Origin of the sequence: Microbispora hainanensis (assembly GCF_036186745.1) — a bacterium.
GTDB lineage: Bacteria > Actinomycetota > Actinomycetes > Streptosporangiales > Streptosporangiaceae > Microbispora.
This window is the reverse complement of sequence record NZ_CP108086.1, coordinates 2,727,966-2,783,866: the sequence shown is the minus strand read 5'-3', so window position 1 is coordinate 2,783,866 and position 55,901 is coordinate 2,727,966. Positions and strand designations below refer to the sequence as shown.

The 55,901-nt window shown below is 68.0% G+C and carries 60 protein-coding genes and 1 tRNA gene (1 of these 61 only partly in view); 38 read left to right on the top strand and 23 right to left on the bottom strand.

Going from position 1 to position 55,901, the window contains the following annotated elements; genetic code table 11:
• Positions 1-993: 993 nt before the first annotated feature.
• Complete coding sequence (locus tag OHB01_RS12985; protein WP_142647886.1) at positions 994-1,767, bottom strand: Fic family protein; 774 nt, start codon at positions 1,765-1,767, stop codon at positions 994-996.
• Positions 1,768-2,028: 261 nt separating this feature from the next.
• Here OHB01_RS12985 and acs point away from each other — a divergent pair, with 261 nt between their 5' ends.
• From acs to OHB01_RS12965, 4 genes are all read left to right on the top strand, one after another.
• Positions 2,029-4,005, top strand: a complete 1,977-nt coding sequence (gene acs, locus OHB01_RS12980; RefSeq protein ID WP_142647885.1) for an acetate--CoA ligase — start codon at positions 2,029-2,031, stop codon at positions 4,003-4,005.
• A 413-nt stretch (positions 4,006-4,418) separates the two neighbouring features.
• Complete coding sequence (locus tag OHB01_RS12975) at positions 4,419-4,919, top strand: phage holin family protein (protein WP_142647884.1); 501 nt, start codon at positions 4,419-4,421, stop codon at positions 4,917-4,919.
• Positions 4,909-5,829: an alpha/beta fold hydrolase gene (locus OHB01_RS12970; RefSeq protein WP_142647883.1), complete on the top strand. Its 921-nt coding sequence runs from the start codon at positions 4,909-4,911 to the stop codon at positions 5,827-5,829. Before OHB01_RS12975 ends, OHB01_RS12970 begins: the two co-directional genes overlap by 11 nt.
• Before the next feature lie 612 nt (positions 5,830-6,441).
• A complete protein-coding gene (locus OHB01_RS12965) occupies positions 6,442-6,825 on the top strand; it encodes a DUF309 domain-containing protein (protein ID WP_260617261.1) in 384 nt (127 codons plus the stop codon).
• A gap of 9 nt (positions 6,826-6,834) precedes the next feature.
• Here OHB01_RS12965 and OHB01_RS12960 read toward each other — a convergent pair whose 3' ends face one another.
• The 3 genes from OHB01_RS12960 to nth all read right to left on the bottom strand — a co-directional run bounded on the left by OHB01_RS12960 (position 6,835) and on the right by nth (position 9,676).
• Entirely contained in the window at positions 6,835-8,025 is a 1,191-nt protein-coding gene (locus OHB01_RS12960; protein WP_142647881.1) for a MarP family serine protease, read from the bottom strand.
• A 148-nt stretch (positions 8,026-8,173) separates the two neighbouring features.
• Complete coding sequence (locus tag OHB01_RS12955; protein ID WP_142647880.1) at positions 8,174-8,875, bottom strand: NUDIX hydrolase; 702 nt, start codon at positions 8,873-8,875, stop codon at positions 8,174-8,176.
• Positions 8,876-8,938: 63 nt separating this feature from the next.
• Entirely contained in the window at positions 8,939-9,676 is a 738-nt protein-coding gene (gene nth / locus OHB01_RS12950) for an endonuclease III (RefSeq protein ID WP_328855432.1), read from the bottom strand.
• Between the two features lie 342 nt (positions 9,677-10,018).
• On the opposite strand from nth, the gene OHB01_RS12945 reads away from it, so the two are divergent.
• Positions 10,019-10,699, top strand: coding sequence for a Crp/Fnr family transcriptional regulator (locus tag OHB01_RS12945; protein WP_030506761.1), 681 nt, complete (start codon positions 10,019-10,021; stop codon positions 10,697-10,699).
• Between the two features lie 7 nt (positions 10,700-10,706).
• On the opposite strand, the gene OHB01_RS12940 is transcribed toward OHB01_RS12945, so the two are convergent.
• The 4 genes from OHB01_RS12940 to OHB01_RS12925 all read right to left on the bottom strand — a co-directional run bounded on the left by OHB01_RS12940 (position 10,707) and on the right by OHB01_RS12925 (position 13,097).
• Entirely contained in the window at positions 10,707-11,510 is an 804-nt protein-coding gene (locus OHB01_RS12940) for an MBL fold metallo-hydrolase (protein ID WP_261985728.1), read from the bottom strand.
• A complete protein-coding gene (locus OHB01_RS12935) occupies positions 11,507-12,391 on the bottom strand; it encodes an NUDIX hydrolase (RefSeq protein ID WP_142647878.1) in 885 nt (294 codons plus the stop codon). The genes OHB01_RS12940 and OHB01_RS12935 overlap by 4 nt, the downstream gene beginning before the upstream one ends.
• Before the next feature lie 92 nt (positions 12,392-12,483).
• Positions 12,484-12,945 (bottom strand): RidA family protein, encoded by a 462-nt coding sequence (locus OHB01_RS12930; RefSeq protein ID WP_142647877.1) that lies wholly within the window; start codon positions 12,943-12,945, stop codon positions 12,484-12,486.
• Positions 12,945-13,097: a DUF4177 domain-containing protein gene (locus OHB01_RS12925; protein WP_076440089.1), complete on the bottom strand. Its 153-nt coding sequence runs from the start codon at positions 13,095-13,097 to the stop codon at positions 12,945-12,947. Before OHB01_RS12925 ends, OHB01_RS12930 begins: the two co-directional genes overlap by 1 nt.
• A 318-nt stretch (positions 13,098-13,415) precedes the next feature.
• On the opposite strand from OHB01_RS12925, the gene OHB01_RS12920 reads away from it, so the two are divergent.
• Complete coding sequence (locus OHB01_RS12920) at positions 13,416-14,456, top strand: ArsA-related P-loop ATPase (RefSeq protein ID WP_142647876.1); 1,041 nt, start codon at positions 13,416-13,418, stop codon at positions 14,454-14,456.
• Between the two features lie 35 nt (positions 14,457-14,491).
• The gene (locus OHB01_RS12915; RefSeq protein ID WP_142647875.1) at positions 14,492-15,631 is read left to right on the top strand and encodes an ArsA family ATPase; all 1,140 of its coding nucleotides are present in this window, start codon (positions 14,492-14,494) and stop codon (positions 15,629-15,631) included.
• 84 nt (positions 15,632-15,715) lie between these two features.
• Here OHB01_RS12915 and OHB01_RS12910 read toward each other — a convergent pair whose 3' ends face one another.
• Complete coding sequence (locus OHB01_RS12910) at positions 15,716-16,012, bottom strand: WhiB family transcriptional regulator (RefSeq protein ID WP_030506755.1); 297 nt, start codon at positions 16,010-16,012, stop codon at positions 15,716-15,718.
• A 366-nt stretch (positions 16,013-16,378) separates the two neighbouring features.
• Between OHB01_RS12910 and OHB01_RS12905 the strand changes: the two genes are divergently transcribed.
• Positions 16,379-18,541, top strand: a complete 2,163-nt coding sequence (locus tag OHB01_RS12905; RefSeq protein ID WP_315985167.1) for a transglycosylase domain-containing protein — start codon at positions 16,379-16,381, stop codon at positions 18,539-18,541.
• A gap of 327 nt (positions 18,542-18,868) precedes the next feature.
• Here OHB01_RS12905 and OHB01_RS12900 read toward each other — a convergent pair whose 3' ends face one another.
• Positions 18,869-19,324, bottom strand: coding sequence for a GatB/YqeY domain-containing protein (locus OHB01_RS12900; RefSeq protein ID WP_079313711.1), 456 nt, complete (start codon positions 19,322-19,324; stop codon positions 18,869-18,871).
• Between the two features lie 80 nt (positions 19,325-19,404).
• On the opposite strand from OHB01_RS12900, the gene OHB01_RS12895 reads away from it, so the two are divergent.
• The 5 genes from OHB01_RS12895 to OHB01_RS12875 all read left to right on the top strand — a co-directional run bounded on the left by OHB01_RS12895 (position 19,405) and on the right by OHB01_RS12875 (position 22,809).
• Positions 19,405-20,337: a metallophosphoesterase gene (locus OHB01_RS12895; protein ID WP_142647871.1), complete on the top strand. Its 933-nt coding sequence runs from the start codon at positions 19,405-19,407 to the stop codon at positions 20,335-20,337.
• Between the two features lie 35 nt (positions 20,338-20,372).
• A tRNA-Pro gene (locus tag OHB01_RS12890) sits at positions 20,373-20,449 on the top strand.
• 894 nt (positions 20,450-21,343) lie between these two features.
• Positions 21,344-21,601 carry a hypothetical protein gene (locus tag OHB01_RS12885; RefSeq protein WP_328855431.1) on the top strand — a complete coding sequence of 86 codons (258 nt, stop codon included), beginning with the start codon at positions 21,344-21,346 and terminating at the stop codon, positions 21,599-21,601.
• A 204-nt stretch (positions 21,602-21,805) separates the two neighbouring features.
• A complete protein-coding gene (locus tag OHB01_RS12880) occupies positions 21,806-22,237 on the top strand; it encodes a hypothetical protein (RefSeq protein ID WP_328855430.1) in 432 nt (143 codons plus the stop codon).
• A gap of 173 nt (positions 22,238-22,410) precedes the next feature.
• On the top strand, positions 22,411-22,809 hold the full coding sequence (locus OHB01_RS12875) for a hypothetical protein (RefSeq protein WP_328855429.1): 399 nt from the start codon (positions 22,411-22,413) through the stop codon (positions 22,807-22,809).
• Here OHB01_RS12875 and OHB01_RS12870 read toward each other — a convergent pair.
• Positions 22,792-24,081: an IS256 family transposase gene (locus OHB01_RS12870; RefSeq protein WP_328854460.1), complete on the bottom strand. Its 1,290-nt coding sequence runs from the start codon at positions 24,079-24,081 to the stop codon at positions 22,792-22,794. The genes OHB01_RS12875 and OHB01_RS12870 overlap by 18 nt on opposite strands.
• A 51-nt stretch (positions 24,082-24,132) precedes the next feature.
• Between OHB01_RS12870 and OHB01_RS12865 the strand changes: the two genes are divergently transcribed.
• The gene (locus tag OHB01_RS12865; RefSeq protein WP_328855428.1) at positions 24,133-25,326 is read left to right on the top strand and encodes a hypothetical protein; all 1,194 of its coding nucleotides are present in this window, start codon (positions 24,133-24,135) and stop codon (positions 25,324-25,326) included.
• Here OHB01_RS12865 and OHB01_RS12860 read toward each other — a convergent pair.
• Positions 25,323-26,612 carry an IS256 family transposase gene (locus OHB01_RS12860; protein WP_328855427.1) on the bottom strand — a complete coding sequence of 430 codons (1,290 nt, stop codon included), beginning with the start codon at positions 26,610-26,612 and terminating at the stop codon, positions 25,323-25,325. The genes OHB01_RS12865 and OHB01_RS12860 overlap by 4 nt on opposite strands.
• Positions 26,613-26,716: 104 nt before the next feature.
• A protein-coding gene (locus OHB01_RS12855; protein ID WP_328854087.1) for an IS3 family transposase occupies positions 26,717-27,938 on the bottom strand; the annotation gives its coding sequence in 2 pieces (ribosomal slippage) (positions 26,717-27,650 and positions 27,649-27,938; 1,224 coding nt in all).
• 89 nt (positions 27,939-28,027) lie between these two features.
• Between OHB01_RS12855 and OHB01_RS12850 the strand changes: the two genes are divergently transcribed.
• From OHB01_RS12850 to OHB01_RS12805, 10 genes are all read left to right on the top strand, one after another.
• Entirely contained in the window at positions 28,028-28,483 is a 456-nt protein-coding gene (locus OHB01_RS12850; protein WP_328855426.1) for an ATP-binding protein, read from the top strand.
• Positions 28,484-28,694: 211 nt separating this feature from the next.
• Positions 28,695-29,429 (top strand): 7-carboxy-7-deazaguanine synthase QueE, encoded by a 735-nt coding sequence (locus OHB01_RS12845; protein WP_328855425.1) that lies wholly within the window; start codon positions 28,695-28,697, stop codon positions 29,427-29,429.
• 140 nt (positions 29,430-29,569) lie between these two features.
• Positions 29,570-29,980: a 6-carboxytetrahydropterin synthase gene (locus OHB01_RS12840; protein WP_328855424.1), complete on the top strand. Its 411-nt coding sequence runs from the start codon at positions 29,570-29,572 to the stop codon at positions 29,978-29,980.
• The gene (folE, locus tag OHB01_RS12835) at positions 29,977-30,675 is read left to right on the top strand and encodes a GTP cyclohydrolase I (RefSeq protein ID WP_328855423.1); all 699 of its coding nucleotides are present in this window, start codon (positions 29,977-29,979) and stop codon (positions 30,673-30,675) included. The genes OHB01_RS12840 and folE overlap by 4 nt, the downstream gene beginning before the upstream one ends.
• Positions 30,675-31,493, top strand: a complete 819-nt coding sequence (locus OHB01_RS12830; RefSeq protein WP_328855422.1) for a hypothetical protein — start codon at positions 30,675-30,677, stop codon at positions 31,491-31,493. The genes folE and OHB01_RS12830 overlap by 1 nt, the downstream gene beginning before the upstream one ends.
• A complete protein-coding gene (locus tag OHB01_RS12825; protein ID WP_328855421.1) occupies positions 31,490-32,557 on the top strand; it encodes a hypothetical protein in 1,068 nt (355 codons plus the stop codon). Before OHB01_RS12830 ends, OHB01_RS12825 begins: the two co-directional genes overlap by 4 nt.
• A gap of 17 nt (positions 32,558-32,574) precedes the next feature.
• Positions 32,575-33,276, top strand: coding sequence for a dTMP kinase (locus tag OHB01_RS12820; RefSeq protein WP_328855420.1), 702 nt, complete (start codon positions 32,575-32,577; stop codon positions 33,274-33,276).
• Positions 33,277-33,307: 31 nt separating this feature from the next.
• Positions 33,308-34,231, top strand: a complete 924-nt coding sequence (locus OHB01_RS12815; protein ID WP_328855419.1) for a DUF2797 domain-containing protein — start codon at positions 33,308-33,310, stop codon at positions 34,229-34,231.
• 51 nt (positions 34,232-34,282) lie between these two features.
• Positions 34,283-35,122 (top strand): class I SAM-dependent methyltransferase, encoded by an 840-nt coding sequence (locus OHB01_RS12810; protein ID WP_328855418.1) that lies wholly within the window; start codon positions 34,283-34,285, stop codon positions 35,120-35,122.
• Positions 35,119-35,652 (top strand): NUDIX hydrolase, encoded by a 534-nt coding sequence (locus OHB01_RS12805; protein WP_182886672.1) that lies wholly within the window; start codon positions 35,119-35,121, stop codon positions 35,650-35,652. Before OHB01_RS12810 ends, OHB01_RS12805 begins: the two co-directional genes overlap by 4 nt.
• 20 nt (positions 35,653-35,672) lie before the next feature.
• Here the strand turns inward: OHB01_RS12805 and OHB01_RS12800 are convergent, their stop codons facing one another.
• A complete protein-coding gene (locus tag OHB01_RS12800) occupies positions 35,673-36,179 on the bottom strand; it encodes an NUDIX hydrolase (protein WP_307800810.1) in 507 nt (168 codons plus the stop codon).
• A gap of 172 nt (positions 36,180-36,351) precedes the next feature.
• On the opposite strand from OHB01_RS12800, the gene OHB01_RS12795 reads away from it, so the two are divergent.
• Positions 36,352-37,569, top strand: a complete 1,218-nt coding sequence (locus tag OHB01_RS12795) for a hypothetical protein (protein WP_328855417.1) — start codon at positions 36,352-36,354, stop codon at positions 37,567-37,569.
• A gap of 130 nt (positions 37,570-37,699) precedes the next feature.
• Here OHB01_RS12795 and OHB01_RS12790 read toward each other — a convergent pair whose 3' ends face one another.
• From OHB01_RS12790 to OHB01_RS12770, 5 genes are all read right to left on the bottom strand, one after another.
• The gene (locus OHB01_RS12790) at positions 37,700-38,224 is read right to left on the bottom strand and encodes a hypothetical protein (RefSeq protein ID WP_328855416.1); all 525 of its coding nucleotides are present in this window, start codon (positions 38,222-38,224) and stop codon (positions 37,700-37,702) included.
• A gap of 2 nt (positions 38,225-38,226) precedes the next feature.
• Complete coding sequence (locus OHB01_RS12785) at positions 38,227-39,240, bottom strand: hypothetical protein (protein ID WP_328855415.1); 1,014 nt, start codon at positions 39,238-39,240, stop codon at positions 38,227-38,229.
• A 102-nt stretch (positions 39,241-39,342) separates the two neighbouring features.
• On the bottom strand, positions 39,343-39,822 hold the full coding sequence (locus OHB01_RS12780; protein ID WP_328855414.1) for a PPC domain-containing DNA-binding protein: 480 nt from the start codon (positions 39,820-39,822) through the stop codon (positions 39,343-39,345).
• A 25-nt stretch (positions 39,823-39,847) separates the two neighbouring features.
• A complete protein-coding gene (locus OHB01_RS12775) occupies positions 39,848-40,834 on the bottom strand; it encodes an asparaginase (protein WP_328855413.1) in 987 nt (328 codons plus the stop codon).
• A 54-nt stretch (positions 40,835-40,888) separates the two neighbouring features.
• Complete coding sequence (locus OHB01_RS12770) at positions 40,889-42,394, bottom strand: hypothetical protein (protein ID WP_328855412.1); 1,506 nt, start codon at positions 42,392-42,394, stop codon at positions 40,889-40,891.
• A gap of 210 nt (positions 42,395-42,604) precedes the next feature.
• On the opposite strand from OHB01_RS12770, the gene OHB01_RS12765 reads away from it, so the two are divergent.
• From OHB01_RS12765 to OHB01_RS12750, 4 genes are all read left to right on the top strand, one after another.
• On the top strand, positions 42,605-43,504 hold the full coding sequence (locus OHB01_RS12765) for a DUF5753 domain-containing protein (RefSeq protein WP_328855843.1): 900 nt from the start codon (positions 42,605-42,607) through the stop codon (positions 43,502-43,504).
• A complete protein-coding gene (locus tag OHB01_RS12760; protein WP_111700432.1) occupies positions 43,501-43,737 on the top strand; it encodes a DUF397 domain-containing protein in 237 nt (78 codons plus the stop codon). The genes OHB01_RS12765 and OHB01_RS12760 overlap by 4 nt, the downstream gene beginning before the upstream one ends.
• Positions 43,738-44,027: 290 nt before the next feature.
• Positions 44,028-44,834, top strand: coding sequence for a BtpA/SgcQ family protein (locus OHB01_RS12755; protein ID WP_328855411.1), 807 nt, complete (start codon positions 44,028-44,030; stop codon positions 44,832-44,834).
• Positions 44,835-44,887: 53 nt separating this feature from the next.
• Positions 44,888-45,976, top strand: a complete 1,089-nt coding sequence (locus OHB01_RS12750; protein WP_328855410.1) for an SIS domain-containing protein — start codon at positions 44,888-44,890, stop codon at positions 45,974-45,976.
• A 182-nt stretch (positions 45,977-46,158) separates the two neighbouring features.
• Here OHB01_RS12750 and OHB01_RS12745 read toward each other — a convergent pair whose 3' ends face one another.
• The 3 genes from OHB01_RS12745 to OHB01_RS12735 all read right to left on the bottom strand — a co-directional run bounded on the left by OHB01_RS12745 (position 46,159) and on the right by OHB01_RS12735 (position 47,589).
• A complete protein-coding gene (locus OHB01_RS12745; protein ID WP_328855409.1) occupies positions 46,159-46,362 on the bottom strand; it encodes a hypothetical protein in 204 nt (67 codons plus the stop codon).
• Complete coding sequence (locus OHB01_RS12740) at positions 46,362-46,853, bottom strand: 3'-5' exonuclease (RefSeq protein WP_328855408.1); 492 nt, start codon at positions 46,851-46,853, stop codon at positions 46,362-46,364. The genes OHB01_RS12745 and OHB01_RS12740 overlap by 1 nt, the downstream gene beginning before the upstream one ends.
• Positions 46,854-47,055: 202 nt before the next feature.
• The gene (locus tag OHB01_RS12735) at positions 47,056-47,589 is read right to left on the bottom strand and encodes a kinase (RefSeq protein WP_328855407.1); all 534 of its coding nucleotides are present in this window, start codon (positions 47,587-47,589) and stop codon (positions 47,056-47,058) included.
• Between the two features lie 167 nt (positions 47,590-47,756).
• On the opposite strand from OHB01_RS12735, the gene OHB01_RS12730 reads away from it, so the two are divergent.
• A complete protein-coding gene (locus OHB01_RS12730) occupies positions 47,757-48,200 on the top strand; it encodes an NUDIX hydrolase (RefSeq protein WP_328855842.1) in 444 nt (147 codons plus the stop codon).
• A gap of 654 nt (positions 48,201-48,854) precedes the next feature.
• Positions 48,855-50,045 carry an ISAs1 family transposase gene (locus OHB01_RS12725; RefSeq protein WP_328708333.1) on the top strand — a complete coding sequence of 397 codons (1,191 nt, stop codon included), beginning with the start codon at positions 48,855-48,857 and terminating at the stop codon, positions 50,043-50,045.
• Here the strand turns inward: OHB01_RS12725 and OHB01_RS12720 are convergent.
• Entirely contained in the window at positions 50,021-50,434 is a 414-nt protein-coding gene (locus OHB01_RS12720) for a hypothetical protein (RefSeq protein WP_328855406.1), read from the bottom strand. The genes OHB01_RS12725 and OHB01_RS12720 overlap by 25 nt on opposite strands.
• An 89-nt stretch (positions 50,435-50,523) precedes the next feature.
• Here OHB01_RS12720 and OHB01_RS12715 point away from each other — a divergent pair, with 89 nt between their 5' ends.
• The 7 genes in view from OHB01_RS12715 to OHB01_RS12685 are tightly spaced (at most 21 nt apart) and all read left to right on the top strand, a layout consistent with a single transcriptional unit that may run on beyond the window.
• Positions 50,524-51,342, top strand: coding sequence for a hypothetical protein (locus OHB01_RS12715; RefSeq protein WP_328855405.1), 819 nt, complete (start codon positions 50,524-50,526; stop codon positions 51,340-51,342).
• Positions 51,343-51,346: 4 nt separating this feature from the next.
• Positions 51,347-51,994 (top strand): SAF domain-containing protein, encoded by a 648-nt coding sequence (locus OHB01_RS12710; protein WP_328855404.1) that lies wholly within the window; start codon positions 51,347-51,349, stop codon positions 51,992-51,994.
• 5 nt (positions 51,995-51,999) lie between these two features.
• On the top strand, positions 52,000-52,743 hold the full coding sequence (locus tag OHB01_RS12705) for a hypothetical protein (protein ID WP_328855403.1): 744 nt from the start codon (positions 52,000-52,002) through the stop codon (positions 52,741-52,743).
• Positions 52,740-54,053 carry a CpaF/VirB11 family protein gene (locus OHB01_RS12700; protein WP_328855402.1) on the top strand — a complete coding sequence of 438 codons (1,314 nt, stop codon included), beginning with the start codon at positions 52,740-52,742 and terminating at the stop codon, positions 54,051-54,053. The genes OHB01_RS12705 and OHB01_RS12700 overlap by 4 nt, the downstream gene beginning before the upstream one ends.
• Complete coding sequence (locus tag OHB01_RS12695) at positions 54,050-54,883, top strand: type II secretion system F family protein (protein ID WP_328855401.1); 834 nt, start codon at positions 54,050-54,052, stop codon at positions 54,881-54,883. The genes OHB01_RS12700 and OHB01_RS12695 overlap by 4 nt, the downstream gene beginning before the upstream one ends.
• Positions 54,880-55,749, top strand: coding sequence for a type II secretion system F family protein (locus OHB01_RS12690; protein ID WP_328855400.1), 870 nt, complete (start codon positions 54,880-54,882; stop codon positions 55,747-55,749). Before OHB01_RS12695 ends, OHB01_RS12690 begins: the two co-directional genes overlap by 4 nt.
• 21 nt (positions 55,750-55,770) lie before the next feature.
• Positions 55,771-55,901, top strand: the 5' portion of a protein-coding gene (locus OHB01_RS12685) for a hypothetical protein (protein ID WP_328855399.1). Its footprint extends 82 nt past the window's final position; the window shows 131 of its 213 coding nt (coding positions 1-131); the start codon lies at positions 55,771-55,773; its stop codon lies off the right edge, out of view.

The window sequence follows — 55,901 nt, the reverse complement described above, 5'->3', positions numbered from 1 at the left end:
CGGGCGAGCGAACGCCGTTCTGTGGACGAAGCCCGGCCTGTGGACAGGACCGGGGCAGTTCGGGTCGTCCGCTATAGACCATGGACGGGGTCGAGAAAAAGGGCGACCCCCGCCGGGGGGGGAGAGCGGGGGTCGCCTTGCGGTCCGGCTCTGGGGGGGTAGAGCCGGTCCCGTATTACAAGAAAGCTTTAAACAAGTAACCAGGACATGGCAAGGGTTCGAACCCCCTCAAGCCACGTCATTCCGGATGGAGACACACCGTATGCTGCCTGATCACGAGAGGTACGTCGAGGTCCTCGCCGGTCTGAGTAAAAATTTTTCCCACAGTCAGCGCGTCAGGTCGACAGGTGCGGTCGCAACGCGTGTGGGGACCGGCCACAAGGAGTCACCGTTCACCCCTTGGTATGCGACAAACGGTATGAATGTGGACAGAAATACAGGAATGACCAAGGTGACGCGTAAAGCTCTTGGACCTAGGGGTTTCCATCCCGGGGAAACGGACGTAAAAAGGGATTACGGACCTGCGGGTTCGTGTACGACATCGGGTACCCACGCGCGACCAGCCGCGGGAGGCGTGTCGAGACGGGCTTGACCCGCTCCGACAGATCAGGTGCACGCTTGGTAGCCCGGTGACACGTACCGGCGACGGCGTTCCACACCAGGGACGCCGTCCGCTTTGTCCGCACCGCGTGCGCATCACGACCCCCGTACGCCAGGGCGAGGCCCCGACGCAGCACCGGTCCAGCAGCCGCCCCCCGCACCGCCGCGACCACGAACCAGGCACTGCCTCAGCACCGCTGCGAACGCCTACCGTGCCCCAAGCGGCCTCGCGACACCAGCGGTGAACCGCCGCCTCCAGCAGCCGCCCACCACACCGCCACAACCGCGAACCCGGCACCGCGCCATCACCCCCGCGAACACCCACCGCGCCGGTCGGCCACGCGGCCCGCCATGTGCCCGCCGTACGCGGCGGCCGTACGGGACAGGGGCGGATCAGCGGGACATGGCCTCGCAGATCGCCGTCGTCTCGCGGACGCCGTGGACGACCGCCGAGGCGCAGTGCCTCACCCAGGTGCCGACGCCCTCCCCCGTGCCCTTGAGGTAGGCCCTGAGGCCCTCGGCGTACGCGTCGCCGAGGTCGGCGTGGCCCACCTCCACCACGGCGAGCGACTTGGGATCGAGGCCGAGTTCCACCAGCGTGAGCCGCTCGGCGGCGCGGGCGACCAGGCCGTCGGCCACGCCGAACGGGCGCAGCACCACCAGCTCCGCGTGCACGATCGCGGCGAGCACGAGAGCGGGCGCGGTGGAATTCGTGACCAGCCCGGCGAGTGCCGACATGCGGGCCGCGGTCTCCTCCGGCCCGGGCGCCGGGCCGAGCCCGAGCGGATCTGCGGTCGTGGGCGCGGTCCTGGGCCTGCCGGGGTCGGCGGTCAGCCCCGCCGCCGCCAGCGCGTGCAGCCGGGCGAGGACCTGCCGCGGCGCCGAACGCCACGTGGGGGCCAGCCGGCCGAGCTCGGCCGAGGCACGCAGCGCACCCTGTACGACGGGATCGGTCACCTCGCCCATGCGCAGCGGCTCCAGCGGCACGTCGACGCCCTCGATCGCGGCGGAGGCGCGCGCGCCACGCAGCGCCGACTCGGCCGACACCTCGGGTCCGCGCCGGCGCAGCACCCGGTGCCGGTAGAGCCGGTCGACGGCCTCTCGTGCCTCCTGTACGGCCTCGGGCACGCCGGGCAGCCCGGCGATCACGGCCAGGGGATCGCTCACAGCCTCCGACCATACCCGCCGGTAGGGGGTCGTTCGCCGAAGAGGTGCGGCCGTTCAGCGCACGAAGGCGACGCCGGTCTCGGCCAGTTTGTCGCCTATCGATAAGTTGGCAGGTTATAGGCGGTAACCAGACAAAACGCCCCCACCCCGATTACTTGTACTTCACACCGCTCGCCTGGTGAAGTGGGACACGACATACCCCAGCTTGGCCGAGGCGGCCGAACGAGAGACAACCTTTTAGAAGCTACGAAGGAGTACGGAGTGGCCACCGAGACCCCCGGTCAGGAAACCCAGGAGACGCTGTCGAACCTGCTGAGCGAGACGCGCCGGTTCGAGCCCCCGGCGGACCTGGCGTCGGCCGCGAACGTCAAAGCGGACGCCTACGAGGAGGCCGCACAGGACCGGCTCGCCTTCTGGGAGCGCGCCGCGGAGCGGCTGACGTGGGCGGAGCGCTGGGACACCACCCTTGAGTGGAAGCCGCCCTTCGCCAAGTGGTTCATCGGCGGCAAGCTGAACGTCGCCTACAACTGCGTCGACCGGCACGTCGAGGCCGGCCGTGGCGACAAGGTCGCCTACTACTGGGAGGGCGAGCCCGAGGGCGACAGCCGCACGATCACCTACGCCGACCTGCAGAAGGAGGTCGCGAAGGCCGCCAATGCCCTGCAGGAGCTGGGGGTGGGCAAGGGCGACAGGGTCGCGGTCTACATGCCGATGATCCCCGAGCTGCCGATCACCCTGCTGGCCTGCGCCAGGATCGGGGCGATCCACTCGGTGGTCTTCGGCGGCTTCTCCTCCTCCGCTCTCAAGAGCCGCATCCACGACGCGGACGCGAAGGTCGTCGTCACGGCCGACGGCGGCTTCCGCCGCGGCGCGCCCAGCGCGCTCAAGCCGACGGTCGACGAGGCGGTCGCCGAGTGCCCCGGCGTCGAGCACGTCCTCGTCGTACGCAGGACCGGTCAGGACGTCGCGGTCACCGAGCGGGACATCTGGTGGCACGACCTCGTGGACCGTCAGCCCGCCGAGCACGAGCCGGTGCCGCACGACGCCGAAGACCCGCTGTACATCCTCTACACCAGCGGCACCACCGGGAAGCCGAAGGGCATCCTGCACACCACCGGCGGCTACCTCACCCAGGTCGCCTGGACCCACCACGCGGTCTTCGACCTCAAGCCCGACAGCGACATCTACTGGTGCACCGCCGACATCGGCTGGGTGACCGGGCACTCGTACATCGTGTACGGCCCGCTCGCCAACGGCGCGACCAGCGTGATCTACGAGGGCACCCCGGACACCCCGCACCGCGGCCGTTTCTGGGAGATCGTGCAGAAGTACAAGGTCACGATCCTCTACACCGCCCCCACCGCGATCCGTACGTTCATGAAGTGGGGCGACGACATCCCCGCGAAGTACGACATGTCGTCCCTGCGGGTGCTCGGGTCGGTCGGCGAGCCCATCAACCCCGAGGCGTACGTCTGGTATCGCGAGCACATCGGCGCCAACCGCTGCCCCGTCGTGGACACGTGGTGGCAGACGGAGACCGGCGGCATCATGATCAGCCCGCTCCCGGGCGTCACGGCCGCCAAGCCCGGCGCCGCCATGCAGCCGCTGCCCGGCATCGCGGCCGACGTGGTCGACGACCAGGGCAACTCGGTGCCGAACGGCGGTGGCGGTTTCCTCGTGGTCCGCGAGCCGTGGCCGTCCATGCTCCGGACCATCTGGGGCGACGACAAGCGCTACATCGACACCTACTGGTCGCGGTTCGACGGGATGTACTTCCCCGGCGACGGCGCCAAGCGCGACGAGGACGGCGACCTGTGGCTGCTCGGCCGCGTGGACGACGTCATGCTCGTCTCGGGACACAACATCTCCACGACCGAGGTCGAGAGCGCGCTCGTCAGCCACCCGAAGGTGGCCGAGGCGGCCGTCGTGGGCGCCACCGACCCGGTGACCACCCAGGCCATCGTGGCCTTCGTGATCCTGCGCGGCACCGCGGAGGAGAGCGACGACATCGCGGCCGAGCTGCGCGCCCACGTGTCCAAGACGCTCGGCCCGATCGCCAAGCCGCGGCAGATCCTGGTCGTGCCCGAGCTGCCGAAGACCCGCTCCGGCAAGATCATGCGCCGCCTGCTGCGCGACGTGGCGGAGAACCGTTCGCTCGGCGACGTCACCACGCTGACCGACGACTCCGTCATGAACCTGATCGCGCAGAAGCTGCCCACCGCCAAGAGCGAGGACTGATCGCGAGCCGCCTGACCGCGTGAAGGAAGGCGTGGACGCACGACGTCCACGCCTTCCGCATCTCCGCACCGGCCACCGGCCACGGCGCGGCAGGGCACGGCGCGGAGCGGATAGGGCGAGGCGCTGTGAGGCCCGGCGGGGCACGGTGCCAGGCAGGGTGCGGTGCGAGGCGGGGGAGGCGCTGTAAAGCCCGGCGCCGCGCGGTGAGGCGGGACACGGTGCCAGGCAGAGCGCGGTGCCAGGCAGAGCACGGTGCGCACGAATCGTTCGAGCCGTCATATTCCGGCCGTGCGCGGGCAGGTCTCCGCGTGCCGCGTCCTTCGAACCGGGTTATCCCCAGGCAGGGGGCTTGACGTACACGTGCGCGGACGGGCACGAGATGATGTTTGATAGTCGCAGATAGGAGATCGCTCATGCCCGAGGACGAATCGCTCGGTGCGCTGGTCGCCCAGGCGAGCCATCACATCTCGACCCTCGTACGGTCGGAGATCGAGCTGGCGAAGGCCGAGCTCAAATTCGACGCGAAGCGGGTCGGCGTGGCCGCCGGGCTGTTCGGCGCCGCGGCCTTCATGGGGCACCTGTGCCTCATCCTGGCCTCGTTCGCGATCGCGTACGCCCTCGTGGCCGTGGGTCTGGCCACCTGGCTGGCGTTCACGATCGTCACGGTGTTCTACCTCGTGGTGGCCGGGCTGCTGGTCCTCGTCGGCTATCGACGGCTCAAGGGGCTGACCGGCATGAAGCGCACGAGACGGAGCCTGCGTGGCCTGGCCGGCCCGGAGGAGGCGGAGGACGGGCTGCCGGAGAGGGTTCCGGCTCCCGCGGCAAGGCCCGCGGCCCCGGCGCCCCCGCCGTACACGGGCCCGACCGCCGGGCAGGTGGGCGCCCACCGGGAGTCCGTGAGCGATGCCGGTTGACGAGACGCTGATCGAGGTCGAGGGCCCCTGGACACACCGTGCGGTGCACGCGGGCGGTGTGCGGTTCCACGTGGCCGAGGCCGGTGAAGGGCCGCTGGTCCTGCTGCTGCACGGGTTCCCCCAGTTCTGGTGGACCTGGCGGCACCAGCTTCCGGCGCTGGCGGAGGCCGGCTACCGCGCCGTCGCCGTCGACCTGCGCGGTTACGGCACCAGCGACAAGCCGCCGCGCGGCTACGACCTGCCCACGTTGGCCGTCGACGCGGCGGGCCTGGTGCGCGCGCTCGGCGAGACGAGCGCGATCGTGGTGGGCCATGACTGGGGCGGGCTGCTGGGCTGGACGATGAGCGTCCTCGACCCGAAGGTGGTGCGGCGGCTGGTGCCCGTCTCGGCGCCGCATCCGCTGCGCATGCGCTCCGCGCTGTTCACCGACCCGCTCGGGCAGCTCAAGGCCAGCCGCTACGCCCTGGGGTTCCAGCTCCCCTTCCTGCCGGAGCGGAAGCTGACCCGCAAGGGCGGCGCCGCGGTGGGCAAGCTCGTCGAGAGGTGGGCCGGACCGCAGTGGCCCGGCGACGGCGTCACACGGGCATACCGGGAGGCGATGCGGCTCCCGGCGGTGGCGCACTGCGCGCTGGAGTACTACCGCTGGTTCGCCCGGTCGCAGCTCCGCGCCGACGGCTTCCGCTACGCCCGGCAGATGCGCGCGGAGATCGAGGCGCCGACGCTGCAGTTGCACGGCGCGCTCGACCCGTGCATCCTGCCGCGGACCGCCCAGGGTTCCAGCAGGTTCGTGGCCGCGCCGTACCGGTGGCGGCTGATCGAGGGCGCCGGGCATTTCCCGCACGAAGAGCGCCCGGAGCAGTTCAACACCGAGCTCATCTCCTGGCTCTCCGACCCCGAGCCCGACCGCTGAGCCCCGCCGCTGAGCCCCGCCGCTCAGCCCCGCCGCTCAGCCCCGCCGCTCAGCCCCGCCGCTCAGCCCCGCCGCTCAGCCCTGCCGCGGAACCGGGCTACGACCGCCGAGCGGCCCGACCGCGCCCCGATCACGGACCCACCGCCGAGCCCCGCCTGGGGTCCCACCCCTGAAGCCCGGCCGCTACCGCCAGCCCATCCAAGGCACACCCCCGAACCCGGTCAGACCCACGCCCGCCGCTGAGCCCCCGCTTTGCGGCCTCGCCGTCGAATCGGGCCTCTGACGTGCCGTTCGGCGTCAGGAATGGTCCGCCGACGCCGGTCCCGCACGCGTCCCTCCACAGCGTGACCGCTCCCAGGCGGCCGCCCCGGCTGCCGGATCGGTACCCGTGATCTTGTAGAAGATAGTAGAAATGTGCCCTGAAGTGGCTCAACTTCCTGGTTGATCTCCGGGCTATCCGGGAGTCGCCGGGGGCTTCGGCCGCTTGGAACCGCCCACGCGCCCTGCGGAGAGACCATGCGTGACCGTGACGAAGCGGGTCGCCCCCGCAATGCACGCCCTCGCGACGAGTACGGCAGGCCGCTTCCCAGAGGCACAGAGGGAGTGCCCCGGGTGCCGGACGACTACGCCCCCGCCGCCGAGGAGGCGCTGGAGGAGGCCAGGAAGCTGCTCGCGGCGGGCCGGCCGTTCCACGCCCACGAGGTGCTGGAGGCCCGCTGGAAGACCGGCCCCGACGAGGAACGCGAGTTGTGGCAGGGTCTCGCGCAGATATGCGTCGGTCTGACGCACATCCAGCGCGGCAACCTCTCCGGCGCCGCCGCACTGCTGACCCGCGGGTCCGCCCGGCTCGGCGCGTACGGCTCCACGCGGCCCTACCGGCTGGACCTGCGGGCCCTGGCCGTGGAGGCCGACGCGGTCACGACCGCCATCGATGAGGGAAACGCCGACGCCGGCTCCGCCATCACCGCCATCCTGACCCGGCTCACCCCCGCGTAGGGACGCTCCCTAGTCGCAGTCCTGGGTGCCCACGCGGACGACGGCGGCGCTGCCGTCCTTGGCGTCGGGCATGACCTCCTCCGCCGTGAGGGCGTAACCCGTCTCGGGCTGGTCGGTCGCGGCAGCGAAGATCACGCCGAACACGCGGCCGTCCGGGCTCAGCAGCGGCCCGCCCGAGTTGCCCGGCTGGACCTTGCCCCGGATGGCATAGACCTCGCGCTCGACCTTGCGCTGGTTGTAGATGTCGTACGACTCGGCGCGCTGCTTGATCCTGATGCGCGCGGCGAGCGGTGTGAAGGGGTGTCCCTTCGGATACCCCGCGATGATCGCGCTGTCGCCCTTGTCGGCTTCCATGTCGAAGCGCAGCGCGTTGATCGGGAGGCCGGGGACGAACAGCACGGCGATGTCGCGCTCGGGGTTGTACAGGACGACCCGGGCGTCGTATTGGTTGCCGTCGTAGTCGGTGACCTTCAGGCCCTCGGTGACTCCGGCGACGACGTGCGCGTTGGTCATGATCCGCTGGCGCGCGTAGACGAACCCGGTGCCCTCGATGCGCTTGCGGCAGCTCGGGGCGGTGCCCTGCACCTTGACGATCGCCCTGCGGGCCCGCACGAGTGCGGGGCTGCTGTTGATCAGGGTCTGGTCGGGCGGGGGCACGTTCTGGCCGCCGATGGAGGTGATGACCTGCGGCCACTCCGAGGTGTTGACGAAGTCCCTGAACTGCTTCTGCAGTGCCCCCACGCCGTCGGGGATGGCCTCGTCGACCGTCTGCCACACGACCGATCCGTTGATCTGGTCCTTGATCAGCGGCTGGCCGATGCTCATCGAGACCATCAGGGAGCCGATCAGCCAGGCGATGACCAGAACCGAAAGACCGCTGGCGACCGAGCCGCCGAAGGCGTCGACCGCCTTGGCCGGCTCCCAGGTGACGTGGCTGCGGGCCACCGCGCCGATGGTCGAGGACGCGAACTGCCCGATCGTCGCGGCCAGGAAGACGATGACGATGGCTAACAGGGCCCTCTCGATGTCACCGCTGACGATCGCTCCGGCCAGGGGCGGTGCGATGAACAGGCCCAGGATGGCGCCGCCGACGAATCCGATGAAGCTGAAGGCCCCGATGATGAAGCCCTGCCGGTAACCGGATACCGCGAAGGCCACCACCAGGCCGATCAGGATGAGATCGAGAAGATCGCCGCGCACAGTTTCCACGGTATAGGCACGCCAGTCGTCGTGTGCGGGCCTCTGCCGGGTCTCGTCGCCATACGCGGCGTACGAACACCCCGCTTACGTGGGCACATGTCCCCGCATATGCCGCGTACGGGCGCCCCGCGGGCTCAGCCCCGCGGGCTCAGCCTCGCGCGGCCAGGTCGACGACCTCGGGGGGAAGATCCTCGATCCGTGAGCGGTCCCAGGGACGCTCGAAGCCGGCCGCGGTCAGCACGCCGTCCAGCACGCCGGCGGTGAACCCCCACACGAGCAGGCCGCGTACGCGGAACGCCACGGACGGGCCGACGCCGCGCGGGTGGCGCAGCCGCAGCCGGTTGGCGGGGTCCACCAGCTCCGCGACCGGGACGCGCTCGACGATCTCGACCTCGTCGGGGGACGCGGCGTGCACGGCGCAGGGCGTGTGCCACCAGGCGAGCACGGGCGTCACCCGGTTGTCGCTGCGCCAGACGTAGAGCTCGGGCATGGTGCCGACGACCTCGACGCCCGAGGGGTCGAGCCCGGTCTCCTCCTGGGCCTCGCGCAGGGCCGCGCCGATCGGGCCGTCGTCATCGGGATCGACGCCGCCGCCGGGGAACGCGGGCTGGCCGGCGTGCGTGCGGCCCTTCGAACTGCGCTGGATGAGAAGGATGTCGGGCCCCTCGGGCCCCTCGCCGAACAGCAGCAGCACCGCGGCCGAACGGCCGGCGCCGTTCGCGGGAGGCCGCAACGCGGTGGGGACAGGGCTGTGCGCGGCCTTCGCGGCCAGCTCCGTCAGCCAAGGGGGAGCCACGACCACCTCCACATCGTCACCCGTGTCGTCACACCACACCGTCACATAGGGCATGCGCGGACCCGGGCGTGCCGTACAACCACGCGAGAGCGTCCGAACTTCCCGACTAACGGGCACTCATGAGAAAGGCCCCGGTCGCACGAGCTTGCGCGCCTCCTCCGGATCGGTGGGGCCGGTGCCGTACGACGGGCAGAGCGCGGCGAGGGGGCACACCCCGCAGGCGGGCTTCCTGGCGTGGCAGATGCGCCGTCCGTGCCAGATCAGCCGATGCGACAACATCGTCCACTCGGACTTGGGGATCAGCTCGCCGACCTCGTGCTCGATCTTCACGGGATCGGTCTCGGTCGTCCAGCCGAAGCGCCTCGTCAGCCGCTGGAAGTGCGTGTCGACGGTGATGCCGGGGACGCCGAAGGCGTTGCCGAGCACGACGTTCGCGGTCTTGCGGCCCACGCCGGGGAGCTTGACGAGGTCTTCCAGCCTGCCCGGAACCTCGCCGTTGTGGCGTTCGCAGAGGGTCTGCGCCATGCCGATGATGCTGTTGGCCTTCGCCCGGAAGAACCCGGTGGACCTGATGATCTCTTCCAGCTCGGCGCGGTCGGCCCCGGCGTAGTCGGCCGCGGTGCGGTACTTCGCGAAGAGCACCGGAGTGACCATGTTGACCCTCTTGTCGGTGCACTGCGCCGAGAGGATCGTGGCGACCAGCAGCTCCAGCGGGTTGCCGAAGTCGAGCTCGCAATGGGCGTCAGGGTAGGTCTCGGCCAGGATCCGGTTCATCCGCCTCGCCCGCCGCACGAGCCCCAGGCGGGTCTCGGCCTGGCGCTGACGCCGTCGGGGAGCGGCCGTGTTCGTCGCCATGCCGCAAGCGTAGGGCCTCGCGTCCCCGGTCCGCTCCCTGGTCATGGCTTGCCACACATGCCACATATCCAGCCTGTATTTGCCAATTTGTCCCTACGCTGCGCAATACACTGTGCCGGTAGGGGGACGACCGGACGCCCGAGCCGGTCGAGCGCGCAATGGGCGTAAGGATAGGTTTCCGCCAAGATTGTGTTGTTTCGCCAGGCACGACGCACACACGTGTGAGCCGGGAGCCACGCCCATGCGACGTAACGGGACACCCCGCAATACGTCGTGGAAGGCGTGGGTCACAATGGCTAGCACGGAGCCGGCGACCGAGCGCGCCCGCAGCAAGGAGGCACCGTGAGCACCGAGGAAGTACTGAGCAAGGCGCCGCTGTTCTCCGCGCTCGACCGTGAGAGCGCCGCGGCTCTGCGTACGAGCATCACAGAGGTGGAGCTGCCCAAGGGCCGCACCCTCTTCAGCGAGAACGAGACGGGCGACCGGCTCTACGTGGTGCTCGAAGGCAAGATCAAGCTGGCGCGCACCGCTCCGGACGGCCGGGAGAACCTGCTGAGCGTGCTCGGCCCCGGCGAGATGTTCGGCGAGCTGTCGCTGTTCGACCCCCGCCCGCGTACGGCCTCGGCCATCGCGCTGACCGACGTGCGCCTGGCCGGGCTCGGCCACGACGACCTGCGGCCGTGGCTGACCGGCCGGCCCGAGGTCGCCCTCCACCTGCTGCGCGCCCTGGCCCAGCGGCTGCGCCGCACCAACGACGTGCTCGCGGACCTCGTCTTCACCGACGTGCCCGGCCGTGTCGCCAAGCAGCTCCTCGACCTGGCCGACCGCTTCGGGCAGAAGACCGACGACGGCATCCGGGTGCACCACGACCTCACCCAGGAGGAGCTCGCCCAGCTCGTGGGCGCCTCGCGGGAGACGGTCAACAAGGCCCTGGCCGACTTCGCCCAGCGCGGCTGGCTGCGCATCGAGGCCAAGGCCGTGGTGATCATGGACAGGGAGCGGCTCTTCAACCGCTCCCGCTGACGCGACGCTAGAGCGTCTTGAGGTAGTTGAGCTGCGCCGCCACCGACATCTCGGCGGCCGGCCACAGTGACCGGTCCACGTCGGCGTAGACCATCTCGACGATCTCGCGTGCGTCTCTCGCACCCCTGCGGATCGCCTCGCGGATCTGCTCAAGCCGCTCGCGCCGGTGGGCGATGTACGCGTCGAGCACCGCGGACGGATCGGGCAGTACGGGCCCGTGTCCCGGCAGCAGCGCCGCGGCCTCCAGCATCTCGGCGCCCTGCCTGAGCCTGTCGAGGCTGCGCAGGTAGTCGCCGAGGTCCCCGTCCGGTGCGATGACCGTCGTTCCCCGGCCGAGGATCGTGTCGCCGGTCAGCATCGCCCGATCGCCGGGCAGCCAGAAGCACAGCGAGTCGAACGAGTGCCCGGGCGTGCCGACGACCCGGACCTCCACATCGCCCGCCGTCACCACGTCGCCGTCGGCCAGCCCCTCCTCGCCCAGGCGGAGGCGCGGGTCGAGCGCCCGCACCGGCGCGCCGAGCAGGCGCGCGAGCGTCGCCGCGCCCTCGCTGTGGTCGGGGTGGCCGTGCGTGAGCAGGACGGCGGTCACCCGGCGGCCGTCCACCCGCTCGGCGACCCGCCGCAGGTGCGCCTCGTCGTCCGGGCCGGGATCCACGACCAGTACGGCATCCGCCCCGCCGACGATCCACGTGTTGGTGCCGTCGAGAGTCATCGGCGACGGGTTGGGCGCCAGCACGTTCACGGTGCTCGCCGTGCCCGCGCCGTCGAGGCCGCCGGACGTGTCCGGTCCGGGGATGCGCAGCCCGCTCACTCGCCCGTCCTTCCTGAGTCGGGGTCCGTCCCGGAGATCGTCTCAGGGATCGTCTCGGGGATCGTTTCCGGGATCGTTTCCGGGATCATCAGCACCATCCGCCCGTCCACCTCGGCGGCCTCCGGCAGGATGGTCGTGATCGTCCGGGGGCAGGCGAGCACGTCGCCGGCCGACTCGAACGCCGCCATCTCGGCCAGCGTCCGGAAGGTGGGCGGCAGCATGTGCGCCGTACCCGCCCGCACGGCGGCCAGCGCGTCACCCGGCCGCATCCAGGCCACGCCCGACGCCTCCCCGCCCACGTCACGCGTACGCTGCCCGGGGGGCAGGGCCGCCACGAAGAAGCGGGTGTCGAAGCGCCGGGGCTCCACGGCGGGCGTGATCCAGTGCGCCCACGCCTTGAGCAGGTCGGACCTGAGCACGAGACCCCGCCGGTCGAGGAACTCGGCGAACGACAGCGTGCGCGCGATCAGCGCGAGGCGGTCGGACTCCCAGTCCGGGCCCGTCGTGTCGGTCACCACCGTGTCACGGCCGGGCCCGGCCAGGAGCACGCCCGACTCCTCGAACGTCTCGCGTACGGCGGCGCAGACGAGGCCCCGGGCCGTGCTCTCGCCGGCCCGGAAGACCTCGCCCCACTCGGCGGGCGACGGGCCCGCCCAGGCCACGCGGTGATCGGCGTCCCGGGGGTCGACCGATCCGCCGGGGAACACGTAGGCGCCGGCGGCGAAGGCCATCGTGGTCTTGCGCCTGAGGAGGTACACCTCCAGGGGGTCGTCACGCAGCAGCACGACCGTGGCCGCGTCCCTGGCGGGGGCGGGAGCCAGGCGGCCGGCGAGGATCTCCCGCGCCCGCTCGCCGACCTCGCCGGGCAGCGGAAACCCCATGAGGCCCTCCAGAACAACAATCGGTCGACCGGACCCCATGCTCTCCCACGCGTTCGCGGAACCGCAAACCCCGGTTCCGGCCGGCCGTACGGTCAGCGGACCTCCGCGATGACCTCCACCTCGACCGGGGCGTCGAGCGGGAGGACCGCCACGCCGACCGCGCTCCTCGCGTGCTTGCCCGCCTCGCCGAACACCTCGCCGAGCAGTTCGCTGGCGCCGTTGACGACCTGCGGCTGCCCGGTGAAGCCGGGAGCGCTCGCGACGAACCCGACCACCTTCACGATCCGCACGACCTTCGACAGGTCGCCCACCAGCGCCTTGATGGCCGCCAGGGCGTTGACCGCGCAGATGCGCGCCTGCTCCTTGGCCTCCTCGGCCGAGACCTCCGCGCCGACCTTGCCGGTGACGCCCAGCTCGCCCTTCACGAGCGGAAGCTGGCCCGAGGTGTAGACGTGGTCACCCGTCCGTACGGCGGGCACGTACGCGGCCAGCGGGGGCACGACCTCGGGCAGCGTGAGCCCGAGCTCGGCGAGCCTCTCCTCCGGGGTGGCCATCACTTCGGCCGCTTCATGTAGGCGACGAGCTGCTCGGGGTTGGGCCCCGGAATGACCGAGACGAGCTCCCACCCGTCTTCGCCCCAGTTGTCCAGAATTTGCTTCGTGGCGTGCGTGAGCAACGGCACGGTGACGTATTCCCACTTGGTCATGGGCAAAGGCTATCGATGCGCGGCGCGCCGGGGACGCTCAGGAACGCGAAACCCAGGACCACGAGCGGCGTCAACAGCACCGATTCCACGGCCGGCGCCTTCTCCGCCGGCCGTGCCGGGAATGCACCCATTGGCGAACTCTTACCCGATCCACGCGCAAGCCGTACCTCGGGGTTCCGACTGTGGACGACCGGCGCGAATCGGCATGTGACGCTTGGGTAGCCTTCCTCACGTGGGCGAGTGGAGCAGGCACGCCGACGGGAACCACCGCGCGACGATCCGCGGACGCGATCTCGCCGGCCGTCCGGAGGAGGCACGGTGAGTCAGCCGACCGGCAGTCGCGGCGGGAGCAACGGGGAGGCCCGTGACACCGACTGGGACGGCGTGCGCCTGCACATAGTGAGCGGCAAGGGCGGCACGGGGAAGACGACGATCGCCGCCGCGCTCGCGCTCGCCCTCGCGGCGGGCGGGCGCAAGGTGCTGCTCGTCGAGGTCGAGGGACGGCAGGGCATCGCCCAGGCGTTCGACCTGCCGCCGCTGCCGTACGAGGAACGCAAGATCGCCGTGGCCCCCGGCGGCGGGGACGTGTACGCGCTGGCCGTCGACCCCGAAGAGGCCATGCTCGAATATCTCGAGATGTTCTACGGCATCAAGCGCGTGGGCAAGGCGCTGACCCGCATGGGCGTGGTCGACTTCGCCACGACCATCGCCCCCGGCCTGCGGGACGTCCTGGTCACCGGCAAGACCAGCGAGGCCGTACGGCGCCGCGACAAGCAGGGCCGCAGGGTGTACGACGCGATCGTCATGGACGCGCCCCCGACCGGCCGGATCGCCCGGTTCCTGAACGTGACCCAGGAGGTCGCCGGGCTGGCCCGGGTCGGGCCCATCAAGAACCACGCCGACCTGGTGCGGGGCGTCCTCGCCTCCCCCGAGACGGCGGTCCACTTCGTGACGCTGCTGGAGGAGATGCCCGTCCAGGAGACGCTCGACGGCATCGAGGAGCTGCGCGCGACCGGCCTGCCGGTGGGCGGCGTGTTCGTCAACATGGTGCGCCCCGCCGGGCTGCCCGAGGGCGTGCTGGAGGCGGCCGCCCAGGGACGGTTCGACTCCGCCGAACTCGCGCTCGGCCTCAAGGCGGCCGGGCTGACGGACGCCACGGCCGACGCCTCCGCGGTCGCCGAGGCGCTCGCCCGCGAGGTGACCGAGCACGCCCTGCGGACCGAGCTGGAAAAGCGCGAGCGCGTCGCGCTGGAGGAGGCCGGCGTGCCGCGGTATGACCTGCCGCTGCTGCCCGACGGCGCCGACCTGGCCGGGCTCTACGAGCTGGCCGACGCCCTGCGCGCCCAGGGTGCCGCGTGACCTTCCGACCGAACGCAAGAGCGAAAGGCTGAGCTGTGACCAGGACGGCGCCCGCGCTGGACATCGACGCGATTTTGGATGATCCGGACACCCGAATCATCGTGTGCTGCGGCTCGGGCGGCGTCGGCAAGACCACGACGGCCGCGGCCCTCGGGCTGCGCGCCGCCGAACGTGGCCGTTCGGTGGTCGTCCTGACCGTGGACCCCGCCAGGCGGCTGGCCCAGGCCATGGGCCTGACCGAGCTCGACAACACCCCCAGGCGCGTCGACGGCGTGGACGGCGCCGGAGAGGCCGGCGGCGAGCTGCACGCCATGATGCTCGACATGAAGCGGACCTTCGACGAGATCATCGAGGCCCACGCCGACCCGGAGCGCGCCCAGCAGATCCTGACGAACCCCTTCTATCAGTCGTTGTCGTCCAGCTTCTCCGGCACGCAGGAATACATGGCCATGGAGAAGCTGGGCCAGCTGCGCCGTTCGAACGAGTGGGACCTGATCGTGGTGGACACCCCGCCGTCGCGGTCGGCGCTCGACTTCCTCGACGCCCCCGAACGCCTCGGCCGGTTCCTGGACGGCAGGCTGATCCGCATTCTCACGGCACCGGCGAAGGCGGGCGGGCGCAGCGCGTTCAAGCTGCTCAACGCCGGTTTCGGCATGGTCGCGGGCATCCTGACCAAGGTGATCGGCGCCCAGGTGCTGCGCGACATCCAGATGTTCGTCACCGCGCTCGACGCGGTGTTCGGCGGTTTCCGCCAGCGCGCCGAGCAGACCTACCGGCTGCTCCAGGCGCCGGGCACGGCGTTCCTCGTCGTCGCCGCGCCCGAGCGCGACGCGATGCGTGAGGCGTCCTACTTCGTGGAGCGGCTGGCCGACGAGCGCATGCCGCTGGCCGGGCTGGTCGTCAACCGCGTACACCGGCCGCTGGCGCCGTCACTGTCGGCGGCGCGCAGCTCCGCCGCCGCGGAGGACCTGGCCGCCAGGGGCGAGCACGATCTCACCGCGGCCGTGCTGCGGTTGCACGCCGGAAGGATGCAGCTCGCCTCACGGGAGCAGCGTCAGCAGGAGCACTTCACCTCGGCGCACCCGACGGTGCCCATCGCACAGGTGCCCGCCATGCCCGAGGACGTGCACGATCTGGCGGGACTTCGCCAGATCGGGCAACTCCTCGCGTCCTGAAGCCGCGACGTCTTCTGAAGACGCGACGTTCTTCGAGGACGCGACATCCGGCGTCCCGCTTCGCCGCGGGACGCCGCGCCGGGCTCAGCCGGCGATCAGCTCGTTGGTGCGCTCGTACTCTTCCTTGGCGGACTCCAGCAGGTCCCGCCAGGACTCCACGTCCGGCCTGCGCCTGAGCAGCGCACGCCGTTCCCGCTCCGTCATCCCGCCCCACACCCCGAACTCGATGCGGTTGTCCAGCGCATCGGCGAGGCACTCGGTACGGACGGGGCATCCACGGCAGATGAGCTTTGCCCGGTTCTGGGCGGCGCCTTGCACGAAGAGTGCGTCAGGATCCGCACCTCGGCAGGCGGCACGGGAGGTCCAATCCGTGATCCACATGTTCGACCCCACTCCCCTTAGGTGGTCAGTCGTCGTTTCGGCCGACGGGCGCGGGCGTCGGGCCTCCTGGTTGCAGTAGCCGCAGAGGAGAAAGTACGCAACGAAACGATCGAACCGACATACCCCGGGGGGACCAAATTCGTGCATGGTCATGTCAGGCCATGTGGCCGGGAATGACTAGTCCCCCCCGCCGAAGGGTAATGCGGACCTGTGAGGTCGATGCCGGGAGAGTCACCAAACGGACGTACCCTTGGATCCGTGCAAGCTCACGGCAAATCTCTGGCATCCCGGACAGGTGCTGCCCTGCGCCTCGTCGGCGCCGCGGGCGTCGCGGGAGTGCTGGCGGCGGCGATTGCGCTACCCGCCGTGGGCGGGGCCGGCGTCACGGTCAAATCGAGCATCGAGACCCTGAGCCTCAAGCCGGCGAAGCTCGACGAACCGCCACTTCCCGAGAAGACGGTCCTGCTCGACGCGCACGGCAAGCAGATCGCCCAGTTCTACTTCGAGAACCGGGAATCGGTCTCGATGGACCGTATCGCACCGATCATGCGGAAAGCGATCGTGGCGATCGAGGACTTCCGCTTCTACGAACACGGCCCGCTCGACGTCGAGGGCACCACCCGCGCCCTCGTCAGGAACATCACCACGGGCGGGGTCACACAGGGCGGCTCGTCCATCACTCAGCAGTACGTGAAGCAGGTGCTGTACAACAAGGCGGAGACCGACGAGCAGAAGGCCGCCGCCGTCGCGCCGACCGTCGGCCGCAAGCTCAACGAGATCCGCTACGCCATGGGGATCGAGCAGAAGTACAGCAAGGACGAGATCCTCAACCGCTATCTCAACATCGCCTACTTCGGCGCCAGCGCGTACGGCATCGAGGCGGCGTCCAAGCGCTTCTTCGGCAAGCACGCCTCCGAACTGAACCTTGCCGAGGCCGCCACGCTGGCGGGAGCCGTACAGGACCCGAACGCCACCGACCCCAACCGGGGCAAGGAGTTCCGCGACCGGCTGCTGGCCCGGCGCAACGTCGTGCTCGACCGCATGAAAGAGCTGAACATCATCACCGAGGCCGAGCGCGACGCGGCCAAGAAGAAGAAGCTGGGGTGGAAGGACAAGGAGATCCCCGGCGGCTGCGAGGAGAGCGACTACCCGTACTTCTGCCTGTACGTGCGCAATGAGATCCTCAACGACCCGCAGTTCGGCAAGACGCAGAAGGCCCGGCAGGACTTCCTGGCACGCGGCGGCCTGACGATCAGGACCACGCTCGACCCGAAGATGCAGAAGGCCGCGGAGAAGGCCATCAAGAAGTACGTCTTCCCGAGCGACAAGCCGGTCGCCTCCGAGGCGCTCGTCGAGCCCGGCACCGGAGCCATCAAGGCGATGGCCTCCAGCCGGAAGTTCGGCACCAGCAAGAAGAAGAACGAGATGTCGATCAACGTCGTCGCGGACGCCGCGCACGGCGGCGGCACGGGCTTCCAGGCCGGATCGACCTTCAAGATGTTCACGCTGGTGACGGCGCTGAAGGAAGGCTACAAGTTCAAAGACGGCTTCAACGTCGGCAGCACCTATACGGCGCCCAGCTACTCCGCGTTCAAGGACTGCAAGGGCAACAACGTCGGCGACATCAAGACCCCGCTGCACAACGCGGAGGGCCACGGCGGGTTCCTGACCCTGCAGACCGGCACGTGGGGCTCGGTCAACACCTTCTTCCTCACCCTTGAGCAGAAGGTCGGCCTCTGCGACGTCGTGAAGACCGCCAAGGACTTCGGCATCAAGCGCGCCGACGGCGGCAAGCTCCAGGAGTTCGAGCCGTTCACGCTCGGCTTCAACGAGATGGACCCGGTCACCGTCGCCACGGCGTACGCGACGCTGGGCGCCCGTGGCAAGTACTGCGCACCGATGGCCATCACCGAGATCACCGACCGCTTCAACAAGGTGACCTCGTTCAAGCCCAAGTGCAAGCAGGTCGTCGAGGCCGCGGTCGCCGACGCGGCCACGAACATCCTGTCGGGCGTGTTCACCAAGGGCACCATGTCCGGCGTCGGCGGCATCGGCAGGGACGCGGCCGGCAAGACCGGTACGGGCGACGTCTCCCGCACCGTCTGGTTCGCCGGGTTCACCCCCGACCTCGCGGGCGCGGTCAGCCTCGGCGACCCGCGCGGCCCGGTCCGCTACCCGCTGAGCAACCGCGTCATCGGCGGCCGGTCGTACGGCTCGGTCTTCGGCGCCAGCATCCCGGGCCCGATCTGGAAGGACACCTTCCTCGCGGCGCTCAAGGGCGTCGAACCCTCGTCGTTCGTCAAGCCGGACATGGAGAGGTTCGGCGGCTGCGCCCACCAGTGCGCTCCCCCGCCGAAGCCGAAGTCCGAGCGGGGCGACGGCGACGGACCCGGTGACGGTCGCGGAGGCGGTCCCGGCGGCGGTCCTGGCGGCGGTGGCCCCGGCGGCCGTGGCGGCGGGCACGGTGGCGGGCCCGGCGGTGGCCGCGGTCCGGGTGGCGGCGACGCGCCCTTCGACCCGTTCGGGTGATCTTCCCCTGATGTCCCCTGATGGGCCGCTCCTCTCGCCGAGGAGCGGCCCATCGCCGTTTCCGGCCATGAGATATCCGGCCGTACGGTTTGCGGCCGTGAGGTTCTCGGCCCGTGAGTTTTTCCGGCCCGTGAGCTTTGCGGGCCGTGAGGCTTCCGGGCCGTGAGCTTCGCGGGCCGTAAGGCGGAGTTTCCCCGCCCTGGCCTTATCGCCGAGTCCCCTGCCGGGCCCCTTCCGGCGTCGGCCGATTCGCGGCGGTCCAGCGGAGTTCTAACCCTTTCGGACGGGGATCTCCTGCCTCGGGCTTCCGGCCGGAGTCCCCGGCCCTCAGGCGGACAGACGGGCGCGTACGGCCTGGGCGACCCGGCCGCCCTCGGCGCGGCCCGCGACCTTCGGGTTCAGGATCTTCATGACCTGGCCCATGGCCTTGGGGCCCTCCGCGCCGCTCTCGGCGATCGCCGCGTCGACGAGCGCGTTCAGCTCGTCGTCGCTGAGCTGGGCGGGAAGGTACTCCTCCAGCACCGCCTGCTCGTCCAGCTCCGCCTGGGCCTGCTCCGCCCGCCCGGCGCCCGCGAACGCCTCGGAGGCCTCCCGGCGCTTCTTGGCCTCGCGGGTCAGCACCTTGATCACCTCGTCGTCGGAGAGCTCGCGAGCCTCCTTGCCGGCGACCTCCTCGACGTTGACGGCGGCCAGAGCCATCCGGATGGTCCGGACCCGAACCTCGTCACGGGCCTTCATCGAGGCCGCGAGGTCGGCCTTCAGCTTGTCCTTCAACGCACTCATGCGTCCATCTTGCCGTGCTCGGGCTCCCGTCTTCGCCAGGTTATGCGGGAGGCGGGCCATACGTCGGGCATCATGGCTGTGTGAGGAAAGCAGCCGCGATTCCCCTGTCCGTGCTCGGCCTCGGCATTGCCGGTGTCGGCTACGCCTCGGTGATCGAACGAAACTGGTTCCGGCTGCGCCGGTTCGATGTCCCCGTCCTGGCCCCGGGTCAGCGGCCGGTCCGGATCCTGCAGATCTCCGACCTGCACCTCACGCCCCGGCGCCACCGGCTGATCTCATGGGTACGGTCGCTGGCCGCGCTCAACCCCGACCTCGTCGTCAACACCGGCGACACGCTGGCGCACCCCGACGCCGTCGAGTCGTACATGTACGCCGTGGAGCCCCTGCTCGACCGGCCGGGTCTGTTCGTCTACGGCTCCAACGACCTCTACGCCCCTCGGCCGAAGAACCCCGCCCGCTACCTGTGGCGTACGTCCAAGGGGGACTCCCGGCAGCACGTGCCGACCCTGCCGTGGGCCGAGCTGGGCGCCGCGATGCGGGAGGCCGGCTGGCTGGACATGAACAACACCACGGCCCGCCTCAAGGTGGCCGATCTCGACGTCCACGTGGGTGGCATCCACGACTCCCACATCGACAGGGACCGGTACGACGAGATCGCGGGCCAGGCCCCGATGGACGCCGATCTGCGGCTCGGTGTCATGCATTCGCCCGAGCCGCGCAACATGTCCCGCTTCGCCCAGGACGGATATCAGTTGCTGCTGGCCGGGCACACCCACGGCGGACAGCTCTGCATCCCCTTCTACGGCGCTCTGGTGACCAACTGCGGCATCGACCGCGCCCGGGTCAAGGGGCTGAGCAGGCACGAGAGCTCCTGGCTGCACGTGTCTGCCGGGCTCGGCACCTCGCCGTACGCACCCGCGCGATTCGCCTGCCCGCCAGAGGCGACCCTGCTGACGCTCGTCCCCCGCCGCCCCGTCGCGGCGGATGACACAAGCAGCCGCAAAGTCCGCTAGACTTGCCGAGGCGCAGGACGAAAAGTCCAAGCGACCGGGGTGTAGCGCAGCTTGGCAGCGCGCTTCGTTCGGGACGAAGAGGCCGTGGGTTCAAATCCCGCCACCCCGACCAGGTAGTTGCAGGTCAAGGGCCTGATCGCTGGAGACAGTGATCGGGCCCTTGATCGTTTGACCGTCATTTGACCGTCGGTCTGAACGCCGCCAGGGGGCACTGACGGGTTCAAATGAGTTCACCTGGGCACCTTGATCGTCGAATCGGTGCCCGTCTGCCATCTCTGGTGGTTCAAAGCAATGAGCGGCTACTGCGTATGCCGCCGCCTGGTTTTCCTCGCGCGACAGCCGCGGACGATGGCGGCGTCGCCTGAACGTCGGCGCCGACCAAGGCGTCGATCAGGGCGACGGTGCGAGCGGCGGTCCCGAGCCAATCCCACAGGTGTTCCGCGTCGCCCGCGTCGACCCCGATCCTCGCCCGCACTGGATCCCTCCTGACGATCGCCGGCCACTGAGTCGCTTGCCACCGAGAGATTTGGGGTTTCGATTGTGGCGCGGGCATATCGGCGAATTCTCGAGAGTGACCGATCTGATACGTGCTGTGTCGGCGACCCGAAGACCTCAATGGTCCCGGCGGTCACGGTCGTGTACGGCCGGCCGGAGATCGGGGTCGCCCAGCCGGGGACGGTGACGTTCGCCGGAGGATCGCCGCCCGCGTGCAGCACTGCCAGGCGGCGAGTCGGGCCGAGGCGCTGCTCGGTCCATGGGGACCTCGGCGATCGCCGGCGCATGTCACCGATCCCGGTGGCAGAAGCTGAGACCTGAGGTATTCATGGGAAGGCAGCGCGATCGCCACGTCTGCTTACGACGCCGCCCGCTCGACGTCCCCCGTTCGGGGGACATGACTTCGGCAGTTCGTCGGGTCAGGCTGAGTTGGGCCCGAAGCGCGGGCCCGGCCGGATGGAAAAGCCGCTCCGGTCCTTTTTCCCACGACTCCATGAGAAGCGAGGCCGGTATGGGCTGGGCAATCTTCTTCTTCGTCTACCTGGTCATCTCAATCGCCATGGCCAAGCGCTACTACCTGCGTCGTCACGGAGTCCCCGGATCTACGGGCGGCCCTGGAACCGGTACCGCCGGATACATCGGGCTGGCATGGCCGATCACGATCTTCCTCGCGCGGGTCCGTAACCCCAGCCCCTGCTACCACATGGTGCATATAGCGGCGCGCAACAGAGCTCGGGAGATCCTCGCCATGCGTCGCCAGGAAGGATGACGACGCCATTCAGGCGTCCTGCGAGGTGCGCTCTGGCCGTCCTGCGGGCGGCCCCCGATCCCTGCTCGATCACCGGAGCCATCGGTGTGGTCACAGATACTCGCCCCCGCTTTCCCGGCGTGGGTCATGCGTTTCGAAATGTCGACGAGAAGGCCGGACTTCGGACGAGTCATGACAAACACGGCCATGAAGGAGACGGAAGGTATGCGTACCGACCTGGACACCGCGCTGAACAATACATCTCCGGAGGAAAGAGCCCGTCTCACCGGTGAATGCCGCGAGCACCTGTCCTTCCTCGATCAGAGCCTGCCGGCGGGCGAGAAAATCCTCCGGCTGCTCAGGGGGACGAAGGACCGATTCCCCGTCCTGACCGTGCTCACCAACCGGCGGCTCCTCATTATCAGCCAGAGCCTTGACGTGGCCGGCTACGTGCTCACCGACGTGATCCTCTTCGCGATCACTCCCTACCCTCGCTCCCTGATGGACAAGCTCTTCGGCAAGCACGACGACTACAGCATGCTGTACGTGAAGGATGACGCGGGCTATAGCTCGATCGACGTCTGGGCGGAGGACGGCGAGCGCTTCGAGGCCCATTTCCGGCGGGCGCGCAGCCTGGCCAATATGAGCGCCGGGTGAGATACCTGCCGCTCCCCGGTTCGTCACCTTCCACCTGACCGATCCCGGCAGATCTTCAGGTCGCGACCAAGAAACCCACGGGCAATCCTCACCCTTGCCCTGATCGCGATCTCACTGGTCATGCCGGCGCTCTCATATCCCGCACACGCGGGCCTTATGCAAGGAGGAGACGCATGCCACTCGTCTCGCGCCGATTACGTACCTTCGTTGCGACCAGCATGCTGGTGGCAGCGGCAACCCTTGCCCCAGGGGGAGGCACACTGGCCGCGTACGCGACAAGCTCGATCGATCCGCTCTGGAATAGCGGACTGAGCAGCCAGTATCTCAACCTAATGGCTGACGATCGTGGAGTGACCATTCAGACCAGGCTCGCGGTTTACGGTGAGGACCAGACTGTATACCAGCGCTTCGACGCCGACGGTCAGCTGAGCTCAACCATCACAGACAACGCCGACTACAGCGACTCGGCTGCCGACAGCGCCGGTAACATCTTCGAGATTCGCAGTGTCCCGACCGGCGGCGAGCAATCGTCAAGACCTGTGGATCACGAGTTCCTAAGCAGCTGCTGGTGAGGGCTGATCGTCGGGGCGTTCGACGAGCTTGCCGTTGACGAAGGTGGCCCCGGCGCGGACCAGGGCGACGAGGTGGGGTGCGTTGACCGCGCGCCATCGGGCCTGGGCCGACTCGATCAGCTTGAAGGCCATGGCCAGCCCGGCCGCCCGGGATCCGGGGCCTTTGGTGACCTTGGTGCGGTGCCGGACGGTGGCGAACGTCGACTCGATGGGGTTGGTCGTGCGCAGATGCACCCAATGCTCGGCTGGGAAGTCGTAGAAGGCCAGCAGTTCGTCCACGTCGTCGACGACCTTGGCCACGGCCTTGCCGTACTTGGCCCCGTAAGCGGCCTGGAACGCCTTCACCGCCGCCAGGGCGTGGTCTTTGTCCTCGGCGTTCCAGATCTCCGCCAACGCCTTCTTCGCGCCGCTCTGTGCGGACTTCGGCATGGCTCCCAGCACGTTGGCGATTTTGTGAAACCAGCACTTTTGAGCCCTGGCCTGCGGGAACACCTCACCGAGGGCGGCCCAGAACCCCAGTGCGCCGTCCCCGACGGCCAGCACCGGCGCGCGCATCCCCCGCCGTTTGCAATCGCGCAGCAGGTCGGCCCACGACTCGGTCGACTCGCGGTAGCCGTCGGACAGCGCGATGAGTTCCTTGCGGCCGTCGGCGCGCACGCCGATCATCACCAGCAGGCACAAACGGTGTTCCTCCAGGCGGACGTTGACGTGCACGCCGTCGGCCCACAGGTAGACGTAGTCCACGCCCGACAGGTCACGGTCGGCGAAGGCGCGCTGTTCGGCCTTCCACTGCTCGGTCAGCTTCGTGATGACCGGCGCCGACAGGCCGGCGGCCGAGCCGAGGAACTGCCCCAGCGCTGGGACGAAGTCACCGGAGGACAGGCCGTGCAGGTAGAGAAGTGGCAGCACTTCGGTGATCTTCGGTGTCTTGCGCGCCCAGGGCGGCAGGATCGCCGAGGAGAAGCGCTTGCGCTCGCCGGTGACCTCATCGACGCGCCTGTCGTTGACCCTGGGCGCCTTGACCTCGATCGCGCCGGCCGCGGTGAGCACCTCGCGCGCCTGGTGGTAGCCGTTACGCACGACCAGACGGCGCCCATCGTCGTCACGCTGATCGGAGAACTGGGCGATATAGGCGTCGACTTCGGCTTTGAGCGCTTCGGCGAGCATCCTGCGGGCGCCTTCCCGGACGATCTCGTCGATCAGGGAGGAGGAGACCGGGGCGTCTGCGGTACGGCGGTCGCCGTCAGCGGGGTCAGGGACTACGGTGAGCACGGGTGTGCCTTCCCGACCGACGTTGGCGCGTCGGTCATGCATGAGACCTACATGATCATCGGGAAGGTACACCCCTTCCCTGAAGATCCACAGGTTCTAAGCATTGCTCCCGGCGGCACCGTGGCCTCGCTACTACGGCTGCGCACCGCTGCCGCCATTAAATGGAGTGCCGCACTCCCGGAAGGTCACTACGGCATCTCCCTCGGGAACGACCACGTATACGTGCTGGAGACCGACAGCTCAGGGCGCAACGGCCAAGCCATTCATGTCTACAAGGCGGACACCGGCGACCTTCTTCGTACCGCGCGCTTTCCAACCGGCTTCCACACCCAGAGGCTCATGCCCTTCGACGGCGGAGTGTTCGCGGTTGACACGGGAACGGCCGTCGCGTACATGAGCGCAGATGGTCGGACCGTCACCACCCACACGGTGCCGGAGAACTATATCGGTGAAGAAGCCGCAGTCACCGCAGACGGGAGGGCTTACGCCCTTGTAAGTGCCCGAGATGACAGGAATCGGACGAGTATCGCGGCCTTCTCTCCTGACAACGGCATGAACTGGATCAAGCTGTTGCCGGACGTCATGCAAAGTGTTGGCTTCACCGATCCCCTTGTCGCCACCACCGCTGACGGCGGCGCCCTGGTCGCAGGCAGTTCCGCGGGATGGACAGATGGCATGGCCTCCGCAGTGACCAAATTCGCGCCCGATGGCGGCAATTCGTGGACCAGACACTCGCTCAGTGGCAACGTGGTCGCGCTTCACGGTACCAGTAACGGCCGCTTCATCGTGGGTGCCGCTGACGGCTCCAGCTGCGACAGCTCCTCCCCATGGGGTTGTGTTCAGCTCGTCTTTGCTACATATGATCAGAAAACGGGAGACAAAGTCTCCACCATCGCCCAGGTGGGCGGGGCCGACAGCACCGAGTATTACGCCTTCACGGGCAGCTTGGCGGTCGAAGGCGACCGCTTCTATGCCTCAACCAGACGCGTGGACGGGAAGGAGTACGGCCATGGCAGCGTTCTCGCCTTCGCGGGCTCCGACCTCGGCCGCACGTATCCCGAAGACGCAGTCCGAGCAACAGTCACCGTAGATCCCGGTCCTACCCCATACCCGGCGCGAGCCAAGATAACGTCGGTGACCTCGGCCGTCACGCCCAGTACCCCCCGGTGGAACCTCGACCTGTCGATTGGGCTGCAGCAGGTGCCCTGGAGCAATCGTCAAGACCTGTGGATCACGAGTTCCTAAGCAGCTGCTGGTGAGGGCTGATCGTCGGGGCGTTCGACGAGCTTGCCGTTGACGAAGGTGGCCCCGGCGCGGACCAGGGCGACGAGGTGGGGTGCGTTGACCGCGCGCCAGCGGGCCTGGGCTGACTCGATCAGCTTGAACGCCATGGCCAGCCCGGCCGCCCGTGAACCGGGGCCTTTGGTGACCTTGGTGCGGTGCCGCACGGTGGCGAACGTCGACTCGATGGGGTTGGTCGTGCGCAGATGCACCCAATGCTCGGCTGGGAAGTCGTAGAACGCTAGCAACTCGTCCACGTCGTCGACGACCTTGGCCACGGCCTTGCCGTACTTGGCCCCGTAAGCGGCCTGGAACGCCTTCACCGCCGCCAGGGCGTGGTCTTTGTCCTCGGCGTTCCAGATCTCCGCCAACGCCTTCTTCGCGCCGCTCTGTGCGGACTTCGGCATGGCTCCCAGCACGTTGGCGATTTTGTGAAACCAGCACCTTTGAGCCCTGGCCCGCGGGAACACCTCACCGAGGGCGGCCCAGAACCCCAGTGCGCCGTCCCCGACGGCCAGCACCGGCGCGCGCATCCCCCGCCGTTTGCAATCGCGCAGCAGGTCGGCCCACGACTCGGTCGACTCGCGGTAGCCGTCGGACAGCGCGATGAGCTCCTTACGGCCGTCGGCGCGCACGCCGATCATCACCAGCAGGCACAAACGGTGCTCCTCCAGGCGGACGTTGACGTGCACCCCGTCGGCCCACAGGTAGACGTAGTCCACGCCCGACAGGTCACGGTCGGCGAAGGCACGCTGCTCGGCCTTCCACTGCTCGGTCAGCTTCGTGATGACCGGCGCCGACAGGCCGGCCGCCGAGCCGAGGAACTGCCCCAGCGCTGGGACGAAGTCACCGGAGGACAGGCCGTGCAGGTAGAGAAGTGGCAGCACCTCGGTGATCTTCGGTGTCTTGCGCGCCCAGGGCGGCAGGATCGCCGAGGAGAAGCGCTTGCGCTCGCCGGTGACCTCATCGACGCGCCTGTCGTTGACCCTGGGCGCCTTGACCTCGATCGCGCCGGCCGCGGTCAGCACCTCGCGCGCCTGGTGGTAGCCGTTACGCACCACCAGACGGCGCCCATCGTCGTCACGCTGATCGGAGAACTGGGCGATATAGGCATCGACCTCGGCTTTGAGCGCTTCGGCGAGCATCCTGCGGGCGCCTTCCCGGACGATCTCGTCGATCAGGGAGGAGGAGACCGGGGCGTCTGCGGTACGGCGGTCGCCGTCAGCGGGGTCAGGGACTACGGTGAGCACGGGTGTGCCTTCCCGACCGACGTTGGCGCGTCGGTCATGCATGAGACCTACATGATCATCGGGAAGGTACACCCTGAACCGCGCCGAGTTTCGTGGAGGCCGGGTTAGCTGGCTGGGGTGAGGATAGCCGTGGCGGTTTGTGTTCGGTAGTGGGTCTCGAATTCGGCTGGTGGGAGGTCGTTGCAGGCGCTGTGGAGGCGCCGGTTGTTGTACCAGTCGACCCATTCCATGGTGGCGATCTCGACGTCGTCCAGGCCGTTCCACGGGCCGCGCCGGTGGATCAGCTCGGTTTTGTACAGCCCGATGGTGCTTTCGGCCAGGGCGTTGTCATAGCTGTCCCCACGGGAGCCGACCGAGCAGACCGCCCCGGCACCCGACAGGCGCTCGGTGTAGCGAATCGACAGATACTGGCAGCCGCGGTCGGAGTGGTGCACCAGCCCTTCCAGCCGCCGTCCGTCTCCGCGACGCCAGATGGCCATCTCCAGCGCGTCCAGCGCCAGGTCGGTGCGCAGATGATCGGCCAGACGCCAGCCGACGATCATCCGCGAGAACGCGTCGATCACCAGCGCCGCGTACACGAACCCCGACGCGGTGGGGATGTAGGTCAGGTCGGCGACCCACAACCGGTTCGGGGCGGGGGCGGTGAAGTCGCGTTTGACCAGGTCTTCGGTCCGCTCGGTGAGGGCTTCGGAGATCGTTGTCGTGGGCCGCTTGTGATCCCCGCGCACCGCCCCGGCAAGCCCCAGGCGCTTCATCAGCCGGGCCACGGTGCACCGCGCCACGCGGGTGCCGCGCCGGTTGAGCTCTTTCCACATCTTGCGCACGCCATACACCTCGAAGTTCTCGTTCCACACCGTGGTGATCTCGGCCATGAGCTGGGCGTCCCGCACCGCCCTCGCGGAGGGCGGGCGGGACTTGGCCGCGTAGTACGTCGACGTCGCCACCTGCAACACTTGGCAGATCGGCTCGACGCCGAAAGCGCCGCGGTGAGCGTCGATGAAGGCAACTACCTGGGCGGCCGTGGGTCGAGTTCGGCCGCGAAAAAGCGGCCGCGGCCTTGAGGATCTCGTTGGCGCGGCGCAGCTCGCGCACCTCACGCTCCAGCTCGGCGATCCGCTGCGCATCAGCGGTCGAGGTGCCGGGACGCTGTCCCTCGTCGATCTCGGCCTGGCGCACCCACCCGCGCAGCGCCTCGCGGTGAACACCGAGCTGATCGGCCACCCGGGCGATCGCGCCGGGGGCACCGCCGGTCTGCCGGCGAACCTCAAACACCATCCGGACCGCGCGCTCTCGAAGCTCTTGGGGATACTTCCTCGGGGCTGGCATCGTGACGTGATTCTCCCTTCCGCCAGCAGATGATGCTGGCTTCAGGGCCTCCACGAAAGTCGGAGTGGTTCAACCGCGAGGAGACGAGGGTGTCCCCGACGACCGCCGCGTTGGTCCACGACTACGTTCTGGGAGAACTGGTTGACCATTTCGACTTCGACCTCAGTGGCATCGCCGCTCCCCAGTCAGTCGCCCGACAGCAGGCACGGACTGCACTGTCTGGCCGTGCCAGTAGGGAGCAGATCGACGACGCGGTGCTCGTGGCCGACGAATTGGTCGGCAACGCCCTACAGCACGGTTACGGAGTCGTCTCCATGACCTTGGACGTCTACGAGAAAGGCGTCACGGTAAGCGTCCTCGACCGCGGAACTGACATCAGTGCAATCCCGACGGCTCCATCGGTGGACCAAGTTGGCAATGTCGAAAACGAGGGCGGTCGCGGCCTGTTCCTGGTCGCGCAGTTCGCGACTGCCTGGATGGTCCAGGCGGTTCAAGGGGGAAAAGCCGTCGTGGCCGTTTTCGACCTGACCGGCAGTGCCCTGTGACGCAGGCGTCCTACCGGCCGCCGCGATACCTGCCGCGGCGTGACCACACGTCCCTTGTGTGTCCGCCGCGCAGCCGCCGAGCAGCGCTTGGCGCGACAGCCGTCCGCAACTGCGGAAACGATCACGCTTTCGTGACGGACTACGCCGCGCGGTGGAGCGTCCCGAACATCTCAGGCCTTACATCACGTGGCTTGATGCGAGCAGGAGAACCATGAGCGAGCAAAGCACCGCTGCCATCTCGATACGGGAAACCGGCCTGATCGTCGCGGAACTGTTCGGCCCCACATTCCAGGGCGAAGGGCCCAGCCTCGGCACGCGGGCGGCCTTCCTCCGCCTTTCTCGGTGCAACCTGACCTGTAGCGGGCGGATGCCGTGCGACACCCCCTACACCTGGGACAACGTCCGATACGACCTGCGCAACGAGTCGTCGCGGCGCAGCGTCATGGAGGTGGGAGACGAACTGCTGCTTCTGGATACGCCGCTCGTGGTGATCACCGGCGGGGAACCACTGATCCAGCAGAGGAAGCTCGTCCCGTTGGTGCGCCGCCTGGTCGACGCCGGCCGCCGAGTGGAGTTCGAGACGAATGGCACATTCGCGCCGCTCTCCGGACTCCTCATCGACGGTGTCCGCTTCAATGTCTCGCCCAAGCTGTCCAACGCCAGCGTGCCACAGAGAGTGCGCATCGTCCCCGAGGCGTTGACCGCCCTGGCCGAAAGCGGTCGCTCGACCTTCAAGTTCGTCGCTACCGACAGGTCGGACCTGGACGAGATCGAGGATCTGGTGCAGCGCTACGGGCTGACTCCGGTGTACGTGATGCCGGAGGGCACGACTCCCGACGCGGTCATCTCTCGGGCCCGCGAGCTGGCCGACGACGTAATCGCCCGCGGCTGGTCGATGACCCAACGCCTTCACGTACTGCTGTGGGGTGACAAGCGAGGCCGCTGACCTTGTGGATGAACCTTCTTCGACAGAACCGCAGGTCAGGTGCGCTCTCACGTCATTTCCCGAGAACCCACAACCAGCAGTCACCTGGCTTGCGGTCCCCAGCCGCTCATATCGCCGAAACTCACGTTCAGGGGGAGTCCATGGACTTCAGCTCGGTATCGCTCCCGCCGGGCAAGCACACCATCGGCAAGTTGTTCGACTTCGAGGCCGGGCACCGGCTCCCCAGCCTCGCGCCGGAGCACAAGTGCTCGCGGCAGCACGGGCACAGCTACGAGGTCGAGTTGATCCTCACTGCGGCGGTCCTGGAAGGCCCAGGCTTCGTCACCGACTTCGGGGACCTCGCGCCGTTCAGAAGGTTCCTGGATACCGAGCTTGACCACCACAACCTGCACGAGATCATGCCCGTCGAGCCGACTTCTGAGCATCTGGCTCAGTTCTTGGCTGGCTGGTTCATCCAGAACGTCGAGCCGGGTATCCCCGGCCGACTGGTCGCCGTCCAGGTCCGGGAGACGGAGCACAGCTGGGCTCGCTTCGACGTGGAGGAGCGATGAGCGCCCACCCCATGTTCAATTCCCCCACCATTGCAACCGAGGCGACGTCCATGACGAACGCCGTCTACGGTTCCACGCCCGGTCAAAGTGCGACCGTGCCAGCACAGCCTGGCCCTGCAGCGCCGAGACCGGTCGACACCAAGCGCGTCACCGAGCTGATCGGCCAACTGCTGGCCGCGCTCGGCGAGGACCCCGAGCGGGAGGGCCTGGTCGACACGCCGGCCCGGGTCGCGTCCTGGTGGAGCTCATTCTTGATGCCCGAGCCCTGTGCCATGGTCACGTCCTTCACGGAGACCCGCCTCAGCGCTCAGCTCGTCGTGGTTGGCGGCATGAGCGTGTGGTCCCTGTGCGAGCATCACCTGCTGCCCATGAACCTGGAGGTCGCGATCGGTTACCTGCCGGACGGTGAGGTGATCGGGCTGTCGAAGTTCGGGCGGATCGCTCAGCACTACGCCGGACGGCTCCAGGTGCAGGAGCGGTTCACCCGGCAGGTCGCCAAGGAGATCGCCCGCGTGGTCGGCGGCAAAGATGTGGCGGTCGCCGTCCGCGGAACCCACTTGTGCATGAGTATGCGAGGGGTGCGGATGGAAGCCGCCCGCACCACCACCCTGCAGGTCGGCGGCCTTTTCAAGCACGATCCGGTCCTCTCCCAGCAATTCCTCACCATCGCCTCGGGGCAGCGGGGAGCGGTGTGATGGCCAAGACCATCGACTTTTCGGTGATCGCGCCGCCCGAATACTTGGAGATGTTCGTCGCCCAGGAGCCGGCCCGCGTGCACCATGTGGCCGCCCAGCGCGTCTTGTCCGACTCCACCTATCGGGCGTTCTTCCGTCGGGAGGCCGAACGTGGCGCGGAGATCATCGTCGACAATGGCGTCTTCGATCTCGGCCACGCTCTGCCGGCCGCCGATCTGGTTGCGGCTGCTTGCGCGGTCGGCGCCCGCGAGATCATCCTTCCGGACGTCATGCGGGACGGAGCCGCGACTATCAAGGCCAGCGACGAGGCCGCTCGTGAGATCCACGATATGAGCGATGAGTTCCGCCTGTGCGCAGTACTGCACGCGGCGGACGACGAAGAGTGGCTGCGCTGCTACGACCACTTCGTCTCCAGCGACTACGTTGGCGCGATCGCACTGCCCGCTTCCCGGCATCCCGCTCCCGAGGAGCAGTTGTGCCGTACGCGGTGGACAGCCACCCGCTACCTGGAGGACCGTGGCATGGTCGACGAGCGGATCGTCTACCGGCTGCTGGGCCTCGGCCGAACCGGACATCTGGAGCTGGTCGAACAGCGCGAGCATGAGTGGATTGCCTCCGTCGACGGCGCCGCCCCAGTCGTGCTCGGCGCGCTGGGCATCGCGATGCTCCTCGACGGGCCGTATGAGAAGCCCAAGACTCCGCGCATCGAACACCTCGGGCCGATCCCGGAGGAGCGGTTCGACCTGATCCGGCGGAACATCGCCGTCGTCCGATCGGCAGCGGGCAGCAGTGTGCGGATCCCGGAGGCTCGCTCATGAGCCTCGCGCCCGACCAGATGCTCGCCGGCAGCACCAGTGCGGTTCTGCCCGCGGCGCCGATCAATGTGGACGGGCACACGATGAGCCCGGGCCGCCTGCTGCGCTACCTGCAGATCAAGGTCCACCACCTCGTTCAGGAACAGTCCTGGGACAACATCCGGGTCATTGGCGGATATGACCGCCGAGCGGAGATCTCCCGGTACGAGAAGGACGGCAAGCTCTTCAACTGGGAGCGCCCCACGGCAGAGGCCCACGGCCGAGACCTGCTGGTCAAGGCGTTCCCCGGCACCGACTACATCCACCACTACGGGCTGATCATTGCGACGTACCTCGCGATGACCGGTCGTCCCACTGACAACGTCACATACCAACTGCCCGACCCAGCTCTGTGCCGTGCGGCCGTCGCGCAGCTCAACCTCGGGCTCGACGGCGACCTGGTCATCGTCGGTTGGGCGCTGGAGCATCTGGCACCTGCCGACGCGGTATGGACGCACGGGCCGGGCTATGCCTGGCACCGGGCCACGATGCACGGCCGTCGTGTGGTCTACCTCGGCTTCCGGCACAGTATCTGGGGCGACGTTGCCGGCCGCGTGGTCCACCGACTGGCCGAGCTCGGGGCCAGCGACCTTGTCTACGTGGGCAAGGTCGGCGCTCTGGCACCCCAGATCGAGCCCAACACGATGCTCGCGACCGGCAATGCCAGCCTCGTCGACGGTGAGCTCGTCACGTGGAACGACTTCTTCGGCGACTTCGCCGTCGCCCAGCCCGGTGTGCACACGGGCCTCCACGTGACTTCCCCATCGATCCTGCTGGAGAACCGCGACTGGCTGGCCAGGCACGCCGAGCACGCCTTCGTGGATCCCGAGATCGGCTCGATGGGGGCGGCTGCGCGCAACGCGGGGATTGGCTTCGGCTACCTCCACGTCATCTCCAACAACCTCGCCCGCCACTACCCCGCGGACCTGTCGAATGAGCGTCACGGTGACGTCGTCCGGCGGCGCGCCCTCTTGGTCGGCCGCATCCGCGACATCCTCACGAACCGGCTGGCAGCCCGCCTCATCTGAAACGGAGGGATACGACCATGACGGTCGCAGCACACCCTGCCACCCACGGGGCCGCCCGCGGGCGGCAGATCACGGTCACCGGCATCGACGGGGCGGGCAAGTCCACTCTCGCCGCTCGCCTGCACCTTGCCCTGCTCGACACCGGCCACCCGGCCATCCTCGTCGGCAAGCACACCACCGACGTCCCCATGGACCCTGATCTGTCCGCCTATCTGGACCGGCTCAACGAACTCGTCTACCGCCGCGACGTGCGGGTCGCCCAGGCCTGCGGCGACCACTACTGGCTGCTGGCGCTGGCTGCCTGGTATTCCCTCCAGGACAAGCTCGTTATCCAGCCCGCGCTGGCCGCCGGTACCCACGTCATTCTCGACAACGCGCACCACAAGATCCTCGCCCGCTACGCGGTCAACCCGGCCGTCTCCACGCACCTCGCCGAGCAGGTTTTCGCCCACCTCACCGAACCCGACCTTGTGATCTTTCTGCGCCTCGGCGCCCGCGAAGCTCTGCGGCGCAAGGGCGAGTTCACCTCGCTGGAGACCGGCCACTCCGGCAGCGGCGACGAGGACTTCATCCGCTACCAGGACACCGTCCTGGCCCAACTGAACGAACAGGAACAACGCGGCAACTGGCTGTCCCTGGACGTCACCGACATGGACCGCGACACCGTGTTCAAGACCGTAGCCGACGCCCTTGCCGGCCGCCTCGAGCTCGCCATCTGAACCACCCTCACCCCACGACGAGGAACACATCGTGCCAGTGCCTTTATTCGAAGCCGCCGAGTACGTGTGCCACGGCGTCACGTGGGCGACCGGCGATCCCCGGCTGCTGCTCGCTCCGCTTCCCGGTGGGTCGCTGGCGTACGCCGAGTTCATGGGCCAGCGCCTCGGCTTCCGGGTGGCCGTTGCCGGCCGTTGGTGCACGGGTCGGTACCAGTTCGCCGGGTCCGTCCGTGTGGAGGCCCTTGCCTGCCCCGACCGCGCGCCTGCAGAGCAGAGCGGGCAGTGCGCCCGGTGCGCTCGGCAGGACGATTTCCGCTTCGCCCACCAGTTCCATCAGGGCGGCCACGCCCCTGAGGCGCTCGTCCGCTACATGGCCCAGCCGCATTGGCTGTACCTGGCGACCTTCGCCGACGGAGCGACCAAGGTCGGCACCGCCGCCGAGCCACGCAAGCGCTCCCGCCTCGACGAACAGGGCGCACTTTTCGCTACCTACGTGACCAAGAGCCCCGACGGCCGCGCCGTTCGCTATCTCGAAGACGCGCTCGCCCGCCGCCTGCAACTGCCGCAGATCGTACGGGCCGCGGCCAAGCTCCAAGCCCTGACCGGCCTGATCGACCTGGCTGCCGCCCGCACTGCCCATGAGGAGCATGTCGCGCGCGCCGCCGACGCGCTCACTGATATGAACGCTCCGCTGGTGCTGGAGGCATGGACCCCGCCAGCCGAAGGGGACCTCCTTCGCACGGGCAGGAGTAAGCGGGCGCTCTATCTGTACGACCTACGGAAAGGTGAGCACGGCTTCGCCACCGTCTCCTGCATCGGTTCACAGATCCTCGCCGTCCTCGACCGAGACGAGGAGATGCACTACGTCCTCGACCTCGGCGCGCTCACCGGCCGCCGCATCGTCCTCGGCCCGTTCTCCTCCCCGAGTGCCGCGGTCCAGGCTTTCCTGTTCTGAACCTCGGCCCCGCGACCGAGCGCGACTCTTCTCCCCAAAGCGAGGTACAGCATGGCACCCCAGGACGCCCTTCTCGGCTGGGACGAAGACACCACCGCGGAGGCGTACGCCGCCTTCACCCGCGACTTCCCCATGTACGGCGCTACCAGCCGCGACCTGGCCCGGCGCGCAGGCCTCTCCGTCAGCCGCCTGGTGGTCGACCTGTGCGGCGGAGCCGGCGCCACTGCCGAGGCGGTCCTCGCCCTGGTCCCAGCCGAGGCCCGGGTCATCTCCCTGGACAACGCCGCCGCCATGCAGCGAGTTGGTCGCCGTATCGTGACCGACCCGCGCCTGTCATGGGTCACCGCCCAGGCCGAGGAGCTTGCTGAGCACGTCCCCCGCATGGTCGACGCCGTGGTGTGTAACTCGGCGATCTGGAAGACCGACGTCCCGGCCGTGTTCACCGCGGTTCGGAGCGTTCTGCGGCCCGGCGGCCGGTTCGTGTTCAACGTCGGCAGTGGCTTCGCGGGAGTCGCCCACCCGGACGAGAAGACCGCGCACACTGGCCCCTCGCTCACCACACTGATCCACCAGATCGCCGTCCGCGAGTACGGCCACACGCCGCCCCTAGCCATGGAGGCACAACCCAAGCTGTCACTGGAGGCCGCCACCGAGCACCTAGCCGCCGCAGGGCTGACCGTCCTGGACACCGAGGTCACCGCTCAGCACAGCACCATGGCGGAGAAGAAGGCATGGCTCTCGATCCCGATCTTCACCCGGCCCGTCGGCGACTTCACCCACGAGCAGCGCCTGGAGATCCTGGACAAGGCGTATGCCCTGACCACCCCCGAAGCTCCGATCGTGACGAGTTGGCTCGTCGTCGTCGCCCAACGGCCTGGGGAGAAGCCATGACCGCACTGGCTTTCCCCGACACACTTTGCGACCGCACAAGCGTCGGGGTGCTCATCTCCTCGCCGGCCGGACTCCTGATGTTCGAACGGGGGACGCCACCCCCCGGTATCGCCCCCGTTGCCGGTCACATCGACCAGCACGGCAGCCCCGAGCAGGCCGCGATCGCGGAGGTCGCCGAAGAAGTAGGCATGGCAGTCACCCACCTCGACCTGCTGCTGACCGCATGGCGGCTCAACCGGTGCCGTCGCTCGATCAGCGGCGAAGTCGGCCACCGCTGGTGGATCTACCAGGCTCAGACAACCGGTCCACTCCGCCCGTCCGCTCGAGAGGTACGCGCTCCCCGATGGATACACCCTGATCAGCTCCAGCGGTACGCGCAACGCACCGCTGCCTACGCCACCGGGCATATCAGCGAACCGGAGTTCAGGGAGCAACCTGGGCTGACGCCGGTATGGGCCCGCTTCCTGCACGACCTTCGGCTTCTGACGCTGCCATACGACGTCCTCGCCCAGATCGACAAGATCATCTGATGGGTGGTCCGCGACGGGGCTCAGCCCACCTCGCCCAGGTGCTCGGCCGCCAGGCTGCGCACGTGCGTCTGGATACGGTCGCGATCCTCGGGGAAGACGCTCTCCCACTCGTCGCCGAGTTGGAACCACTTCGGCGGCTGGCCGCTCTGTCCGTGGAGCGGGACATCACGGTCGATGATCGCGGCATACGACAGGCCCAGCGTCGGCGACCAGTCCGCACGGTAGGAACGTACGGATACCGCCGCCGGAACTGGCAGCAGCTCAGCCCGCAGACCGGTCTCCTCAGCGAGTTCGCGGGACGCGGCGGCTCGTGGTGTCTCACCTGGCTCGACCTTGCCTCCGGGCGGCACCCAACCGCGCCAGCGATGCCTCACAAGCAGGACGTGCTTGCAGGTGGGGTCGGTCACCCAGACCTCCGCCGCCAGCGGCTCCATTGGCCTTTGACGGGCCCGATCCAGCCAGGCCCGAGCGTCGTCGAACTCCAGTACAGCGAGGCGAGCATCAGCGATCGCCGCGTCCAAGGTCACTTGTCCAGGCACACCGTGAGTCACCCGCCACACCCTATGCCGCCACCCGGCTCGGTCCGTGAATGCGGCCGGATGACCCTCCGGGCGCGCACCGTGTAGGCGGCGAGCGGAAACCAGAGCGACGACATGGAGAGGCACGCTGACGTGCCCGCTCCTGGAGGAGGTACCAGCCATGGACAATGACGCGCAGCCGCGAGGCACCTGGGTCGTCCTGGGAGGAGTCCATCTGCTGAATGGGATCGCGCCCCGCCGCCCGGACGAACCGATCGTCCTGGTCCGGGTGCCTTCGCAGGAGGTCTGCGTCCCGAGCATCACAGTAGTCGTGAGGTGGGACGCGCTTGGTATGTGCCAGGTCACCGCCCTGACCGCAGAAAGCACCCCGCTCGGAGGCGGCCTGATTGAGGGCAGTGCCCTGCTGCCCGACGCCATGGCCGGCGCGGCCCTGCGCGAGATGATCGGCGAGGCCTCCGCTCCTGGTCTGGTACCGCTGTGCTACCTGGCCGAACACCCTGACGGATACCACGCGTACGCGCAGATCCGGTTCCACCCCGAGGACGCCTGCTTCGTCCGCGTCACTCGCGAGCCGGTCGGCGGAGGCTCGGTGGAAGCGCTGCGCTGGCTGGACCCGATGCTGGCCGCACACAGGACGTCGGCGCTCCGGCTCAACAACCACCTGAGGTACTTCCACACCCACTTCGCGGGCACAGAACTGGAGTACAAGTACAACCTGGCGCTGGGCACGGACATCTGGGCGGCCTCGATGGAGCTGCTGAAGGCCCTCCGTTACGGCGAGCTACCCGACTGCCGGCCGGAGTACCGCGACGAATTCCAGATCTACTCCTTCGAGAACCATCTATTCGAGGTCACAGCCCCCGCTGCGGAACGCGGCTACGCGTCTTTCATCCCCACTGTCGACGGGAAGCACGTGCTGAAGCGCAAGTGGTATGCGGAGGACGCCTTCGCACGCCGTGAGCAGCTGTACGCCGACATCGAGGTTGCTCCAGACGGCTTCGGAGAGTACCTGGGCTCAAGGCTCGGCCTCCAGGTGCAGGCCATGCCGCCCTTCCGGCGCGTCCGCTACGACGTCCAGTGCGAGTCGATGCGCACCGGCCACGTCTATGGCATCTTCTTCGATCACTGCTCCCTTATGGCGGCACCCGAGGTGGTCCTGTCGCAGTGTGAGCTGGAGTACCGGCGCTCGCGGAGCCTTCTGGAGCATGACGAAGATGAGGTACTGCGGGAGATGGAACGCATCGACCGCTGGCTCTCGGACCACCTTGCGACAAGCGGCTTGGCAGAACAGCACACGTTCTACTCCAAGCTGAGCTTCTTACGCGACACCGTCACCGCCCGACCTGAGCTGGCCCCTAAATCAACAACGACCCGCTGATCCGCCTGCAAATTGCCCCGTTGCGGGAAGTGCGAGTACATGGGCAAGGGCACCACGGCTGGCTGCCGCCCCACAAACGTATTCACTTCCGTGCACACTGGCCAGCTCAGGAAAGCGCGCCTTAATTCAGCTACAAGGTGACGTAGGTGCGATTGAGTCGGAGCTCTACGTAGCGCTCTTTCAGGAGAGGTGCGAAGTCACTAGGTTTGCGCATCTTGGATAAGTCATTGCCGGTCAGGACGAGGATTCTGATGCCGTTGTTCAGAAAGCCATGAATCGCGTTATGCGCGCTTTCGAGGCCTTCCCCAGATAGGCCCTTGCGGGCCACGAGCAGGCCGTCTGACCCGCCCGTTGCCTGGATCTTTCCAGCAAAATCTCGGATCTGGCTGGCCGAAGCCTTTCCGTTTTCGTTCTTGCACTCGATCGGGACGAGTGGATCGATGAAAGGTATGACGGGCCGCCTGTCATGGGATATCCACAAATCAATTTCCGCACTCTTGGGCATGTCCAATTTGTTGCGATCAACGACCGTGAATCCAGGGGCCGCACTGATCACCAGCTCCATGACCTGCTGCAGACGCATTCCCTTGCCGGTGGTGTTGGGCGCTTGATCCAGCTGGCTAAGGGCAAACTGTAGACGCGCCGCAAAGGTCATACTCATGACTGGCTGAGCACCAGCCTGTCGCGGGTTTCCACCATAAGCTTGCGGAATTGGCGCTTGCTGTAGTGCGCCAGTTGGTGGATCCCGATACTGACGACGATGGCGTCGTTGCCGATCTCCCATTCCGGCTCACCATCATCGTGGATGAAGATGCCGAAAAGCAGATCCAGGTCGAACATGCTTTCCTGCAGGTCGAATTTTTGTATTTCATTGCGGCCGTACTTCACAAGGACGGGGTTGAAGCTGGGGGAGCCGAGCGCGTCAACCCAGATCGCCGCATCCCAAGGCCTGGGTGGCGGAGCCAGTACTGCTCTGCTGGAGGCATCGCTGGGAACCTCCAGGGCCCGATTCCCGAGATCCTGAACAAGCCAGACTCCGAATTTTCGCTCTAGAAATGAACCGGAATCCTCCCTTGCCTGGACCACGAGTTGACTGAGGCTTGCCTCGGAGTAGTCGACGAGCGCACTCGCAGGCTCAAATCTTTCTAAGTCATTTCCAGGGGGGACTCGAGTGGGCTCTAATTGTTCTATATCTACGCCGTAGCCGGGTTCCTTGGCTCGTGCGGACCGAACTTGGGCTGCAACCGCCTTCTCAAAATCTCTCTCATAGTCGCTGACCAGGAGTTGGACCGTCGCGCGAAGTCGCTTACCGATGGCCTCAGGGTCACCGTCAGCGAAGACCACGGGAAGGTTATGCAGAGCTGCGGGCCAATCTGCCGTGATCACTCGATCGGCGGCCAGAAGAAGCACCGGCCTCGTGGTGCGGGACACCTCCGCGATTGTTGATATGACCTCGGCAGGGGGTCGCTGGCCCAGGATAGAGACAATGATCAACTTGTGGCCGGCGAGCCTCTCCAACAGAGGGCGTGTGCGCGCTATGTCACTACCGACGTACTTGACCGTGAACGGTATGTCCACATATGCAAGCACATGGCGCAGAAGCTGCACATCTTCGGGCCCCTCTACTAGCAGGCACGCGCCAGGCGACGTTGGGTGATCGACCTCTCCCACGCCGCCATTATGCCCGCTATGCGGAGGATGCTGGGCATTCGCGACCTCAACTTAGGAAGGGGGATTCACCGGCGAAACAGGGCCGTAGACATGAATAGCCCGCTACCTGGGCCTTTGCGGCTGCTGTCCGAAAGTGAGAAGCGGGACGTCGAACAGGTTCGGCTGCCGGGGGCGGGTAAGGGCGGGATCCGTGACCTCCACGATGACGAGCTCGGCGATGAACTGCACCTGAGCAGCGAGCAGGTGGCTGGTTCGTCCGTCGGCGGAGTCGGCTTTCAGCCCGGCGGAGACATGGATGTGCGGCGCCAGGCAATCCCTGTCGGTATCCCAGGCCAGCGTTCCGCCGCCGAGCACCTCGAGCGTCTTCACTTCGACGTGATCCCACAGTGGGGCCTCGGGATGCTCCAAAGGGCCGCAGGTGCCGACCAGCTTGGCGGAGCTGAACCCTCCAATGAAGGTGGGGATGTAGCCGGCACGGATCCCGTGCTCGGCGCAGAGCTTCTCCAGTGAGGTAAAGAAGTCTTCCCCGTGGTCGATGGCAAAGATGAACTCCCGGCCCCGGCTGAACTGGGCGGCGCGCATGTGGATCTCCTGCTCGTAAGTGTGATCAGCAGCGTTCGGCGAACGCGGTCTCAACCGTCGCGCGGTCGGCTCCTGCCCGCAACTGGGCCAGGAGCAGCAGCCGCGCCTTATACGGATCCAGCGGGCCGGCGCTGATCAGTCCACGGGCCAGCAGGTCGCTCTCGGAGCCGGGGAAGGCGTAGGTGCCGGAAAGGACGCTGCCTGCACCGGTCCGGGAGGCGAGCACCACCGGAATGCACTCGGCCAGCCGCTGGAGACGCTCGACCCAGGTCTTCGGCACGTGGCCAGCACCGAATGCCGCAATGACCGCACCATCCGCGCGGCCCGCGAGGCCGTCGAGCACCCAGCTGTCGCCCCCCAGGGTGGTGTGTACGATCTCGACGATGGCCGGCCGTACCGGCGGCGGCACAGCGCCCTGACGTTCGAGCGCGAAGTGCAGCCGCGGAATTCCTTCGATCATGTGGCCGATTGGCCCGGCGCCCGGTGACGCGAAGGCGGCGATGCTGGTGGAGTGGACCTTCCGTACGTGGCGTGCCGCGTGAATCTCATCGGCGAACACCACGAGTGCTCCCAGGCCGCGGGCATCGGTGCTGGCGGCGGTGCGCACGGCCGCCAGCAGGTTCGCCGGCCCATCGGCTCCCGGCATGGCGGCGTTGCGCATTGCCCCGGTCAGCACAAGGGGCGCGTCGGCGTCGTAGAGAAGGTCCAGCAGGAAGGCGGTCTCTTCTAGGGTGTCGGTTCCCTGTGTGACGACGAAGCCGTCCGAGCCGGTGGCCGCAGCTTTGCGAAGTCGCTCGGCAAGCTCGGCGATGTCGTCCACGGTGAGCGACGCGCCCGGGACCCGGCGGAAGTCCTCGACGCTGATCGCGGCTCCTTCACCCAGGCCGGGCGCCGCGGCGACGAGGTCGGCTCCGGTCAGGCGTGGCGTCACCCCGCCGGTCTCACCGGAGGTTTTGGTCATCGCGATGGTGCCGCCGAGGGTAACCACCAGGATGCGGCTCTTGTCTGGCACAGGGTGCCTTTCTGTGGGAGGGGCCGACTGCTGGACAGGGTCAGCCTTGCGGGCCTAACGATCGGGGGCAAGGCTTCCAAGAAAGCGCAGCACCTCATCAAGGGCGTCGATGCTGAGCAGTCTGCTGCGCGGCCTCACCACGTTGGCAAAGCCGCAATCACCCAGGTCGTTGCACCGGTTGGTGACCCAATTCCAATCCAGGTCGAGATAACCAGCCAGGGCGCGCAGCCTCGTCTCGGGGTCGGGGCCCTGCAGGATGGTCTGCTCGGCGGCGTCCCTGACGGCCTCGTGGTAGCTACGCAGGTCAGCCCGTGCAGTGGTGATGTCCGCCACCCAAATTGCTTCGGTACGCACCCAGTTCGCCACGATCGCGCGCTTGCCGGGCACCAGCGCGAACCCGTCAACGGCGGAGTACTCGGGGTGCGTCGTGACCTGGACGCGGATGCCGTACATCTCCATTAGCGCGATAGCCAGAAACAGCAGCACACGCTCGTAGCGGCCGGTGCGGGCGATTTCGTTCTCCGGGATGCAGAACGTCCGCGCCAGTGGGCTGGCCGCGCCACCGAACCGCTGCCGAAGGCCTTGCAGGTACGCGATCTTATGCCGGAAGAACAGCCAGGCAGCCGCCTCCTCACCCGTCTGCTCTCTGGTCCAGAACAGCGGCGGTTCCGGCGCTCCATCGAGATGACGTTGGATGTGCTGCGCGCAGAACGAGGAGCCGAGCCATCTCGCCCCTACCGACGTGAGCAGAGGCAGTGTCATTCGGCTGGGCGCCGAGCGTGGGAGCTGCAGATAGGTCTTGAGCACCTGCTGCTCTTCATCCAGAACCTGGTCGTCTGCAAGGAGCCCGTCGTCGAGCTGCACCAAGGACCACAGAATGCCGTACGTCAGGTCGTCCAGCTCGTGGGCAGCGGGGACCGCAAGTCCTTCATCCTGTGGGGTGAAGGCGGCCAGGTTCTTGCGGGCGTTCACGGAGTCGATCACGTAGAGACGCAGGTCGTCGTCTTGCTCCTCCACCCCGACGACCAGGCCACGCCGAGCCTGCCGGAGGAACCTCGCAAGGGCTCCAGGGTCTGGAGGATGAAGAGTGACCTCGTCATCGCGCCGTTTCGCCGGAAGGAAGTGGACAGCGGAGGTGGTGCCGTCCAGGACCTTGCGGCCCGCCAGTTCCCAAGAGTCCGCGACGTCATCTGCTGTGGACAGGAACAGCCGCGACGTGGGCCATCGCTGGCCGATTTCGATGGATGCCCGTAAGCCGCCGCGGTCGTGGACCGTCTTTCGGGCTTCGAGGACATCAGGCGCCGGCGCGAACAACTCCGTCCGGGGAAAACCCAGGAGACGCTCCAGCACCCGCGCCGCGTCCTTCTGCGGGCGCCCGTACCAGTCGCCGGCGAACCAACGGTCGAAGGTGCGCCGAGCCACCGTGACGCTCGCAAGCCGAGGATCACGAGCCTCCTTGGCGAGCGCCCGTGCCGCCTCCTCGAAGTGGTCGCAGAACACCGCCCAGTTGTCCCAGTGACGCTCCTGTACCAGGAGGCGGAACAACGTGGGGCGGGGCATCGCGTCAATCCTCCCGAGTCGAACGTCGGACAGGTGTCCAGCGGCGCAAGAGCGGCAGGTGCCAGATGGAGCAACGGGCTCCCCGCCCGCTGTGCCCCCCCGAGCCAGGATCCTCCCTCCATTCAGGGTTAGCAACATGGTCGAGCAAATTGCTCGATAGATGGTTGTATCGACTCGTGGAGAGCCGTCACACTGGCCCCCGTGTCGGAAATGAAGCAACCGCCGTGGTCGCTGCTCATCGCTGAGGTCGGGCTACGCTTCGAAGAATTGCGCGAGCGCCGTAACATGACGCAGGGCGATGTCGCCGAGCACCCGGTGCTGCGCGAACGCGGCATAAGGATCGACAAGAGCGGGCTGAGCAGGCTGGAGCGAGGTCGACGACGCCGGGTCTCGCGCGAGCTGGCCGAGGCCCTGTTGGACTGCTATCAGGCCGACGCCACCGAACGCTCCGAGATCCTGCAGCTTGTAAGCGCGGACACAATGCCGACCGGCCGACCACGCCCTGCACTGTGGCGGCGAAACGAGGCGCTGCTCGGCCCTATGCAGTTCGAAGGTTTCCTGAAAATGGAGCGTCGGGCCGCCGCACTCTTCAACTACGAGAGAACTCTCATTCCGGGGCTCCTCCAGACTCCGGACTACGCCCGGATTGTGATCGCTGGCATGCGTCCCGAGCTGAGGCCCGCAGAGGTCAGAGCCCTCGTAGACGTTCGTATGGACCGGCAGCAGCAGATGTCGGACGGCGCACTCAAGGACTTCCGCGCTCTCATCGACGAGGGCGCGCTCCGCCCTATCGTCGGAGATCGGGCGGTGACTCAGACACAGCTGGAGCGGCTGCTCGTCGAATCCGAGCGATCCCGAAACACAATCCGGGTCCTGCCGGACTCGACCGGATGCCACCCCGGGATGGCGGGCCCCTTCGTGCTCATGCACTTCCCCGAAGCCGCCCGTGCCGTCGCATGGGTGGAGACCATGGCCAGTTCGGTGTACTTCGACGACGAGGCGGACGTCGGGCGCTACACCCAGGTCTTCACCGATTTGTGGGAGCGGGCGCTCAGCCCCGACGATACACGTGCACTTCTCAAGGAAAAGATCAAGGAGCTACAGCAGTGACACCGCGCAAGCCGCACCCGTCTTCGTTCGACCTGACCAACGTCGAGTGGACGGTCTCCCGGCACAGCGGAGGTGGCGGAAACTGCGTGCGCGTTGCCGTCGTAGATGGCTACGTCCTGCTCGGCGACTCCCAGAACCCCGATCGTCAGCCCCATGTGTTCACGCCCGCCGAAGCCAAGGCGTGGCTGTTGGGGGCGAAAGAGGGAAACTTCGACTTCCTTCTCGATCTCTAGAGAGTCGTGCCGACGAGGTCGCCCATCGCGCGCGGCATCCGTTGCATAAGTAACGATCACGCCGGAGCCCCTTTCCGGCCCTCATCCAGAATTGGCCTCGCGGGTCATAATCGGTGCTCCCGCCGCGATATCTGAATCCCAAGGACGCCGCAGGCTCGCACGACCGTATGTGATGTTGTCACCTTCCCATCACTGTTCCGTCTGCCGAGAAGGTGACATGGTCGGATTTGCCGATCTTGGCATGACGAGCACGACGTTCATCGCGGCAGCGACTGATCATCGGAGGCGGCGTGCACAACCTCGAGGCATTCGGGCGGCACAAGGCTGTCCTCGGAATGATTCACTTGAAGCCTCTGCCGGGGACGCCGTTTCATCGCGAGGGCACCTTCGAGCAGATACTCGACGACGCCGTCGCTTCGGCTCGTGCGCTGGACGAGGGCGGTGCGGACGGGTGTCTGATCCAGACTGTGGATCGTGTCTACAGCACCGGCGAGCAGTCCGATCCGGCGCGGATCGCGGCGATGAGCGTCATCACTCGCGCCGTCGCGCAGGTCACCCGTCCTGAGTTCCATGTCGGGGTGCAGCTCATGCGCAACGCGGTGCAGGCGTCGCTGGCTGTGGCGAAGGTCGCCGGCGGCTCCTTCGTACGCGCGGGCGCCTTGGTGGGCGCAACTTTGACGACGCACGGCATGGTCGAGGCCGATCCCCTGTCCGTGATGGAGTACCGCAAGAAGATCGACGCCTGGAACGTCGGCATCATCGCCGAGGTGGAGTCGATGCATTACACCTGGTTCGGCGGCGGCAAGACAGTCGGGCAGGTGGCGAAGGCGGCCCGGCAGGTCGGCGCGGACGCGGTCTCCCTGTGTCATGAGGATGAGGCGATCGTGCTGGAGATGATCGCCGCGGTCCGCGCCACGACGCCGGATCTGCCGATCATCCTGGCCGGCCACACCAACCATGACAACGCCGCTCGGCTGCTGAGCGCGGCGGACGGTGCCTTCGTCGGGACCTGCCTGGAGCGCGGCGGCTGGGGCGGGCTCATCGATGTCGGGAAGGTCAAAGCGTACGTAGAGATCGTGCGCGGGCTGCAGCCGTGAGGGCGGCCGCGCAGGCTGTGCCCCTCGATTGACGAGACGGAAGGCGGACCACCGTGCATCACCCCTACACGCTGGAGGAGATGCTGGCTCAAGGTGACGCTCTGGCGGCAGACCTTCGCACTCTGATCGGCCCCACCGCCGAGCAGGTGGAGATGCTGCTGGACGACGCCCGTTGGGTGACGGCGTCCGGCATCTACCTGACGGGGGACGGCGACTCCTTCCACTCCTCGCTCGCCTCGGAGTTGGCCTTCAAGTCGCTGGCCGATGTCCCCTGTGACCCGTTGAGTGCGCTTCGGCTTCTTCGGTACGGCGCGGCTTGGGACCGTCCTCCTGCCCTTCCCAGGGGGACGGTCGTGATCGCCGCGTCGGCCTCGGGCCGTACTGAACGGGTCCTGCAGACACTGGAGCGGGTCCGCGAGCATGGAGCACTGACCCTGGCCATCACCACCACTCCCGGCAGCGCGATCACTCGTGCCGCTGATCATGCGCTCGTGCTGCCGCTGACCGGCGCCAAGCCGTCACCGGGGATTCGGACCTACCAGGCGAGCCTGCTGGGGATGGCCCTGACCGCGATCGGCCTGGGCCACCGTCGGGACCGATACTCGGCGGCGGAAGCTGAGCAGTTGCGCAGCGAGTTGCTCGCCGCAGCCGGCTCCATTGAAGCCACTGCGGCGGTGGCAAGGGAGCGATGCGAACAGCTCGCAGCGCGGATCGCCCACGCACCCATCATGATCACGCTCGGCAGCGGTCCTGGGTACGGCACCGCACAGTACGCCGCGGCGAAGGTCGTCGAGGCGGCCGGAGTGTTCGCCGCTGGCCAGGATCTGGAGGAATGGGAACACGTCGAGGCCCTGGCCCGCCCACGGGACATGCCCACCTTCGTGATCGCGCCTCCGGGCCGCAGCCACGACCGCGCACGCGCGGTTCTCGACAGAGCCCGCTCCTTCGGCAGGACCGTTATCGCCGTAGCCGACGCCGCCGATGACGAGCTGGTCAAGGCGGCTGACGAGGTACTGCCGGTACACGGCGAGGTACGCGAGGAATTCTCCCCGCTGCTGTATCACGTCTTCGCGGGATACCTTGCCTGCTTCGTGGCCAGGCGGCTGGGACGACTCCCCTTCGAGACCAATCGTCAAGCGTGATTTCGCGGGTTCGCCCGCTACGTCGGTCATACGGTGTGCGATCAGTGGTGGTTCGCGAGGGTACAGCCCGTCGGGTGGACGTGCACGGCGGCCTGCGCAGCGGCGGCCGTAGCCGGCCGCTATAGGACACCGAGGCGGTCCGAGCGGCCGCGCACGTGATCTCGCCAGTGTGTCTATCGCATTCAGAAGAGTTCGTCCTGGATGCCCTCGATGGCGGGCAGTCGCTTGGGCGGCAGGCCGGCGACCATGTCCATGGCGTGCAGGCTGGCCCAGCGGCCCGCCGTGGCGTTCTCGGCGAGGATGCGTTGCAGCACCTGGATGGTGACCCTTACATCCGGCATCGCCCGGTGCCGATCGGCGGGGACCGGGATGCGCAGGTAACGCATCAACGCATCCAGCCCGTGCGAGGCAACTCGGGGTAGACGGTGCGGGCCAGGCGGACGGTGTCCAGCAGTGGGGTGGCCGCCAGGGCTGGGCAGTGCGCCGCTTGGTGGGCGATCAGGGTGGCTTCGGTGCCGGCGCCGTGAGCGACCAGCCGGTACGGCGGCGCGTCCAGCAGGGCATCCAGGGTGGCCATGACGTGCTCGGGCCCAGCCGCCCGGGCCAGCATCGCTGCCGTGATGCCGGTCTGGCGCGTGTCGAAGGCAGTGACCGGCACGTCCGCGGGCGGCCGGATCAGCGACTCAAACCGCCAGGTCTCCTGTAGTTCGCCGTCCTTGGGGACCAGTGCCACGGCCGCGACCTCGATCGGCACCGGCGATCGCCCCACCGGGGTGAGCCCTTCGAAGTCGATGACCACGAAAGTGTGGCGGGTGAAGTCCGAATCAGCGGCCAGCTCCATGCCCGGGCGTGGCGTCAGTTGGTAGGTGGGCTCCATGCCAGAGTCTCTTTTCCGATGGTCTACACGCGGGCCTGTTTCCCTTGGTGGCGTTACAGCAAGCGCTGTGGCTGCCTGCCAGTCCGGCGGCACGGCGCGTACGAGACGACCAAGAGGGCTCCAAGCGGTGCGGATCGGGTCCGCCGCCGCGATGGCGGGCATCATCGCCGATCGAGGCGGTCGTCGTCGTGAGGAGGCGTTGTCACTGGTTGGTCTGCGCTGGAGTCAGGCGAGCTTGGCGCAGCACCTGCCGCACCGACGCTTCCAGCGGGCTCTCCTCGCCGATGACCGTCTCGCACCCGTCAGGGAGCAGGTCGCGCTCGCGGTACCACTCCCGCATCTGGTCTGGGGTGAACTCCGACCGCTGGGGGCGGCTGTCATGCCGCCGGAGCGTCTCGGGAAAGGACACGTTCAGGTAGAAGAAGGCGCTGGTCCCGGCGTGGTCACGGCGTAGGGACTGCAGCATCGCCCCGTACCGGCTGGCGGTAAGGATGCCTTCGAGCAGGACGTGATACCCGTGATCGAGGGAGTACCGGACGATCGTGTCGATAAGGCCGATGTTCACACCACCGTCCACGTCCCGTTCTCGCAGCAGTTCCCGCCGTACGACGTCCTGGCCGACCAGCGCCAGGCCACGGCCATAGGCGGCCCGCACGGCACGGGCGACGCTGGTCTTCCCAGAGCCGGAGTTCCCGCGGAGAACGATCAAATGGGTGTCGAGAGAGCCGGTACGCACCGGCTCAGGGTATGAACAGTCCGTGGGCGACACGCCGTCTTCCCCTGCCGGCCGGTGACGTCCCGCCCAGTGGTGTACGAGTTGCTTCCACGTGAGGTTTGGAAATACCCCGGCGCCAGGCCGTGCGCGGCTCATAGTGTCGGAGCCGTCATGAGCGACTCCGCGTCATACCTGGCCTACGTCGCCTGCTGCGAGACGACCAAGGGCGGGTGCTTGTCGTACACCCGGTCTACAAGGACGAATGGGACATTCCTGGCGGGATCGTCGAGGCAGGGGAGTCCCCCGTCAGTGCTCTGCTCCGTGAACTGCAGGAGGAGTTGGGCATCGCGCCGCCGGTGGGTCAGCTCGCATGTGTCGACTGGGTGCCCCCGGCACCGCCGTGGGACGCCGGGCTGATGTTCGTCTTCAACACAGGCGTGCTCACTGACTCCCGAATCGCAGCGCTCCGCCTGCAGCCCGAGGAGCTCGACGAATACGTATTCGCTCCTCCCGCGGACTTGGACAAGCTCTTGCCGCCAGGCTTGGCGCGGAGGATGAACGCGGCGGTCTTGGCGGCAGACGCCGGCCAGACTGCTTACCTGGAGGACGGCCTCATCCGCCTGCTCCCGTAGCCGGACGTATGCGAGGGCGCGTAGGTCAGCGCCACAGCCAGTACGTCATGGGCCGGCGGGCGCAGTAAGTAGCCGCTGCGGACAGCGATGGCTGGACTGTTAGCGAGCAGGTAGCCCCTCGTTGGCGGTGTATACCTTGCCGCCCTCAAGGCTGCGGTTCGAGACGTTCACGGAACTCCTGAGTGCGTTTAGGGCGCTATGTAGGATGAGCGCTCACCAGGCGGAGAATCACTTAATTTTGGCGATTTGGGATCAATTTCTCGCACCGCAAGAGGGCGGCCACTATAAGGGCTTAGCCGTTTTGATAAATCGCGGGTAATGATTGAATGACCAGACCGTTAGGCGCCACGGCGACCCACTACTCTAATCTGGCGACTGCTTGTAGCGGACCAATTTCTAAGGTGAAGGTGCTGGCCGGTGAGGGTTGTTTCGCGATGCCCAAAACGAGCCTTGCCCTTGGTGGCGATGTTCGTCGTCACGGCAAGCGCTGTGACTGCCTGCCAGTCCCAGGGCCCAAGCGTTCTCGGCTGGTGAGATGGGCGCAGCCCTGGGACGGACGGGTAGTTGAGGGCGCCCCGGTGCGGAGATGACAAACGCGACCCCTCATGATCGTCGGTGTCTAGCCAGTCGATCAAGAACAGGGGTCGCGTTCGCGTGCCATCATCCCCGATCGACGTGCTCTCCCGCCACCTGGAGCGCGTCACCATCTGCGATCCGCTGTCCGACCTGCCCACCCTTGCCGAGGTGCTGGATGCCATACCGGACCCTCGCAGCCGCCGCGGGCGCCGCTACCGACTCGGCCCGCTGCTCGCGTTAGCCCTGCTCGCCGTGCTCGGCGGAGCGACTTCCCTGGCGAAGATCACCCGGTTCATCGCCGGATACGATCCCGAGCTACGCGCCCGGATCGGTCTCCCGGGCCCCGTACGGCTGGCCGCCTCCACCCTGGGACGGCTGCTGGCCCGCCTGGACGGCGACGACTTCGACGCTGCGACCTGCGCCTACCTGGCCAGGCTGGCCGCCGCGCCACCAGCGACCGGCACGAACGGCACGAACGGCAGAACAGCGCTACTCGGCCTGGCCGTGGACGGCAAAACCCTGCGCGGCAGCCGCACCGGCGACCGTGTGACCCACCTGCTGGCCGCCACCCGCCACGACACCCAGACGGTGATGGCTCAAGCCCAGGTCGCAGCCAAAAGCAACGAGATCCCCGCGTTCACGCCCCTGCTGTCCGGGCTCGACCTCACCAGCGTGGTCATCACCGCCGACGCCCTGCACACCCAGCACGAGCACGCCAGGCAGATCGTCGCGGCCGGAGGGCACTACGTGTTCATCGTCAAGGGCAACCAGCCCACCCTGCTGCGCCGGCTCAAGGCCCTGCCCTGGCGCGAGGCCATCCTCAACGACCGCACCGACGAGACCCGGCACGGACGCCGCGAGATCCGCCGCATGAAGATCTGCACCGTCCGCCCAGGCCTGCCCTTCCCCCACGCCGCCCAGGCCATCCAGGTCAAACGACGCCGCACCAACAACGCCACCGGGAAGACCACCATCGTCACCATCTACGCCATCACCAGCCTGCACCCCGGCCAGATCACCCATGCCCACCTCGCCGGACTGATCCGCGGCCACTGGAGCATCGAAGCCCTGCACCACATCCGCGACGTCACCTACCGCGAAGACGCCTGCACGATGAGGACCGGGGCCGCACCCCGGATCATGGCGAGCCTCCGCAATCTGGCCATCGGCCTGGCCCGCCTGATCGGCTGGACCAACATCGCCGCCGCCACCGACCACTACCGCAGCCACCCCACCGATGCACTTCAGCTACTCGGTCTCACAACCTGAGAACGCTTCAGCCCTGCTGCCAGTCCAGCGGCACCGCTCCAGAACCAACCCTCACCATGACGCCGCCCTCGCCCACGCCGACGGCCACCACGAGCGAGGATGCCGTCCTTGCCGTATACCGCGACCTCTACCCCGTCGGCCAACGCGCCGAGCGGGCTTACCCAGCAGAGCGCAAGGCGATCCTTGAACAGGTAGCCACCCAGCCTCTCCTGAGCCGGATGTTGCGAGGAATCGCCGCGCTCCGCGCCACGCACCGGGTGACATGGGGAAATCCCGAACATCACCCGTTCGACGTACGGATCGAAAGAGATCGCGCCACCCTCCACGACTGCCAAGACGCCCGGAAAGGCGGTCAGGCAGACGATCGGACAGGAAAGCGCCTCACGCATGGAACGAGTCGCATTCATCTTGTCGCCACCCTTGCGAAGCGGGCGGATGGCGCCTGGCGAGTGTCGAAGGTAGAGCAGGTGAAAGAGCCTTGTTCGCCTACGGCATGACTTATGTCCTTGTCGCCGGACTTGCCATTGCCCCGCTCGGAGACGGAGACGGGGACGGCGTCGGCGTGTCGAGCGACTACACGGGCTACATCATTTCGGCCAAGCGCCTGCCCCGTCCCGGGTCAGCGGCCCCGGCTGGCAAGGGATCGAAGGTCAGATGTACTTACCAGCCGTGGTTCGCTGACGGGCGGGAGAACGGTGGTCTGGAGTTCGTCGATCCCGGCAGCAACCTGAGCAGCGAGCCGACCGGCAAGGGCGCCTACTACCTGGTCGAGTGCTCCGATGGCTATCGAGACGTGGTCTGGATCAAGAAACGGCGTGGTGCGCTAACCCCTGAGCAGCTCGCTCGTCGAGCGTACAAATTGATCCCGATCGCGCCGCCGACAGTGCTCACCGCTCCGCCACGCGGCCAGGACGGGCTGGTCGGGCTCCCGCAGTGGTTCTTCCTAGCCGACGGGCAGTGGACGCCCAAGTCTAAGCGGCTGCACATCGGCGCTGTTTGGGCCGCGGCCACCGCCACTCCCGAGCGGATGACCATCAGTACCGGCGACGGCCAGACGCTCACCTGCGACGGGCCCGGAACCGCGTACGACACCACTCGGCCTGCCGACCAGCAGAGCTCCACCTGTTCGCACACGTACCAGCATCCGGCAAGCGCCTATCGGGTGACCGTGTCAGTGACCTGGAGCGGCACCTGGCGCGGTTCAGGTGGCACAGGCGGCACGCTGCCGCCCATCACGAAGTCGGTCACCTTCCCGATCCGCGTCATCGAAGCCCAGGCGCTCGTCACGAAGGGATAGCCCTATGCTCCAGCGCTCCACGCCGAGCAGGGAAGCGGGCCGGGCCACACACGTGCGCCCGCTACCGAGCAGGCGCAGCCCGGTGATGCTCGTGGTGAGCATCGCGCTGACCGCTCTCGGCGCGCTGATCGCCTGGCAGGTGTACGGCATCGCCGGGCACCGGACGCCGGTTCTCGTCATGGCGCGCGACGTTCCCATCGGCCAGCAGTTGCAAGCACAGGACCTTCGGACGGTCGCGCTCGGCCTGGACTCAGGAGTACGGGCCGTGGAGGCCACGGACAAGGGCGCGGTCATCGGCAAACGCGCCGCTGTGGACCTGAAGGTCGGCACCCTGTTGGCACCCGCGCACCTGACCGGGACACTCGTTCCGGCACCGGGGCAGGTCGTCGTGCCGGTGGCGCTCAAGCCCAGCCAACTGCCTGCCAGGGGAATCCAGCCCGGTGATCGCGTCGTGGCCGCCGTGGCGCCCGCCATCTCGATCGGGCAGGGCGCCCCGGCCGATTACCAGGCTCGGGTGGACCGCGTCGGCGAGCCCGACGCTGACGGGCTCATCGTGGTCGACCTCGTCGTCCCGGCCGGCGAGGGCAGTGCGCTGGCCCGTCAGGCCGCGGACGGGAAGATCGCGCTCATCCTCCAGTCGCGGGCGAGGTGAACCAGATGCTCACCGTCTTGTGCTCGGGCGGCCACAGCCCGGGCGTCACGACGACCGGACTCGCTCTCACGCTCGCCTGGCCGCGTGAGGTTTTGTTCGCCGAGTGCGATCCTGCCGGTGGCAGCGTCCTGTCCGGATACCTCGTCGGCCAGCCGCAGGAACGCGGCCTGGGCGAGTGGGCGGTCCAACTCCGCCGCGGCGCCGACGCCGCCACCACGCTTCGCGAGCAGGTCCTGCATCTGGCCGGTGCCGGGGCCCGCCGGATCCTGCCAGGTCTCGCCGACCCTGCTCAGGTGGCCTCGGTCCGGCAACTCTGGGTGGACATCACCAAGACCTTCACCGCGACGCCCGGGGATGTGATCGCCGACGTCGGACGCGTCGGCGGATCGGACACGCCTACCCCGCTGCTCGTCGACGCGGACCAGGTCCTCGTGGTCGCACGTCCCACGCTCGTGGACCTGTCCGCGCTGGCTCCCCGCCTCACTGAGATTCGAGCCCTGCGCGGTCGTCGGTCCGGTCCGCGGGTTCTGCTCGTCGGGGCCGGGCCGTACGGCCGCAAGGAGGTGGCGAAGACGCTCGGCGTGGAGGTGGTCGACCACCTTCCCCACGATCCGCGGGCCGCCACGGTGTTGTCGCATGGCATCGGCAACGAGCGATACGTCCCCCGTTCTCCACTGATTCGGGCCGCTCGTTCGCTGGCCGATCACCTCTATGAGGAACCGGCACGTACCGAGGTGACAGTATCGTGAGCTTCGACGTTCAGCAGGCGGTGCGCGAGGTCCTGCCCACGGTCACGCAAGCGCTTGATGCCGCAGCGGTCACCGGGGACGAGGCCGTACGCGAGTACGCGAGAGCAGTCATCACCGACCTGGTCCGCGAGCACGTGGACAGCAGGGCGCTGGCAGGTAGGGATACTCCGACGCTGCAGGAGGAGCGCCGGCTCGCGGAAGCGGTATACAACGAGATCTTCGCGCTGGGGCGCCTACAGCCGTTCGTCGACGACCCCGAGGTGGAGAACATCGACGTCAACGGCTGTGACCAGGTGTGGATCACCTACCGGGACGGCCGCAAAGTACTCGGACCACCGATCGCCGACAGTGATGAGGAGTTGGTGGGCAACGTCCGCCGGTGGGCCGCCTACCAGGGACAGACCGCCCGGGATTTCTCGATCGCCCGGCCGCGTCTTCACCTGTCCGTCGGACACCGGACCCGCATCGCCGCGCTGATGGGAGTTACGCCACGACCGTGCCTGTCCATCCGCAGACACGGCCTGCTCGAGGCCGACCTGGACGACCTGATGGTGAACGGCACCGTGGACAAAGGGCTTCGCGCGTTCCTCGCCGCCGCCGTACGCGCCCACAAGGACATCGTGATCACGGGTGGGATGGGCGACGGCAAGACCACATTCGCCCGGGCACTGGCCGCCGAAATCGACCCGGACGAGCGGATCGCCACCGTGGAGAAGGAGTACGAGCTCTTCCTTCACCTGCAGACCGACCGGCACCGTGACGTGCTCGCGATGGAGGCCCGGGAGGGCAACACCGAAGGCTTGGGCGCGATCACGATGCGCCAGCTCATCGAGGACGCGCTTCGGTTCAACGCACGCCGGATCATCGTCGGCGAGGTCCGCGGCGACGAGCTGGTGCCGATGCTGGAGGCGATGAACACCGGCGGCTCCGGCTCCATCTGCACCATGCACGCCGACTCGGCCGACCAGGTGTTCGCCCGGATGCTGATCCTCGCCGGATCGGGCGGCCTTTCCATCGCGCCGGACACCCTGTTCCGCACGATCGGCATGGCCGTGGACTTCGTCGTCCACCTGCGGCACGAACTCCGCCACGACATCGACGGCATGGTCAACCGCCGCTACGTCGCCGAGGTGAACGAGGTGCTACCGCCGGGAGACGGACTGGAACCGGCGGTCAACCACGTCTATGTCCCCGGGCCGGACGGGCGGGCCGTACCGAACACGATCCCGCAGTGCATGGAGGAACTGGTGGCGGCGGGGTTCGATCCGGACCTGTTCGCGCCTCGGGGCTGGGATCGAGGGTACGCATGACCGGCTGGCTCGCCGCGCTGGCCGGCGCGGTGCTCGTCGCGGGACCTCTGTTCGCCATCACGGGAATGCGCCGAGCCCCGATACGGCCTCCGCGCCCGGCACGGCGGCTGCCACGGATACCGGCGATTCCCGCGACCGTGGCTGCGGGAGTTCTCATGCTGACGTGGTGGCTTACGGGCTGGCCGGTCGCCGCCCTCGGGGCTGCCGTGGGCGCTGTGACGCTGCCGCGGATGCTCAGCGCCCGCGACAGCGGGCGGCGGATCGAGCGCCTGGAGGCGCTGCAGGCGTGGACCCGTCATCTAAGCGACGTGCTGGGCGGCAGTGCGGGCATTGAGGAGGCGTTGCAGTCCAGCGCGGACAACCCGCCGCCAGCGATCGCCGCCGAAGTGCGGGCGCTCGCGCGGCGGCTCGCCTATCGCACCCCGACCGAGCAGGCCTTGCGAGCGTTCGCCGATGACCTGAACGACCCGACCGGGGATGTGATCGCCGCAGCGCTGATCCTGGCCTGCCGCGCCCGCGGCAAGGGACTGCGAGAGGTGCTCCAGGGCCTTGCCCGTACGGTGGCCAAGGACGTGGCCGCACGGCGGGAGATCGACGCCGAGCGCGCCACCCATCGCACGACCGCCCGATGGGTCATCGGCGCGCTGCTGGGATACACCGCCTTCGCGCTGGTCAACCAGGCTTATGTCGCCCCATTCGGAACGGTCGGCGGCCAGCTCGTTCTCGGCGTCGTGATCGCGCTGTACGCGGGAGCCTTCATGTGGCTGCACCGCCTGACCAGAGCGCCGAAGGGACATCGCTTCCTCAACCCGACAGGTGATCCATCGTGATAGCGCTGGTTCTGACCTGCGGCGCATTGATCGGCCTCGGCGGAGCCCTCGCCATCGTGGCGGTCTTCCCCGCTCCGCCCGCGCTCGCATCGGCGATGGAACGGCTCAGGCCGGGTGGGAGCCGCAGCGAGCCGGATGGGGACTGGCGGTCGCGCATGGCGCGAAAACTGTCCGGAACAGTAATCGGCGCGCGGCTCCCGCAGGCGGATCTGGCAGTGCTCGGCAAGACGGCCGATTACTACCTCATCCAGAAGGGCGCGATGATCGGGCTCGGGGCGGCTGGTCCGGTCGTCTTCTGGGCGTGGTGCGCACTGCTCGGCATCGCCCTTCCCTGGCCGGTCTCCTGGGGAGCATGCCTGGCCTTCGCTGTCGCGGCGTTCTTCGCTCCCGACGCCTCGATACGCGGCCAGGCCGCCGACGCGCGGGCGGCATTCCGGCAGGCCATCGTGGCGTACCTGGATCTGGTGGCGCTCGCTCGCGCGGCAGGATCCGGGCCGGCCGAGGCGCTGGAGTCGGCCGCCAAGGTCGGCGGAGGGTGGACATTCCAGCGGTTGTGCCTCGCGCTGGATCCCGCACGGCGGGTTACCGCGAGCGCATGGGATGAGCTCACCCGGCTGTCCGAGGAGATTCGCGTTCCCGAGCTCGCCGACCTGGCCGCCATCGCCCGGCTCGCCGGAACCCACGGCGCCGGCATTCTCGACACCCTCATGGCCAAGGCCCAATCCCTGCGCGAGGTCGAACTGTCGGCCGAGGTGTCCAAGGCCAAATCCCGTACCGAGACCATGACCGTCCCGATGGCCCTGTCGGTCCTCGGGTTCCTGCTGCTGCTCGGCTATCCCGCCTTCGCGCGAATGACCGGCGGCTGACCCTTCCGGAGGTACCCACCAATGATCTACAGAGCCATGCTCGCGCTGGCCGTACAGCTGGAGCGGATGTCGCTGGTTATCAATCGGTACGCGCAGCGGCGCGATGCGAACCCTGAACGCGGTGGTTCGACGGTCGAATGGGTGATCATCGC

Excerpts from the sequence above, each read along its gene's own strand:
- OHB01_RS12805 (WP_182886672.1), top strand. The coding sequence starts at position 35,119 with ATGACCGCACTGGCTTTCCCCGACACACTTTGCGACCGCACAAGCGTC.
- OHB01_RS12880 (WP_328855430.1), top strand. The coding sequence starts at position 21,806 with ATGCGTACCGACCTGGACACCGCGCTGAACAATACATCTCCGGAGGAA.
- OHB01_RS12910 (WP_030506755.1), bottom strand. The coding sequence starts at position 16,012 with ATGTGGATCACGGATTGGACCTCCCGTGCCGCCTGCCGAGGTGCGGAT.
- OHB01_RS12745 (WP_328855409.1), bottom strand. The coding sequence starts at position 46,362 with ATGCGTTACCTGCGCATCCCGGTCCCCGCCGATCGGCACCGGGCGATG.
- OHB01_RS12720 (WP_328855406.1), bottom strand. The coding sequence starts at position 50,434 with ATGCGTGAGGCGCTTTCCTGTCCGATCGTCTGCCTGACCGCCTTTCCG.
- OHB01_RS12955 (WP_142647880.1), bottom strand. The coding sequence starts at position 8,875 with ATGCCCTATGTGACGGTGTGGTGTGACGACACGGGTGACGATGTGGAG.
- OHB01_RS12825 (WP_328855421.1), top strand. The coding sequence starts at position 31,490 with ATGAGCCTCGCGCCCGACCAGATGCTCGCCGGCAGCACCAGTGCGGTT.
- OHB01_RS12840 (WP_328855424.1), top strand. The coding sequence starts at position 29,570 with ATGGACTTCAGCTCGGTATCGCTCCCGCCGGGCAAGCACACCATCGGC.
- OHB01_RS12695 (WP_328855401.1), top strand. The coding sequence starts at position 54,050 with ATGACCGGCTGGCTCGCCGCGCTGGCCGGCGCGGTGCTCGTCGCGGGA.
- OHB01_RS12900 (WP_079313711.1), bottom strand. The coding sequence starts at position 19,324 with ATGAGTGCGTTGAAGGACAAGCTGAAGGCCGACCTCGCGGCCTCGATG.
- OHB01_RS12885 (WP_328855431.1), top strand. The coding sequence starts at position 21,344 with ATGGGCTGGGCAATCTTCTTCTTCGTCTACCTGGTCATCTCAATCGCC.
- folE (WP_328855423.1), top strand. The coding sequence starts at position 29,977 with ATGAGCGCCCACCCCATGTTCAATTCCCCCACCATTGCAACCGAGGCG.
- OHB01_RS12975 (WP_142647884.1), top strand. The coding sequence starts at position 4,419 with ATGCCCGAGGACGAATCGCTCGGTGCGCTGGTCGCCCAGGCGAGCCAT.
- OHB01_RS12875 (WP_328855429.1), top strand. The coding sequence starts at position 22,411 with ATGCCACTCGTCTCGCGCCGATTACGTACCTTCGTTGCGACCAGCATG.
- OHB01_RS12845 (WP_328855425.1), top strand. The coding sequence starts at position 28,695 with ATGAGCGAGCAAAGCACCGCTGCCATCTCGATACGGGAAACCGGCCTG.
- OHB01_RS12970 (WP_142647883.1), top strand. The coding sequence starts at position 4,909 with ATGCCGGTTGACGAGACGCTGATCGAGGTCGAGGGCCCCTGGACACAC.
- OHB01_RS12790 (WP_328855416.1), bottom strand. The coding sequence starts at position 38,224 with ATGACCTTTGCGGCGCGTCTACAGTTTGCCCTTAGCCAGCTGGATCAA.
- OHB01_RS12780 (WP_328855414.1), bottom strand. The coding sequence starts at position 39,822 with ATGCGCGCCGCCCAGTTCAGCCGGGGCCGGGAGTTCATCTTTGCCATC.
- nth (WP_328855432.1), bottom strand. The coding sequence starts at position 9,676 with ATGGCGACGAACACGGCCGCTCCCCGACGGCGTCAGCGCCAGGCCGAG.
- OHB01_RS12795 (WP_328855417.1), top strand. The coding sequence starts at position 36,352 with ATGGACAATGACGCGCAGCCGCGAGGCACCTGGGTCGTCCTGGGAGGA.
- OHB01_RS12830 (WP_328855422.1), top strand. The coding sequence starts at position 30,675 with ATGGCCAAGACCATCGACTTTTCGGTGATCGCGCCGCCCGAATACTTG.
- OHB01_RS12705 (WP_328855403.1), top strand. The coding sequence starts at position 52,000 with ATGCTCACCGTCTTGTGCTCGGGCGGCCACAGCCCGGGCGTCACGACG.
- OHB01_RS12865 (WP_328855428.1), top strand. The coding sequence starts at position 24,133 with ATGATCATCGGGAAGGTACACCCCTTCCCTGAAGATCCACAGGTTCTA.
- OHB01_RS12765 (WP_328855843.1), top strand. The coding sequence starts at position 42,605 with ATGAAGCAACCGCCGTGGTCGCTGCTCATCGCTGAGGTCGGGCTACGC.
- OHB01_RS12935 (WP_142647878.1), bottom strand. The coding sequence starts at position 12,391 with ATGGGGTTTCCGCTGCCCGGCGAGGTCGGCGAGCGGGCGCGGGAGATC.
- OHB01_RS12930 (WP_142647877.1), bottom strand. The coding sequence starts at position 12,945 with ATGGCCACCCCGGAGGAGAGGCTCGCCGAGCTCGGGCTCACGCTGCCC.
- OHB01_RS12740 (WP_328855408.1), bottom strand. The coding sequence starts at position 46,853 with ATGGAGCCCACCTACCAACTGACGCCACGCCCGGGCATGGAGCTGGCC.
- OHB01_RS12925 (WP_076440089.1), bottom strand. The coding sequence starts at position 13,097 with ATGACCAAGTGGGAATACGTCACCGTGCCGTTGCTCACGCACGCCACG.
- OHB01_RS12810 (WP_328855418.1), top strand. The coding sequence starts at position 34,283 with ATGGCACCCCAGGACGCCCTTCTCGGCTGGGACGAAGACACCACCGCG.
- OHB01_RS12710 (WP_328855404.1), top strand. The coding sequence starts at position 51,347 with ATGCTCCAGCGCTCCACGCCGAGCAGGGAAGCGGGCCGGGCCACACAC.
- OHB01_RS12820 (WP_328855420.1), top strand. The coding sequence starts at position 32,575 with ATGACGGTCGCAGCACACCCTGCCACCCACGGGGCCGCCCGCGGGCGG.
- OHB01_RS12770 (WP_328855412.1), bottom strand. The coding sequence starts at position 42,394 with ATGCCCCGCCCCACGTTGTTCCGCCTCCTGGTACAGGAGCGTCACTGG.